We start from the raw sequence: 57671 nt of genomic DNA, 5'->3' as shown, positions 1-57671 counted from the left end.
TGTCGCGGACCGAGACATACGGGCAGCGACGGAACGCGCCGCGGATCCAGCCGTCGAACATCCGGCGGTTGACCGGGCCGATGCCCTGCGAGTACACGAACGCGGGCTTACCCAGCCACTGCGCCAGCTTGAGAATCGCCAAGTAGTAGACCATCGACTTGGCGCTCGTGACGTCCTGCAGCAGGCTGCCGCCGCCGCTGATCAATCCGTCGGCTTCCCGCAGCGCTTGCAGCACGGCTCCCGGCTTCATCCGGTGGTAGGCCCGGACACCGTACATCCGGGCGGTTTGATCGGGACTCGCCGACAGCACGATCGGTTCGATCTTCACGCCCTGCGCCTCTCCCTGCTCCTGCAGAGCGAACAGAATTGACTGCAAGACGGCTTCGTCGCCGCTGTTATCGAAGCCATAGTAACCGGAAAGCACTATTTTACAGCTCGGGGCACCCATCGTTTCCAACTCCTTGCGACAATCTCCCATGCTGCAATCAGTACGAGGCCAATCAATACGCCGAACCCGATTCCGTACGAAATGCGGATCAACGAAATGTGAAGCGGCGTATGCAAATGCGCGAACGTATCGACGATCGACAGTTGACCGATAACGCCGATAAAGAGCAAATACACAGCTTGTCTATACCGAACGGACAGGTAGGTCCCTAACAGGAAGAGCGGATGCGCGATCAGGAACTCCTTCGTCCGGGGACGTACGCCCAGCGTATTTTCCAGGAAAGAACGGAACAATTTTTCAAACGCGGACGCTTGTCCTTCGTTACCTGTTCTCGTTAAGTAATAGTAAATTGCCGCAAGAGCAACAGCCGCCGTGACGACCCAAAGCACACTAATATAGGAAGAAAGAATTTTTCGAATTTGCGCCAGCTTGTCCGCGTACGTGTTGTTTTCGCTGAAAAGCAGCAAATAGAGACCCACGATCCCGATTGGAATCAAATGCAGCACTCCCACGCCGCGGAACTGCTGCAGCACGAGCATATATGTGATGTGATTCAGCAAAGCGACTTCATATAAGACTCCGATGAAGGAGATCGCCGAGGTTTTTATCAGCTGCCATAGTCCGTAAGCGAGGCCGGATTTCCACTTGGCCGCTTGCCCTGACCGAACCGAATGGATCGCCAGCATCATAGCCACGCTCGGCGCGCAAATCGCCGTACCCAGCGCCAGACCCTGTGCATACAGATTTGCTGAAAGTATATGCAGCGCCGCGGCTCCAAGGATGCCGACCACAAATAAGAACAGTGCGGCTTCAGGCACGAAAAAGGATACGGCAAGGGCGATCAAGCTGACTCCGCCAATTAGTATTAATGCACTCGCCGCCTTCTGCCAGGAGGTTGTCGTTACTTGGAAAGCTTTGGCTTGCCCCAAAGTAAAGCCGGCTTTTTCAATGCGCGGTATGGCCCCGTCCTTTCCGTTCAAGCTCTCGTACAGGGCGTTCAACGGATCGACCAGCTTCGCTTTGTCCGGATTTTTAAGCGGCTTGGCGTTCAAATACACCATGCGGATGTCGCGGTCCTTCACGGCAAGCACGAACCGGTCGGCGACCCCTTGTATCCGGTCCTCCAGCTCCGGTTTGGTCAGCGGCTCCATCAGCTTCTCGCCGTCTTTTTCCGTAAACGAATGCAGCCGGACGACATCGTAATTCGTTTGCTTGGCTAATGTATTGAACCCTTTTTGAGGCTCCTTGAGCATTTCGATTGCCGCCAGACCGATTCCGTTCTTATGAAGAAGTTCGGCCATTTTATTCAGATTGACTTCGGTATTTTCTTCCGTGTAGCCGGGAACTTCACTGCCGTCCACAATCATGCGCCTGACTCCGAGGTCATACAACTGCTTGAGCAGCCGATCCATATCATTCGTTACGAACGGCCGGCGGTTCGAAAGCCGCACTACAATGTTGAAGCCCTGTTCTTTAAGCATTTTCAACGTCAGCGGATCCGGATCCATCGACTTGATCGATGCTTCGTCCGAGCTCATTTCAATCACAAGCCCGTTTTTATTTTTGAAGCTCCACGGCCTCGTCGCTACTTTCAAGTCGCCGAACGCCTTCTGGATCATCGGCTGCAGCGCTTGCTGTGTGGCGTTATCGGCAAACAAAATATAAGTGAAGTTCTCGTTCGGATCGCCGAAAGTTTGTGTCAACGACATCGCGTCCCGGGAGTTGTACATCTCGATTCTGCGGCTCTCCCTCAGCTCGGAGAGGGTCGATTCGAAGACGGATATGGAGGTGATTCCCGCCTCTTTCATGCGTTTGAGATGATCCGCAACAAAGCTTCGCGGATTCGTCTGGACATCTGCAATATCCAGCAAATTCCGGTAATTGAAGACGAACTCCACCTGCTTCTCGGACGTTTCCGTCTGCTGACGGGCGTATACGAGCGGAAGCGAGCCGAGCATGCCTATGATGACGAGCCACCACAAAATTTTTCTGAAGGGACGATTCCACATTTGATACCGCTGTATCAAGTCATTCACTCCTGTCTGTCTGTTCGGCGCATTTCACTTATACATTCGAAAACCTCTCCATTCCCTGAAGCCGCGGGAGAAGGTCAAATGAATACGGATTTGCATTCCAGTTATCATTCATTAGACGACCTATCCCCGACTCAGGTTCTGAAGAGGTTCATTCCATTCTATTGAAAATTTTATCAGTTCTGCGGCTGCGCGTCTACACGGCTAAGCACGTAGCGGATAATGCCGTTCAACTGTTCGGATGCTTGAGCGCCGGAATTTCCCTTCACCGCAAAATAGAACTTGATCTTGGGCTCTGTGCCGGATGGACGAAGGCAGAACCAGGAACCGTCCTCCAGGATGAATTTCAAGACGTTTTCCTTCGGCAATCCGTGAATGCCTTTTTCGTAATCTTCCGCTTCGGCTACGCGCAGGCCGTGAATATCCGCAGGGGGATTCGTTCTCCAATCCTGCATGATCCGTCCGATTTGCTCGACGCCGTCCTTGCCTTTGAGCGTTCTTGATTCCAGCTTTTCCAAAAAGTAGCCGAAAGATGCGTACAGCTCCTGCAATACCTCGTACAAGGTTTTGCCCTGCTTCTTGTAATAAGCGGCCGCTTCGCAAATGAGCATGGCGGCGATGACCGCGTCCTTGTCCCTGGCGTAGTCGCCGGCCAAATAGCCGTAGCTCTCCTCATACCCGAACAAGAAGGTATGCTCGCCGGATTTTTCGAATCCGGTCATTTTCTCGCCGATATATTTGAAACCGGTCAGCGTATTTAATGTAGGCACTCCATAATGATTGGCGATAACCGCTCCCATTTCGCTGGTTACGATCGTTTTCACTACGACGCCACCCGCAGGCAGGGCGCCGCGCTCTTTCAGGCTGGACAACAGGTAGTTGACCATTATCGCCCCGGACTGGTTGCCGGTCAGCACGAAATATTCGCCATTCGAATCTTTCACTACGGCCCCCATGCGGTCCGCATCCGGATCGGTTCCGATGATGATATCGGCATTCCAGGCTTTCGCTTGCTCGATGGCAATCGCGAAGGCGTCCTTCTCCTCCGGGTTCGGGGATTTGACGGTCGAGAACTGCGAGTCCGGCTGTTCTTGCTCCGCCACTACGCGCACCTGTTTGAAGCCGACCGCTTTCAGCACCTCGCGCACCGGCACATTTCCCGAACCGTGAAGCGGTGTAAACACAACGCGGAAATCGTCGTTGATTTCCTTGATAACTTCGGGATTCTGACTTATTCCCGACACAGCCTGAATATATTTGGCGTCTACTTCTTCGCCCAGCCATTGCAGAAGCCCTTGCGACTCCGCTTCCGCTTGCGTCAGCTTCTTCACTTTATCAAAAGCATCCACGCCGTTCACTTGCGCGATGACCTGTTCTGCAAACTCGGGAACAAGCTGGCCGCCGTCCGAGCCGTATACTTTGTAGCCGTTGTACTCCGGAGGATTGTGGCTGGCCGTGATTACGACACCCGCCGTCGCTCCGAGGTAACGCACTGCGAACGAAAGCTCCGGCGTCGGGCGAAGCGTTTTGAATACGTAAGCTTTCACTCCGTTTCCTGCAAATACCAAAGCGGATTCCAGCGCAAACTCAGGCGACATATGACGCGAATCATAGGCGATGACAATAGAAGGGCTTGGCGTTTTCGTTTGCAGCACGTATTGCGCTAACCCTTGCGAAGCGCGTCCTACAGTGTAAATATTAATCCTGTTCGTGCCTGCGCCGATTACCCCTCGCAATCCTCCTGTACCAAATTCCAGATCCTTATAAAAACGATCCTCGATTTCCTTAGCATCCCCGCTGATAGCGCGCAGTTCTTCCTTAGTTAAGGCATCAACAGCCGGGTCCTCCATCCATAATTGGTATTGTGTTTGTACACGCGTCATAGTTGTCAGGTTCATCTCCTTTTATCTGTCTTATTTATTAGCAAGGGCGAACATAAGCTCGCCTTCGACTACCACTTTGTCGCCTACTTTCGCTACGGCCTGTCCTTTTACAATCGTGCCTTTCATTCTGGTTACCGTAAGTTCAAGTGTCAACGTATCGCCGGGCACGACTTGCTCGCGCCAGCGAATACCGTCTGCGCCGGCAAATAAACCGATCTTTCCTTTATATTGAGGCATGGAAAGAATCGCCACAGCACCTACCTGTGCCAGCGCTTCTATAATAAGCACTCCCGGCATCACCGGGTATCCCGGGAAATGTCCGGCAAAAAACGGTTCATTCATCGTTACGTTTTTGATGCCTACAGCTCTGACCCCTTCTTCTAATTCCAAAATGCGGTCCACCAGCAAAAAGGGGGGCCTGTGAGGGATAATCTCCTGAATTTGATTGATATCTAGCATGCCGTTGATGCTCTCCTTTCGATGTTTGCATAAAACACAAGGCAATAACTTACAATAATGGTGTCCCCTCGCGATCTGCAGCAGTGAGGGTTGATATAAGGGAGCTTATGTGTAGACCCGTTAGGCAGGTCCATACATAGGTTCTTTTTTCACGATTTCATATTTGCTCTGCGGTTTAATAAGAGGAATTGAATGATATAGATAATGGAAGTTGCAAAGGAGACGATGATGACGAACCACAGATAGACCGTAGCGAAGTCTAACTGAAAGACGATAAATAATATGGCCAAATAATACAATACGGTCGTCAGCTTCCCCATTGCGTTAGCGGGAACGGTCAGCTTGCCCCGAAAGTGAACCAATGCCGAGCCTATAATCATGCCAAGATCCCGGATAAACATCGCTGCCGCCGCCTGCCAAGGGATCATCCCGGAAATAAGCAGCGAGAGAATGACGGCGATCATCATGCATTTGTCGGCGAGCGGGTCCAGCATAACGCCGACCTGCGTGACGAGCCCCCGGGTTCTGGCTATATATCCGTCCAAGATATCGGTGAGTCCGGCAAGGAGCAGGATGAGGAATGCGGTCCGGACGTATCCGTCAAAAAATAAGATCAAATAAACAGGGATCAGGCCAAATCTGCTTATCGTCAGGATGTTCGGTAGATTCAAGGTACCCCTCCCCTTGCTGCCACGCCTTATATATTTCTATACCCTTATCCTAAACCTTCATCCATTATACCTTTCCTTACCAAAAAATAAAACTCCCACGAGGGAGTTCTGTTAATTTGCAAACACCAGATCGTACAAGTGTTTCCAAGTGCTCATATGAAAAATTTCCGAAGCCGGCTGGCCGCCGAATTTGCTGTAGCCGAGCCAAAGACCGGCATAAATGGCCAAAAGCGCCAGGACAGGAATACGTATTATCTTTATAATTAGCAGGACGATTTTCAACCATTTAGGCTTTTGCTTTTTTTTAGGTTTTGGCTTCTGCTTATCTTTCGCAGGAGCTGACGTTTCAGACATCGAACCCGGTTCCCTCCCTATCTCCATCAGGCACGCAAGTTATTCGCGATGTTCATCATCTGATCGGAAGAAGTGATCGCCCGGGAATTCAGCTGAAGCGCTCTTTGCACCATGACCAAATCCGTCATTTCATCGGATAGGTTAACGTTGGATTGCTCCAGGAAACCCTGCATCAGCGTTACCCGGTCTGTAGGGTCGGCTTGAGCTCCGTTGACGTTTTGAAGAACATTCTGGGTATTCGCCACGCCGGCCTGCAGCGTGTACAGGTTCTCTCCCATGTCCTGCAGAAGCTGCGGACGCACGACGCGAACAAGCTTGATCTGCTGCCCTGTATCGACGGGAGCCGAGCCTGGCGCAAGCTCGTTGTACGCTCTGATTCTGCCGTCCGGTTCCACGACAGGACGGGAATTAGCCTGGATACGGATCGGCTGGCCGTCGGTGCCGTTCACAAAATAGCCTTCCTTGGTCGTCAGCACCGAGCCGCCGGTGCCGTCCGGGGTCAAGCTAAACCCGCCATTGCGCGTCCACGCGGTCTGAGGGACTTGAACCCCGTTCTGATCGGCCTTGTAGACCGTTACTTCAAAAAGCCCGTCGCCTTGAATCGCAAAGTCCGTCGAATTCCCCGTAGGCTGAATCGGTCCTTGAGCCATGTTCGTCTGAATTTGCACGAGCCTTGCGCCCCAGCCTTGGTTAAAACCGAGCGGTGAGAACCGACCCTGCTGGCGAAAGCCTTCAGGCTGGTTTTTGATATTCGTCAAGACATCCTCGAAGGAGGCCTCTTTCTTTTTGAATCCGTTGGTGTTCACATTCGCAATATTGTTCGCCAAAATATCCAGCTTCTGTTGCAAGCCATGCATAGATACCGACGAGTTGATCATTGAGTTGTTCACGGATAGTTCCCCCTAAGAGATCTGCTTCAGCAAAACCGGCTTCGAATCCGTCGCCCTATACGCGACCGACTTCATTAGCTGCTTTATCCATGCTTTTGTCGTAAAACTGAATCACTTTTTGGTTCGCTTCATACGCGCGCAAGGCAGACATCATGTCGACCATCGATTGAGCCGAATCTACGTTGGAGCGCTCGATAAAGCCTTGGCGCACCTCAACCTGGTCGCCTGGCGCAACCTGCGTTACCGTGGCTTCATCGCCGGGATTGATGCGGTACAAGCCGTTACCTTCGCGAAGCAGCAGGTTCGGGTTCTCCGCGCGGGACAGCATCAATCCGATCGGCTGGTTTGCGGCGTTCAGCATCGGCTGGCCATCGCTGTTTAGAAGCTCCCCTTTGTCGGTTACCTTAAAAGTGCGGATCGGCAAATTGGTTGCAGGATCAACCAGCACGATCGGCTGGCCGTCCCGTCCGAGCACCCGGTTGCCGTTGCCGTTCACAAGCTGTCCGGTCGGGTCGACCGTGAATTTCCCGTTCAACGAATAGCGCTGCTCGCCGTTCGCGTTCTGCACCGTAAACAGCGCTTGCGGTTGGAACGTAAGCGTGCCGTCCGCATTCACATATTTGCCCGAAGCGTCAAACGTTGCCCCGGGAACCTGAATGTTGGAAACAAGCGCGAAGTCAAAAGGATTTTGCGTCTCCTGCAAGTCGCCTTGCGCATGGAGCGAGATATTCTCTTCGGCGAACACGCCTGTGTTCAGCCTTCCGAGCGGAGCCGTCGAGGCGCCTTGGCCTCCCCGAATCGTGGAGATCAGCATTTCCGGAAACGAACGGGAGAGCGAGTTGCCTTGCTTGAATCCCGGCGAATTGATATTCGCAATGTTATTCGTAATGGTATCGTGTCTCCGCTGCTCGGAAATCATTCCGGAGGCCGCGGTGTATAGTCCTCTCAGCATGCATCTTCACCCCTGTTTGGAATCGCTAAGCCTAATTAGAATTTGCGTTTGGTCACTTTATCCAGGTTGTCCAGCATGATGCCCGTTCCTTTGACGACGCAGGACATCGGGTCCTCGGCAATCAAGACGGGCACCTTGAGCTCGTCCGCCAGCAATTGGTCCAAACCGTGCAGCATCGCTCCGCCGCCGGTCAAAATAACGCCTCTGTCGATAATGTCCGCCGAAAGCTCGGGCGGAGTCCGCTCCAGTACGCTTTTGGCCGCCGTCACGATGGATGACACCGGATCCCATAGCGCTTCCTGCACTTCGCTCGAATGAATCGTAATGGTCAGCGGCAAGCCCGATACCATGTCTCTTCCGCGAATGTCCATCTCTTCGTCGCGGCCGTCCGGATACACCGTTCCGATTCTGATTTTAATATCTTCGCTCGTCCGTTCCCCGATAAGGAGCTTGTACTTATTTTTGATATACTTCGTAATGGACGTATCGAACTTGTCCCCCGCAATCTTAATGGAAGAGGAGGTGACGATGTCGCCCATTGACAGCACGGCCACATCCGTCGTTCCTCCGCCGATATCTACAACCATGTTGCCGCTAGGCTGGAAAATGTCCATTCCGGCGCCAATCGCCGCCGCCTTCGGCTCTTCTTCCATGAATACTTCCCGGGCACCGCTGCGCTCAGCCGCTTCGCGGATCGCCTTTTGCTCGACCGAGGTAATGTTGGTGGGAGCGCAAATGAGAATTCTCGGATGAGAATACCATTGTTTGCCCCCCACTTTGGCGATAAAATGCTTCAACATCATTTCCGTGATCTCAAAGTCCGCAATAACGCCGTCCTTCAACGGACGAATCGCGATAATGTTGCCCGGCGTACGGCCTACCATCCGGAAAGCTTCCTCGCCGACGGCCAGCACGCGCTTCGTATCGCTTTCAATCGCAACAACGGAAGGCTCGTCGAGCACGACGCCTCGTCCTTTGACGTGGATGAGCACATTCGCCGTGCCGAGATCTATCCCAATATCCTTGCTGAACATTTCCTGTTAATCCTCCCTAAACCAACCGTCCATCCCGTGAAGAATCGGCGCTCATATATATAGTTCTGATCTATAAGCTAATTATAAGCTAAATTCGCTGCAAATGCATAATTTCCTCTTTTTTTTATGATAATCGACAAAAACCATTTATAGGAAGCGTCCGGGGGGGGGTGAACGGATAGCTAGGACTTGACGGTCACTAAAGTTTCGGAAGGCTTCGGACTTCTCGTTTTGCGGTATTTGATTTTCGTCGCTTCTCCTCCCCTAAGGTGCCTGATGGATTTGTGGTACTCCAGAATGTGCTTGACCTGATTGGCCAGGTCCGGGTTGATTTCCGGCAGTCTTTCCGTCAAATCTTTGTGCACCGTGCTTTTGGAAACGCCGAATTCCTTCGCAATGGTGCGGACCGTGTTCTTGGTTTCAACGATACAGGTACCGATTTTAATAGTCCGCTCTTTGATGTAATCGTGCACTCCCCTCGCCTCCCTACTCGAGATAGTTTGGTACATTATATGAGGGGCATGACTAGATATTCTACGTAACCAAGCCTGACAAGCCCAATTCGCGCATTTATTTATGAAAATCCCGGCTAAGCCAGGTTAAATGTTCCAAAATGCTGCCTCTCCGACGATGAAAAATCAGCCGCAACGATCGCCCGAAGTCGCACGCAAACGCGCAAAAAAAAGCAGCCAGTTGACCTGACTGCTTGATCATATAAGCTTTTATTGCTGTTTGTCGTTCAAAAGCGTTTCCGGATTCAGCGCTGCGCCATCCGCGCCTTGGCGAACTTCGAAGTGAAGATGGACGCCGTCTTCTTTTTCCAATTCGTTGCGTCCGGCTTTGGCCAGCACGTCGCCTTTTTTCACGTCGGCGCCTTTCGTTACTTTCACATCGGCCAAGCTCTGATAAACGGTCACCAGGCCATTGCTGTGCGTAATTTCAACCAGACTGCCGACGACCGGATTTTGCTCAACGGCCGTTACTTTGCCGCTCATCGCAGCGAGTACGTCGAAGGCCGCCTCGTCTTTCGCTTTCAGGTTGATCGCGGTATGAGGGATGAGCTGGTCATTGTATTGAATCATGGCCGCTTGCTTAACCTCATTGGACGCCTTTGCATCGTAGAATGGCATTGAAATGCTGACTTGATTTTTGTCTTTCACAGGCCATTGCATCGTTTCCGGCTGAGCCGAAACCGCAAGTGCCCCGTCCGGCGAGCTGGAGCTTTGCGCCGTTTTGTCGCTGCTGCTAACCTTAATGCCCAGATCTTCTTGGCTGACTGTTTTTCTTCCGACATCCTGGTACACCCACATTAAGGTTAAGATAATTGCCGCTGCTGCCATATACGCTGCTGGGAATACCCACTTTTTAGCTAGCAACCTCTTCCATGTGGATGGGACGCCTTGCGCTCCTTGATCATTTTTAGGAGCCTCTTCCTTTTGAAAACCTTTGTTTTGTTCATTCATGGTTATCACCTCATCAACCATTCTTGACACATTTAAAGGTTTTATACTTTCCGGAAAAGATATTTTTATAGAGACGCCGGATTGGATTAATCTGCATTTTTTAGGAAGTTTTCATAAAAGCGGAGGCTTTCTCAATAGAGATGCCCGTGTAATAATAGGTTACGATGTCCGAGGCGCTCTTCCCCTCTTTGGCCATGCCGTTAGCCCCCCATTGGCTTAAGCCGACGCCGTGGCCGTACCCGTAAGTCGTGAATTCAAGCTGCGTGCCTTTCCACTTCCATTCGAATTGCGAGGATGCCAGTCCCAACTTCTCTCTCGCTTCGCGGCCGGAGAACGTCTTGCCGCCGATGGCGATCTTCTTGATGCGGTGGCCGGCCGACCATTCCAGCACCTTCATTCCGTTCGCGCGGGCGCTTGCCGCCGATATGCCGGAGACGCCCAGTTTTTGCTGTACCGTCTTATAGCTGAGCGTCGCCGTCTCCCGGTAGCGCGGCGAAAGATTTACATCCCACGGGCTCGGCTTGCTGCGCAAATAAGGGGTGGCGACGCCAGGCCAGTAATCTTCCGAATTCTCAGTGTATCCGTTGCTCGTTGAAAAGAAAGTGGCGTTAATCGGCTTATGCTCGTAAGTGAGAATCAAATCTTTCGTTTCGCTGACGGCTTTATCGATTTTGGCCATATTGGCTTCGTAAGTTGCAGGGTCCCACTTATCCCGCAGCTCTTGTTCGTTCAAGTAAGCCTGATGCGAAGTGGTGTCAGTAACCAGCGCGTCGCTGACCGGTACGTTGCTGTAGTCTTTTTCCAAAATCCTGCGCACGACATAGGTTCTGGCGGCCATCGCCTGGGACTTCAACGCTTCCAGCTCGAACTCGACCGGCATTTCCGCCGCGAGCACGCCTTTGACATACTGTTCCAGCGGCACCGTCTCAATCATGTCTTTCTTCGTCAAATAGACGGGAATCATCGGCCCTTGTTCTTGTCCTTCAGGGCCGTTTCGCGAATCATTGACGACAGTGGGCGTGGCGGTGTGCGGAGGAATCTTTTTAACTAGTATTCCGGGGACGATGATAGTGACGGCAAGCATACTGGACAAGCAAACTGCGAACCAGAGGACGGCCCTGTGCATAAGGGCCCTTTTCTTCTTGTACATCATCTAGTGCCTCCATGAGTGCGGCATTTGGTATACCCCATCTTATGAGAGGAATTACTAGAATAGAACACGGAAAAGCCGGCCCCGAAGAGCCGGCTTGTCGAACTTTGCGTGTATTAAGCCATGGATGGCTGGATGTTGAAAAAGCCCACTTCCGGCTCTTCCTGCTGAGCGGGCTGTGGCACAACCCTGTGAATGTCCGCGCCGAGGCTGCGAAGCGCCGAGGTAATGTCCACGTAGCCGCGGTCGATGTGGTGGACGCCGGTGATCTCCGTTTCCCCGTCCGCTGCGAGCGCGGCGAGGATGAGGGCGGCGCCTGCGCGCAAGTCCGTGGCGCACACTTTGGCGCCCTGAAGCTTCGCATTGCCGCTGACAAAGGCCGTTCTGCCGTCCACTTTGATTTGCGCGTTCATATTCGTGAATTCTTCCACATGCATGAACCGGTTCTCAAACACGGTCTCGGTCACGAGACTGGTGCCGTCCGCCACCATCAGCAGCGCCATCATCTGCGACTGCATATCGGTCGGGAAGCCGGGATACGGCAGCGTCTTCACGTCTACCGCGCGAAGCGGTCCGTTCGTGCGAACCCGGATGCCGTTCTCATCCTCTTCGACGATTACGCCCATTTCCTGCAATTTGGAAATGACAGGACGGAGGTGATCGCCGATCGCGCCTTCCATGTAAAGATCGCTTCCCGTTATCGCGGCGGCGATCATATAAGTTCCTGCTTCGATTCGATCCGGAATTACCGTATGTACAGCTCCTCTGAGCCTCTCCACGCCTTCTATGCGTATAACACCCGTTCCCGCGCCGCGAATCACAGCGCCCATCGCATTCAGATAGTTCGCCAAATCTACGATTTCCGGCTCCTTGGCGGCATTCTCGATAATCGTCGTGCCTTCGGCCAGCGTAGCCGCCATCATAATATTTTCGGTGGCGCCGACGCTCGCGACGTCCAAGTAGATTTTGGCGCCTTTGAGCCTGCCCTTGATCTTGGCTTCGATGTAGCCTTGGCCGAGCTCAATTTCCGCCCCCATCGCCTCGAACCCTTTGAGATGCTGATCGATCGGCCTTGTGCCGATTGCGCAGCCGCCGGGAAGCGAAATGCGGGCCAGCCCCAGCCTCGCCAGGAGAGGCCCCATGACCAAAAAGGAAGCTCTCATTTTGCGGACGAGATCGTAAGAAGCTTCGCAGGTCGTGATCTGCTGGGCGCGAACCCGAATCGTCTGCCCTCTGTACTCCACTTCAATTCCGAGACTTTCCAACACTTTATTGATAACCATTACATCGTCAAGGGGAGGCGCGTCGTGAATGACGCTTTCGCCTTCCGCCCCCAATATGGAGGCTGCGATAATCGGCAATACCGCATTTTTCGCTCCGTTTATCTTCACCTTGCCGGCTAATTTTCGGCCACCGCGGACGATAATTTTGCTCATCATGGTCCCTCCGCGAACTTATTTTGATTGACTATATGTTCTTTTCATCGATACAGCAAGCTGAAACGCTCACTTTTCACATTTCCTAAGTTTATCATCTCACCCTATATTGGACAACTGTGTTCTTGTGGAATTTTTTGGGCTACCCATAGCATTCGGATGAAAGTTCTTTTTAGGTCCGTTCTACTACCATTGTTGACAAGAAAACTGCTCATTATTCGAAAAAACGACGAAAAATCGGAGTTTAAAACATCCGGCCAAAACCGATTGACAACCCCAGGTATTGCATGAAAAAGCTGGCTACAAGCTGGCCTAATGCGATAGACAGCAAAATTTGCAGCATGATGGCCTGTGCGCTCCTGGGCCGTTTGAGCAGAACGTCGAACCGGAACTCCTGCAGCGCCCACCATGAAGCGGCTATGCATACTAAATAGACCAGAATGTTCAAAATTGACGAAAAGGACGCAAACGAGCTTAACGTACTGCCATCCGCCATATAGACGCCCCCTATTTCGGTTATCGGTTCAATACTTTCGCCAGCATGGTGACGAATTCTGCGCGCGTAGCCTGCTCCTCAGGCCGGAACGTACCGTCCGGATAGCCGGTAATCCAGCCGTCCGCCCACATTTGCTTGAGAATTCCGGTTCCCCAGTACGATTCGTTCACATCGGTAAACGGTGAATTTCCTCTCCGCTTGCCGGTCATGTTCATACTGCGGGCCATCATCTGCGTCATTTCCATGCGCGTCAGCGTCCGATTCGGTCCAAACGTGCCGTTCGGATAGCCGTCGACAAGTCCGGCCTGCACGGTTTTGGCCACGTACTCATACGCCCAGTTCGAAGAGTCCATGTCCTTATAGCTGAGCTCCGCCTGCTTAGTCAATCGGAGCGCGCGCGCCAGCACTGCGGCGGCTTCAGCCCGGGTGATCGGGCGGTCAGGGCCGAACCGGTAGTTGCCGTAGCCGCTGATCACATCCTGACCGGCCATCTGGGCGATGGCATTCTGCGCCCAATGGCCGGCGATATCGATAAAGCCGCTAATCAATGGGTAGCTGCCTATGTTCAAGTGGTACAGCTGGCTGAGAAACGCTTGGTCCGATTGAAGTTTCACGTAGTAAGTGCCGGCCGCCAGCTTTTGCTCGAAGTATAGAGAGCTGGCTCCGTAATCGTTTTTGTAGGAAGACAGTTCTTCCAGACTGCTGTCGTACAGAGAAGCATAGATCGTCCTGCTTGTCGGAATATTCATTAAGCTGAGCTGCGCCAAACTGTCCTGGCTGAGCCGGAACTCGAACCAGTCGACATCGTCATCCTTATGAAACAATCCCTCGTAATCGGTAAACATGCTGACATGAGTAGCCTGATACGGCTTATCGTTCGGCTCGTTCGGATCGATCAGTTTGGGCGTGAATTCAATGCTGAGCGTATACTCGCCCATAATCGGCTCTATATAATCTTTGACGTTGCTGATACGGATGTAATACTGGCCGGGAAGAAGCTCCATCGGAGGACTGATCTCCGTAGCGCCGTCGCCCCCCTGATCGATCGTGATCGACTTTTCTCCCTCTTTTTGAAACAGGATGGCCGGGTCGATCCGGGCCGTATCGACGGACACCTTCAAGCGCATCGTGCCCGATTGCTCAAGCGGGATCATAAACCAGTCGACGTCGCCTTTTTGATGAAACGTTCCGCGAATGGTCTGGCTTCTGGCCGGAAGCACATACGCTTTATACTGCTTATCGTTATCTTCATACGGATCGCGGTAAATGTGGAAATCCGTGCGCAGCGAGTAGTCCAGCGCTGTACTGCGCGTGCGGTCCACCGTCTGCAGTTGCACGTAGTTCCGCCCTTTGCTTACCGGAATGGAAATCGGTCCGGCGGTGTCGGTTGTGTACATCCCGCCCGCTCCCGTTCGCACGCGAACGCCCGAGCCGTCTCCTGTCCGGATCGTCAGCAGCAAAGTTCCGTCGTAAGGAGCATCGATAGCGAACCAGTCTTGATCCTGAGCGGAGCTTAACGATGAGTGGACGTCCGTATGAACGGAGATCGTGGCCGCCATATCCATCCGGTCATTCGGTTCGAACCGGTTTTCCTTATACGGCTGCGTCAGCGCGCGGTCCACCCGCAGCATCCCGTACCCCGTATGGGCGTCCCAGCCTGTGCCTTCCAAATCCTCCGCCGTCTGTTCCAAAAGACTGCGAACCTGGTAAGCCTGCAGGCCCGGATACTTGCCCCAGACCAGCGCTGCCGCTGCAGCGACCTGCGGAGCCGCCATCGAGGTGCCGTCCTGGTACTGGTAGCCGCCTCCGAGCGCGGTCGTGTACACGTCCCAGGGAGCCACAAGGTCAAGCTCCGGCCCGAAATTCGAGCGGTAGTCCGCATGCAGGTCCGCCGTCACGCCGCCAACGGCCAGCACGGTCGGATAGGCTGCCGGGTATTTGACGCTGTTTCCCTCATTGCCAGCGGCCGCTACAAGCAGCACGTTATGGTCCTCCGCATATTGCACGATATCCGCCAAGTAATCCGAATATTTGTTCAGTCCGAGGGAAAGCACGACGATCTTGGCGCCGTGATCCACTGCGTAGCGAATCCCTTCGCCAAGCTTGGCCTCGCCGCCCGTACCGTCGGATTCCAGCGCTTTGATCGGCATCACCTTGGCGTTCGGGGCAATTCCCGCGATTCCTTTATCATTATTGCGGACAGCCGCAATGATTCCGGCCACATTCGTTCCGTGTCCGTTGTCGTCGAACGGCTTTTGTCCGGGCTGGAGCAGGTTCGTCCCATCAACCAGATTCCCGGCTAAATCAGGATGCGCAAGGTCAACGCCGGTGTCGACAACGGCCACCACGATAGGCGTCTTGGGATCGCCCGCCGCAGCCCACGCTTCATTGATATGAATCGTATCCAGATACACTTGCTTGACCCGCATCGGGTCGGTAGATTCCGGATATGCCGCTTCTGCTTTCATTGCCGTTCCTGCAAGTTCCATAACCAGTATCATTGATGTAATAAGCAGCAGGTGCCGGGTCATTTTCATGAAATCACAGGTCCCTCTTATTCATAGTAATTTTATTATAGTAATTTTTTAAGCTACTGTTCATAATAAACCTTTTACATTCTGCATTCAAACCCGATTTCCCTGCCTGCGCGGCAAAAAAACAGCCTTCTCCCACATTTACGCGGGAAAAGGCTCAAATAGAATGCCGTTTACATCATTATAAAGTCTTTGGTCAGGCTGAAAATCGATTCAATCCCTTTCAGGACAAGGTGCGGGACAAAGCCGAGCGCAACGCCGGCCAGCGCGCATATCCATACCGTAATGCCGAGCGGCAGCGGCACTTTCACCTCGGTAGACTCGTAATCGGTGCGCATGAACATTTGTCTCACGACGCCGAAGTAATAATAGAACGATACGACGCTGGTGGCAATCATAAGCGCGCCAAGCCAGTAATGCTGCGTCTGCATTGTGCCCAAAATAATGTACAGCTTCCCGAAAAACCCTCCCGAAACCGGGATGCCTGTCAAGGAAAGCACGATCAGCACCATGGCCAGAGCCGTCCAGGGCGCACGGTAATACAACCCTGCAAAACCTTTAAGCTCGGTATGTCCCTCGGCTTGCTCAACGATCATCAGTACGGCGAAAGCCCCGATGTTCATGAACAGGTAAGCGATCAGGTAAAACATAAATTCGGAAAAGTTGGCGAAATGCGCAGCCGAGAAATACGCGCTGATCGGAACGAGCAGGTAGCCCGCATTCGCAATCCCCGAATAGGCCAAAAGCCGCTTGATATTCGTCTGTTTAAGCGCAATGAAGTTCCCGGCCACCATGGCGATGGCCGCCGTAACGGACAAGGCCAGGAATACGTCCGCCTGAATCTGGCTTTGCCCGAAGCTGTTGAAGCCGAACAGCAGGTAGACGATCCGGAACAAAATCGCGAAGCCCGCCGTTTTGGATACGACGGCCAGGAATGCCGAGACCGGCGTCGGCGCGCCCTGGTACACATCCGGGGCCCAGCTGTGGAACGGAGCGGCGGCGATTTTGAAGCCGAAGCCCGCCAGCAGCAGGAAGAAGGACACGTACAGCAGCGGCTCGTATCCCGGCAGCAGCTGAGGCAGCGCCGCCCCGATCTGCGACAAATTCGTAGAGCCGCTCATGCCGTACAGAAACGACATGCCGTACAAAATGATGGCCGAGGAGACGCCTCCCATTACGATGTACTTGAAGGCTCCTTCGTTCGACTGGTTGTTCTTTTTCTTCATGGCCACGAGCAGGTAAGACGTAATGCTGAGCAGCTCCAGCCCGACAAACAGGGTAATTAAATCGCCGGAGGAAGACATAACCATCGCGCCCAATACGGCAGGGAGCAGAAAATAGTAGTATTCGCCGACATGCGGGATGTCGTCTTCCTTCACGGAGCCCAGGCTCATCAGGATGACAAATCCGGTTCCCGCCAGCAAGACGAGCTTGAACAAATTAGAGAAATCGTCCACCCGATAACTCATATTGAGAAGTTGAACCGGCTCTGCCGGATTCAATTGAAGAATGACGAACAACGCCGAGACGGCAATGCCGACAAGCGACAGCCATCCGATTACAGAGCGGCCGACCGTTCTGGGCAGGATCAAATCCAAGAGCGACAGGACGATCGCGGCGGCAACGAGCGAGAGCTCTGGAAGAAGATGCGATAAATCGGCGACATGGAGTCGTAGCTGTTCCACCGGACTAACCTCCTATCTTCCCGGCTGCGCTTTGGATCACCTGATCAAAGCTGCCCAAGGTTTGTTGCAAAAGCTGGCTAAGCACGCTGGGGAATATACCCAGCAGCAGAATGAAAGCTACCAGGGCGATCATCGGCACGGCTTCGATCAGCCGCGCATCCCTCATTCCCTGTACGCGCAGCCCTTCGTTGGGAGGTCCGTACGTGATGTTCAACACCCCTCGAAGCACATACACCGCCGCTAAAATAATGCCGAGCGCACCGACAACCGTATAGACGGGATGCGTTTGGAAGAGCCCCAGAAAGGCCAGGAACTCGCTGATAAAACCGGACAATCCCGGCAGCCCGAGCGAGGCCATGCCGGCTACCAGCAGGATGCCGCTCATGAAAGGCACCGAGCCGGCGAGGCCGCCCAGCCTGTTGAGCTGCGTCGTCTCGGTTCGCTCGAAGATGCTTCCGACCATCAGGAACATAAGCGCAGAGATCAGTCCGTGCGAGACGAGCTGGAACACGGCCCCCTGCAGCCCGCTCACATTAAAAGCGGCGAGGCCGAGCAGGACGATGCCCATATGGCTGATACTTGAGTAAGCCAACACGAGTTTGAAGTCTTTTTGCACGATGGCCAATATGGCTCCGTACACAATATTGATGACGCCAAGCAGCGCCAGCATCCAGGCCCATTGCTTCGCTTCCGCCGGGAAAAACAGGATGCCGAACCGGATCAGGCCGTAAGCGCCCATTTTCAGCAAAATGCCGGAGTGGATCATAACGACCGACGGCGGCGCTTCCGTATGCACCTTAAGCATCCACGTATGGAACGGAAAAATCGGCAGCTTGATGCCGAACGCTACGAGGAGCATGATGAACAGCGTCCATTTCATGCCGCTGCTCAGGTAAAACGGCGTATTCGGCTGATTTACCAGCGCCGCCGGGTCCTGCAGCAAATTATGGGCAATCGTATGAATGTCCCCGCTGTAATACACGATCGCTTCCGTCTGCGACTGCACCTGGCTGAAACCGGCCGTGCTGACCAGAATCAGGAAGGCGATCAGCATAATGGCCGAACCAAGACCGTTATAGATCAAAAAGCGGTTGGCGGCTTCTTCCCGCTTGATATAGCCCCAGATTCCGATCAGGAAGAACATCGGCACGAGCGTAGTTTCGAAAAAGAGGAAGAAGAGAAACAGATCCTGCGCCATGAACACGCCGAACATCCCGGTTTCCAGCAGCAGGAACAGGATGTAGAACGTCTTCCAGCGCTTCTTGATGTGTACGGATGCCAGAGCCGCCATCGAAGAGATCAGCGCCGTCAAAAAGACAAGCGGCAGCGACACGCCGTCCACGGCCATCGAATATTTGAATTCGAAGAAATATTGGGTTAATTGCTGAATGCCCTCATGATTAAGCGGCACTGTAATCCAACTGTGCTGCTCCTGATATTGCAGGGGCTCGCCCTGATAGTTGTAATCTACGTACAGCCATGCCGCCAAAATGAGCGGAATCAATGTGGCCGCTATGGAAATCGTTTTGATCAAATTGCCTTTTTCCTGACGGACAAAGAGCAGAACCAGAACCCCCAGCAGCGGTGAAAAAGCGATTAAGCTTAAGATCGGCAAATTAACCAGCATGGATGAATCTCCTTCCCGCTATGGCGAGCGCCAGAATCAGCATACCCAGAACGGTGATCAGTCCGTAGGTTTGCAGCTGCCCGTTTTGCAGGCGGGCGCCCAAGCGGCCGAGACCGACTACCGCAAAAGCGCTCAGACGCACGATGCCGTCGATGATATATACATCTATCCATTCGAGGATAAAGCCCAGGCCGCGAAGCGGTCTGACAAACACCCCGTCGTAAGCCTCATCCACAAAATATTTCCGGTACAGCAGCTTATGCAGACCCGGAACTTTGGCGGAAAAGAAATCTTCGGGCAGCGAACGTTTCAAATACATCAAGTAGCCCAGGCCGATTCCGAGCAGGCCGGCAAGCGTCGACAGCGCCATGACCGTCCAGTTCGCGGACGCCGCGTGTTTATCGCCTGTCAGCCAATGGCTCAGCCATTCATTGGCCGGCGTGTTGACAAAGCCGGCGACGACAGCCAACACGGCAAGGACGATCAGCGGCATCGTCATCGAAGACGGCGACTCATGCGGCTCGTGAACGTCATGACGGCCATGATCATCAGCCGCATGGCCCTTAGCGCGAGAAGTGCCCATGAAGACAAGGAAGAACAGCCGTGACATATAAAATGCGGTAAAGAACGCAGCTGCTATCCCGACCCAGAACAGCAGTTGATTGTGTTCGAAAGCCTCGGTCAAAATGAGATCTTTGGACCAGAACCCGGAGAATGGCGGGATTCCGGCGAGCGCGAGCGAGCCGACGGCAAACGTCCATGTCGTGATCTTCATTTTGCGGGACAGCCCGCCCATTTCATGAATGTCCTGCGTATGTACGGCATGAATCACGCTTCCCGCCCCCAGGAACAGCAGCGCTTTGAAGAAGGCGTGCGTGAACAAATGGAACATTCCCGAAGCGTAAGAAACGCCGATGCCCAGCCCCATCATCATGTAGCCAAGCTGACTGACGGTCGAATACGCGAGAATGCGCTTGATGTCGTTCTGCGCGACGCCGACCGTCGCAGCGAAAATCGCGGTGAAGCCGCCGACGTAGGCGACGACAAGCAGCGCATCCGGCGAAGCGTGGAAAATATCGAACGTGCGCGCCACCAGGTACACCCCTGCGGCAACCATCGTTGCGGCGTGAATGAGCGCACTGATCGGCGTCGGGCCTTCCATCGCATCGGGCAGCCACGTATGCAGCGGGAATTGGCCCGATTTGCCGATGGCCCCGACAAAAATGAGAACCGCGATCAAGGTGACGATCGCCGGATCGATTTTCCCCGTCGTAAATGCGTTATGTATGGAGCTGAAATCCAGCGAATGTCCGGGCATATACCAGAACAGCAGCAAAATGGCGAGAAATAAACCGACGTCCCCGATACGGGTTACGATAAAAGCCTTTTTGGCGGCCGCTTTCGCTTCCGGCTTGAAATACCAGAATCCGACCAGCAGGAAGGAGCAGACGCCCACAAGCTCCCAGAAAATGTAGAGCTCCAGCATATTTTCGGAAATAACAAGGCCCAGCATCGAGAACGAGAACAGGGCGATGTAGCTGTAGAATACATGAATCCGTTCATCGTCTTTCATGTAGCCTTTGGAGTAAATATTGACGAGCAGGCTGACGAGCGTCACGATAACGAGCATGAGAGAGTTCAAATTCGTAACTTCGAATCCCATTTTGATCGTGACATCGCCCACTCTGAGCCAATCCAGCTTATCCCACGTATACCCTTCGACATTGCCCCCGAGACGCTCCAGGAAAATAAACAGCGCCACGATAAATGACGCGGCCATCGCGGCAATGCTGAGATAAATGCCCAAGTCTTTCAACTGTCGTCCCATAGCCGTAAGCGCTAGAAAAGCCAGCAGCGGAAACAGCGGAATGAGCCATGCGTATTGTGAATAATCCGATACCATGTCCTTTTCAGCCTCCTAGCGCTTCATAGAATCCATTTCGGTAACGTCCGATGTTCCCTTATTCCGGTATAGAGAAATGAGTATCGCGATGCCTACGGCAGCTTCCGCCGCAGCGATCGTAATATTAAAGAGCGAAAAAATTTGTCCGGTAAGTGCCGGATGATCGCCAAGCTTGGAGAATGCCACCAGGTTCAGGTTGACCGCATTCAGCATCAATTCGATGGATAACAGCACGATAACCCCGTTTCTCTTGGTCAAGGCCCCGTACAAACCGATGCAGAACAAAATCGCTGCCAGAGTCAGGTAGGGAGTGATTACAGTTCCCATCCGCTAGTCCTCCTCTCTTTTGGCGATGACGATTGCACCGATAAAGGCCACCGTCAACAGCACGGACATGATTTCAAAAGGAATGACATGCTCGTTATAGAGCAGTTTGCCGATTTCGAGCGTGTTGTCTTTGCCCGCGTCCAGTGTGCCGTTCGCGATGAACGTCGTTTTTTGAATCGCATAGAACAAAATTCCGAACAAACCGACTGCGCCCAGAATAGACAGCCCTTCATGCCACGGACGGCGCGGCTCCTCCTCTTCGCCATGCCTGTGCTTGGTCATCATGATGCCGAAAATCATCAGAATCGAGATCGCGCCCGCATAGATCAGCACCTGTACGAAAGCGACGAACTCCGCCTCCAGAATGACGTAAAGCCCGCCAAGACTTATAAACGCAAGGGCTAGCGAAATGACCATGTGAATGACCTTGGTAAAGCTGATCATGAAGATAGCGCCGCCGATCGCCAGCAGTGCGAAGATGAAGAAGGCCCAACTGGATCCGCTCGATAGAAAATCGCCAATTCCGCTAAACATCCTTTTTGGCGCCTCCTTTCGGCATGGCCGAGTTGTTCTCCTTGCGAATGTTGGTGTTGTTGTCGTTCAGCCATTGCAAGTTTTTGAACAAATCGTCCCGGCTGTACGTGCTGAGCTCAAAATTGTTCGTCATCACGATCGCTTCGGTCGGACAAACCTCCGTGCACAGATCGCACAGGATGCAGATTTCAAAGTTAATGTCGTACGTATCGATAACTTTCCCTTTTTTCTCCGGGTCCGGATTCGCTTTGCCCGTCAAAGTGATGCACTCCGTCGGGCATATTCGCGCGCACTGATTGCAGACAATGCATTTTTCCGGATCAAAATGTTGAATGCCACGGAAGCGATCCGGCATTTCGAGCGGGACGTCAGGGTATGCGTAGGTGATTTTTTTCTGGGTCATGCTTTTGAACGTTACGCCCAAGCCTTTCATTAAGCCCTTCACTTGTCAGCCCTCCTTAAAAAATGCTCATATAGATCGCCGTGACGAAAATGTTCGCCAAAGCCAGCGGGAGCAGCACTTTCCAGCCGAAACCCATCAGTTGATCGATGCGCACCCGGGGCAGCGTGCCGCGAATCCAGATCAGAACGAACACGATGAAGGTGAACTTCAGCAAAAACCAGATAATGCCCGGCACAAAATCAAGGAACGGCAGCGGCGACTGCCAGCCGCCCAGGAATAGCAGCGCCGTCAGCGATGCGATGACGAATACGTACACATACTCCGACAGCATGAAGAAAGCGAAGCGGAAGCCGCTGTATTCGACGTGGTAACCGGCGACTAGCTCCGACTCCGCTTCCGGAAGGTCGAACGGCGTCCGGTTCAGCTCGGAAATGCCGGCAATGACGAACACGATAAAGCCGATAATTTGCGGCAGGAAGTTCCAATGCCAGAAGCCCCCGGCCTGCTGATCCACAATAGTATGAAGGTTGAGCGAGCCCGTCATCATGATGACGCCGATCACGGATACGACCAGCGGCACCTCATAGCTGATCATTTGCGCAGCCGAGCGCATGCCGCCGAGCAGCGCGTACTTGTTGTTCGACGCCCACCCGCCCAGGATGATGCCGATCGTGGAAATTCCTGTCAGCGCCACATAATAGAGCAGCCCGATGTTGAGATTGGCGTTGAACAGCTTGTCGGAAAAAGGTATCGCCGCGACGATCGTGAACGAAGGGATGAACGTAATGACCGGCGCCAGTATGAAAAGCTCGCGCTCCGCTTTTTTCGGAATCGTATCTTCCTTGATCAGCAGCTTCAAAACGTCAGCTACGGTCTGCAGCAGTCCGAGCGGACCGGTCCGGTTCGGACCGATGCGAAGCTGCATCCAGCCCAGCACCTTGCGCTCGAAGTAGATCGCATAGGTGACGAAGCCAAGAACGAGCATCAGCATGACGACGCCCCAAAACAGGAAGATGAAAAAGTTCGTCCAAGTCAGATTTTGATTCAGCAAATCCATCATTTACGCATCGACCTCCCCGACGACAATGTCAATTCCGCCAAGAATGGTAATGAGGTTCGTCATCGTTTCGCCTACGAGCAGTTTGGGCAAAATTTGCAGATTCACAAAGGAAGGCCTGCGGAATTTCAAGCGGTATGGCTCCTGTTTGCCGCGGGAAATGATGTAGCAGCCGATTTCGCCGCGCGGCGACTCGATGGCGGCATACACTTCGCCCTCCGCCGGGCGGAGCACTCTGGGCACCTTGCCCATCGTTTCGCCTTCGGCCGGGAACTGCTCCACCGCTTGCTCCAGAATGCGCAAGGATTGGCGAATTTCTTCCAGCCGGATGACATAGCGGTCGTAGCAGTCGCCGCCGTCCCTAACCGGCACATCGAATTCAAAGCGGTTGTACAAGCTGTAAGGCTGCGTTTTGCGGATGTCCCAATTTACGCCGGTACATCTCAAATTCGCGCCGCTGAGCCCGTAAGCGATAGCCGTCTCGGCATCGTATTTCCCTATTCCTTTGATCCGGGACAGGAAAATTTCATTGCCGCTGACGAGATTATCGTACTCGTCCAGCTTGCCCCGCATGTAAGGGACAAACTCGCGCACTTTGTCGATCCAGCCTTCCGGCGCATCCCATTTCACGCCACCTACCCGCATGTAATTGTATGTAAGCCGGGCGCCGCACAGCTCATTGAACAGATTGATAATGATCTCCCGGTCGCGGAACGCGTACAGGAAAGGGCTCATCGCCCCGATGTCCAGCAAATAAGTTCCCCACCACACCAGATGGCTGGCGACACGTTGAAGCTCCATAACGATCAGACGGAGAAACTCCGCCCGCTCGGGGACTTCCAGCTGCATCAGCTTCTCTACGGCGTGGACGAGCACGTAATTGTTGGTCATAGCCGACACGTAATCCATCCGGTCGGTATATGGAATAATCTGCGTATAACTTAAATTCTCCGCCAATTTCTCGGTTCCTCTATGCAGGTAGCCCATCACCGGAATTGCTTCCCGGATGATCTCCCCGTCCAGCTTGACGATTACACGGAATACTCCGTGCGTACTGGGATGCTGAGGGCCTACGTTCAACAGCAGTTCTTCTGTCCGTAACAAATGCTACACCTCCGGGTCCAGCGGTTCGTAATCTTTGCGGAGCGGATATCCGACCCAATCGTCAGGCATCATAATTCGGCGCAAATCGGGGTGTCCCGGAAAATCGACGCCCAGCAAATCGTAAACTTCCCGCTCGTTCCAGTTCGCCGTCGGCCAGACCGGCGTCACGGACGGAATGCTTGGCTGATCGCGGTCCGTCTTGACCTTCACGCAGTACTCGCGGTTATACGGGATGGAAAGCAGATGGTACACAACTTCCAGATGCGTCTCCTGATCGACACCTGCAAGATTGCGAAGGTAGTCGCATTTCAGCTCTTCGTGATTTTTGAGCGCTGCGGCCGCCTGCGGCCAGCGCTCGCGCTGGATGACCACGTAAGGACGGTGGCCGTCCCTTTCGTTAATAAAGCTTTCGACGACAGCGTCTTCGCCGGCGCTGTCTTTCAAGATCGCCACCAGCCGGTCCAGCAGCGGCTGGTTCGGCGACGGCTCCTTCGGCGCGGCAGGCTCCGCGTCCCCGTCTTTGGCCGCGCGGCTGCTTGCCCGCGCGGCGCGCGCTTCTGCGGCGGCCTTCGCTTTGGCCGCCTTCTCGTCGTCGCCGGCTGCAGCGTCGGCTGCCGGCGCATCGCCTGCGGCAGCGGCCCGCGCAGCCTGGCGGGCCGCTCTCGCCGCCGCGCGCTCGGCCGCGGCGTCTGCTGCTGCGCCGGCGGGCGCGGCCGCGATCTCCGCAGCCGGAGCGTCGCTCGGCTCGCTCGTCGTCTGCGCGGCGGGGTCCGCCGCCTGCTTCTCCGCCGCGGCGTCCACCGCGGCCTGCGTCTCCGCGCTGAGCGGCGTCTTGCTCGCGCGCGCCTCCGGCGTCAGCCGGCCGACCTCGGCGGCGGCTTCGGCCAGCTCCGGCTGCGCCGCGGGCTCGCTTCCGCCGGCGGCGTCAGCCTTGCGCTCCTCCGCCGCTTCCGGCGCGGGAGCCTGCTTTTCCGGCTTCTTCTCGTCGCTCATCGATGGATCACCTGCTTTCCGGTCTTCGCTTCATAGCGAATCTTCTCCTGAAGCTTGTTGATCCCGTAGATGAGCGCCGCCGGATTAGGCGGGCAGCCGGGAATATAGACATCGACGGGGACGACCTGGTCGACGCCTTTGACAACGGCATACGACTTTACGTAAGGTCCGCCCGCCGTAGCGCAGGAGCCCATGGCGATGACCCATTTCGGCTCCGGCATCTGCTCATAAAGACGGCGCAGCAAAGGAGCCATTTTCTTCGTAACGGTCCCTGCGACAATCATCACATCGGATTGTCGGGGCGACGTACGGAAGATGACTCCGAAACGGTCCAAATCATAGTGCGACCCGCCAGTTCCCATCATTTCAATGGCACAACAGGCGAGGCCAAACGTGAGCGGCCAAAGCGAATTGCTCCGGGCCCAGGCTTTTACTTGCTCTAGCGTGGTCATAAATACGTTGCGGTTTAGCTCTTCCCGTTCCTCGGGCGAGATCGATTCTAGACTGAAGTCCATTGCAGCACCTTCTTTTTCCAAGCGTATAATAATCCTATGGCAAGCAAGGCTACAAAAATGCACATTTCCACCAAAGCAAACAATCCAAGCTGCTTGTAAGCGACAGCCCATGGGTACAAGAACACGGTTTCCACATCAAAAATGACAAACATTAACGCAAACAGATAATAACGAATGTTAAAACGGATTTGCCCTTCTCCGACCGGCTCGTTGCCGCTCTCATACGTCGTGTACTTCTCCTCGACAGGCTTGCTCGGTCTCAGCAGTTTGCCAATCGTTAACGCGGCAATAGGAAGAAAAATCGAAAGTCCCAGGAAAATCGCCACAATCACGTAATTATTTGTGTACATCATCCGTATGTAACCGCCTCCATTCCTATTTGCTTTTCTCATTCAACTTATCAAAAATGGTAATAATCACCTTAACAATTATAACAAAAAGGAATTTGGGCGTCGATGACTATTTCCGCACATTCATAACGTGTACTTTTTCCAATTCACACCTTATTTATTCCTGAGCCATCTTCGCGTCCAATAGGCGGTATGATTTATGCTACAAAATGAACATTCAGACTTATTGATACTTGGTCGAATAAATTCTATAATTAAATAGAATTTTTTAGTATATTCCTTACATTTTCCGAAAAATTTTCAAAGGAGCAGAGACATGCTGAACAAAAAATTAGTAGCTTCCGTAGCCGGAATTTCCTTGCTGGTCGGGGTTAGCTCCGGTGTTTACGCCGGCGCCAACTTGCAAGAAATCCAAGCTTATCTAAATGGAGATTTGAAAGTTCGCGTCAACGGCAAAGTCGCTCAGCTGAACGATGCGCAGGGACTGGCCGTACTGCCCATTACATACAATGGGAACACCTATTTGCCGGTAAGAGGAGTTGCCAACGCTTTAAATGTAGCCATAGATTACGACGCTGCGAACCAGGAAGTCATTCTGGGGGAAAAAGTGAATGGAACTCCTTTGAATGCGGAAAAGTTTAACGACTACACCTACACAAAAGACCCGGCGCAAACGACATACAAGAATAAAGACTATAAAGAAGCTTACTATTACCATGAAGGGTCCGGCGGACCAACACTCATTATCACCCCGGACAAAAAGTACCAAACCTTGCACCTGAAAATTGCAGCCATCGATAAAGATTTAACCGATTTCGAGATCAAAGACCTTGATGGCAATGCGCTCCTCAAAAAAGTAGAAACCATTTCGCCGAATGACGGACTGAAAGACATCGAAGTCAATATCGGCAACGTGAAAACCGTGACCATCTCCATGCAAGTCAAAGATGGCGGCGGCTACTTCGTCCCATTGATCGATTCTTACTATAAGTAAGAACAAATTCACCATGTAGGGCGGCAAACGGAAAGTCAGGGCTGTTGAGAAACCCACACTCTGGAGCCGGACCGCCCGACTGCCCAGCTATCTTGCCGCATGCAGAAAGCCTGCAAAAGGCTGGAGCTCGCACGCTTGAGGCAGCAACTGCTTGGCATTGCGCAGAAAGCCTGCGAAAAGCAAGAGTTCATATGCTTGAGCCAGCTACGCTCTCGGCATTCGCAGAAAGCCTGCAAAAGGCAGGAACTCGCACGCTTGAGGCAGCAACTGCTTGGCATTGCGCAGAAAGCCTGCAAAAGTGCAGTTTTTTACGCGTTGAGAGGTTGGGAGCGGAAAATTCCTGCATTTGTGCAGGCTTTTCCACCGAGCACGTGGGATCAGGCTCATTTCGTCGGAAATTCCTGCACTTTTGCAGGCTTTTCGCCAAAATGAGCCATTTTCGTAGAGAAAACCTGCACTTTTGCAGGTTTTTCTCCCCGGGCTTGGCCTACCAAGCCGACTTATGCCCTCCGCCGAGCAGCGCCGCAACCTGTGCAGGGGGATTTCGCACCACGCGCAGCTCCCATCCCAGCCGGTGTAAGCGTCGTATGACGGTGGTCAACCAAGGCGCCCATTAGGAAAGCCATTGCGCCCATCTCGGCACCACCGTCTTTGAACGGCCAAAGAACGAGCCGTGCAAAAACATCCTTGACGGCGGTAGGGGATTGTTCATGACATCGGGACGCCGATGTTCATCACCTATTTATACAAAAAGGCTGTTCCGCAAGCAGATTGCTCTGCACCTGGGACAGCCTTTCCTTCATTAATTACTAAGGTGGGGGCTACAGGCAAAGCCGGCTGGCATTGCTCAAGAACAAACTGTTGCCATAATTCTATCGTTCGCCCAAAATAAAAATCGCCCTTCACCAAGCCGTTTTGGCCGTGTGGAGGGCGATTTTGCGAATCCAATCTATTTTTTTCCGGATACGTCGATCCGATTCAATGCACGCTGTAAAGCCGCTTCCGCTCTTTTGAAATCAACGTGCGCCTGTTTCGTGTCGGCAAGACGTTGCTGCGCGCGCTCTTTGGCAGCTTTCGCACGATCTACATCGATTTGCTCCGGCAGCTCGGCGCTTTCCGCCAAAATAACCACCTTATCCTTGCGCACTTCCATGAAACCGCCGTTTACTGCGATAAACTGGTCTTTTGCTCCTTGTTTTTTCACAGTAACGTAGGCGATCTTCAACGGAGTTACAAGTGGAATGTGATTAGGCAGAATTCCAAGCTCCCCTTGAACGCCTTTTGCGACAATCATGTTCACTTGTTCAGCATACACTTTGCGCTCGGGCGTTACGATTTCCAGCAGGAATGTGCTCACTTGGACTCCCCCTTCTTCGAGTTTTGCTTCGAAAGCATAAAGCTAGGCGTTACAGCGTTTTCGCTTTCTCGATAGCGTCCTCGATTGTGCCAACGTTGTGGAACGCCGGTTCAGGAAGGTCATCGTGCTTGCCTTCAAGAATTTCTTTGAAGCTGCGGATTGTCTCTTTAAGCGGCACGTAAATGCCCGGGAATCCGTTGAATGGCTCTGCCACGTGAAGCGGTTGGGACAAGAACAGACGGAGACGACGGGCGCGGAGTACGATCAGCTTGTCTTCGTCGGACAGCTCATCCATACCCAGGATCGCGATGATATCCAAAAGCTCTTTGTAGCGCTGCAAAATTTGCTTAACGCCTTGAGCTACTTTGTAATGTTCTTCGCCGAGAGTTTCCGGCGTCAAAATACGGGAAGAAGAAGCAAGCGGATCCACCGCAGGGAAAATACCCGCTGCCGCGATGCTGCGCTCCAGGTTCGTCGTTGCGTCCAAGTGGGCGAACGCAGTTGCCGGCGCCGGGTCCGTATAGTCATCCGCAGGAACGTAAATCGCTTGAATCGAAGTTACGGAACCTTTTTTCGTGGATGTAATACGCTCTTGCAATTGACCCATCTCAGTTGCCAGCGTAGGCTGGTAACCTACCGCGGACGGCATACGTCCGAGCAAGGCGGAAACCTCGGAACCTGCTTGGGTAAAGCGGAAAATGTTGTCGATGAACAGAAGAACGTCTCTTCCTTCTTCGTCACGGAAATATTCGGCCATGGTCAGACCGGACAATGCTACGCGAAGACGCGCGCCTGGCGGCTCGTTCATTTGACCGAAAACCATCGCCGTTTTGGCGATAACGCCGGAATCGCTCATCTCGTGATACAAGTCGTTACCTTCACGCGTTCTTTCGCCTACACCGGCGAATACGGAAATACCGCCGTGTTCTTGCGCGATATTGTGAATCAGCTCTTGCATCGTTACGGTTTTACCTACGCCCGCACCGCCGAAGAGACCGATTTTACCACCTTTTGCGTAAGGAGCCATCAAGTCGATTACTTTGATCCCTGTTTCCAGGATCTCAGCTTTGGTCGACAAGTTTTCAAATGAAGGTGCTGCTTTATGAATCGGGCTTGTCAATGTACGGTCTACAGTTTCATTACCGTCAATCGGATCGCCCAATACGTTGAATACACGGCCAAGTGTAGCTGCGCCTACCGGTACAGTAATAGCTGCACCTGTATCTGTAGCTTCAGCTCCACGAACAAGACCGTCCGTCGAGGACATCGCTACGCAGCGAACCAGGTTGTCACCAAGGTGAACAGCCGCTTCAACCGTCATGGTCTTTTGTTGTCCGCCTTCGGTTTTACTAATTTTGATAGCATTTAGAATTTCAGGGAGTTGCCCGCGCTCGAACTCGATATCGACGACAGGCCCTGTAATATTCACAACGCGCCCTTTGCTCATGGTTTCCCTCCTAAGAGTCTTCCGTTAGGAAAACTGACTTCGTAAGCATAATCTGAGCTTTGCTTTAGCAAAGCTAACTTCGTAAGCATTTTATCCGAACTCTGCTTGCGCAGAGCTTTATGAACTTTTACGCGTTCGCATTGGCCCCGGCGACAATCTCCGAAATTTCTTGCGTAATCGAAGCTTGACGCGCACGGTTGTAAGCGAGCGTATAGGAACTGATCATTTTCGTTGCATTTTTCGTCGCGCTGTTCATGGCTGTCATTCTCGACCCGAACTCACTCGCTTTTCCTTCCAAGACCGCGCTGTAGATGAGCGTTTCCGCGTATTTGGGAAGCAGAACTTCCAGTACGCCTTCCGGTGATGGCTCATACTCGTAGCTTGCTGCGGACACTCCGGACACATCCTCCATCGGAAGAAGGCGGACCATGGTCGGAATTTGAGTAATCGCGTTTTTAAACTGGTTATACACCAGGAACAGTTGATCGTAAGAGCCGTTCTCAAAGTTGGCTACCGCCGCAGCGGCTACCGATTTGATATCCGAAAAAGTCGGGGAATCGGGAAGACCCGTCACTTCTTGTACAATCGGAATCTGCCGTTTGGAGAAGAAGTTGCTGCCTTTACGGCCGATTACAAAAACCGAATATTCGGACGTGGACTTGTGCCGCTCACGAATCTCCGACATAACCTTCCGCAGCACGTTAGCGTTGTAACCGCCTGCCAGACCGCGGTCGGAGGTGATTACCAAATAGCCGGTTTTCTTCACTTCACGCGCTTGAAGCATCGGGTGCTTAACGCCTTTGGTCCCTGCGGCGATGCTCCCGACCACTTCCTTCAGCTTGTCGGAGTAAGGGCGAGCCGCTTCCGCCGCTTGCTGAGCTCTTCTCAAATTCGCTGCAGCCACCATCTCCATCGCTCTGGTGATCTGCTTCGTGTTTTGAGTGGATTTGATCTGGCGCTTAATCTCGCGCATTCCTTTTGCCATACCTGCTCACCTCTCTTTTGAGGCTTTGAAAAGCCTTCATTCGAAAACCCGACTCAGGCGACAAGGCCCGATTTCAGGCTTAACATGGAGTACCTGGGCTTCCCGCGAAAGAAAAGCTCAGGTACGCATGATTTATTCAGAAACCGCGAAGCTCTTTTTGAATTGCTGAATCGCATCTGCCAAAGCTTTGTCGTTATCCGCAGTTAAATCTTTCGTATCGCGGATGCTTTGCAGAATTTCCGGACGGTTGGAATCCAGGTAAGCCAGGAATTGCGCTTCAAAACGGGTCACGTCTTGTACCGGAAGGTCGTCCAGGTGCCCTTTAACGACCGAGTACAGGGAAGCAACTTGCTTCTCGAGCGAAAGCGGCTGGTGCACGCCTTGCTTCAAGATTTCAAGTGTCCGAACACCGCGGTCCAAACGAGCTTTAGTCGCTCTATCCAAATCGGAGCCGAACGCTGCGAATGCAGCAAGCTCGCGATATTGAGCCAAGTCCACACGCAGTGTACCGGCAACTTTTTTCATCGCTTTCGTTTGAGCGGAGCCCCCTACCCGGGATACGGAGTTACCAACGTTAACCGCTGGACGCTGACCGGAGTAGAACAGGTCTGACTCAAGGAAGATTTGTCCGTCCGTAATCGAAATTACGTTCGTAGGAATATAAGCGGAGATATCGCCCGCTTGCGTCTCGATGAATGGCAATGCGGTAATCGAACCGCCGCCCAGTTCATCGTTCAGCTTCGCAGCGCGCTCAAGCAGACGGGAATGCAGGTAGAATACGTCACCTGGGTAAGCTTCCCGGCCCGGAGGACGGCGGAGCAAGAGGGACAACTCGCGGTATGCAGCCGCTTGTTTGGAAAGGTCATCATAAACGATCAGTACGTGATCGCCTTTGTACATGAAGTACTCGCCCATTGCGCAGCCAGAATAAGGTGCCAGCCACAGCATTGGGGACGGCTCGGAAGCCGAAGCGGTAACAACGATCGTGTAGTCTAATGCGCCGGCAGCGCGAAGGGTTTCAACAACGCCTACGACTGTCGATTGTTTTTGCCCGATTGCAACGTAGATACATTTCACTCCGTTGCCTTTTTGGTTGATGATCGCGTCGATCGCGATTGCCGTTTTACCGGTTTGGCGGTCGCCGATGATCAATTCGCGCTGTCCGCGTCCGACTGGAACCATCGCGTCGATCGCTTTGATACCCGTTTGCATCGGCTCATGAACGGATTTACGCGCCATTACGCCTGGAGCCATATTCTCTACAGGACGGAATTCCGTTGTGTTGACCGGACCTTTGCCGTCCACCGGTTGACCCAACGAGTTCACGACACGGCCAAGAAGCTCTTCGCCTACAGGCACTTCCATGATGCGGCCCGTGCGTTTCACTTGGTCGCCTTCGCGGATGTCCGTGTAAGGTCCGAGAATAACGATACCTACGTTGCTTTCCTCAAGGTTGAACGCGTAGCCCAGAACGCCGTTTGGAAACTCAAGCAGCTCGCCTGCCATTACGTTTTCCAATCCGTGAGCACGAGCGATACCGTCACCTACTTGAATGACTGTACCTACATCAACCACTTGCATATCGGATTTATAATTCTCGATCTGTTGTTTAATCAATGTGCTGATTTCTTCAGGTTTGATACTCAACGAACTTCACCCCTATTCTTACAGTGCTTGTGCTTTAAAGACCTTTATTAAACTAACGATTTGGCAAGACGGTCAAGCTTTCCTGCGATGCTTCCATCATATAAACGGTCGCCGATTCTCACTTGGATGCCGCCGACGAGCTTAGGCTCCACGACATTCGCAACGCGAATCGTTTTTCCAGTAATCTTGCTGAATTGAGCCGCAATTTCCACTTGTTGGGCGTCCGTCAAGCTTGCTGCCGAGTACACGGTTGCGTTCGCTTGCCCGAGAGCTTCATTAGCAATCTTCACATATTCGACCGCCAAAGCAGACAAAATCGCCGCCCGGCCTTTATCGATCAAGACTTGCAGCGTGTTCCACACCGGTTCGGAAACTTTGCCTTCGAAAATCTGTTTCAGCAAATCCGTTTTCACGGAAGCTCCGATATTCGGATGGCCGAGGAACTTCTGCAGATCCGCATTGTCCTTAACCGCATTGACTACAGATTTCAGCTCTTCTTCCACTTGGGAGATCAGGTTCTTCTCCTTCGCCACTTCGAACAGAGCTTTGGCATAACGCTTCGCTACGACGATGTCACTCATACGTTGCCTCCTACCTCTTTGAGGTAATGCTCAACCAATTCTTCCTGTGACTTTTCGTCGATTTGCTTTTCGATAATTTTGGAAGCGATCAGAACGGACATCGCACCCACTTGGCTGCGAAGAGCCGCAACCGCTTTGTTTTTCTCGTTCTCGATATCTTTCAGCGCTTCGTCTTTCAGACGGCTCGCTTCGGCTTGTGCAGCGTGGATAATCTCATCCGCTTGTTTGGAGCCTGTTTGTTTCGCTTGCTCGATAATGTCGTAGGCTTCCTTGCGGGTTTGCTGAAGGGCTTGTTTTTGCTCCTCTAGCAGTTGCTCGGCTTGCTTGCGGCTGTTTTCGGCCGTTTGAATTTGATCTTTCACCAGTTGTCTGCGTTTTTCCATCATCCCAAACAGAGGACCGAACGCAAATTTGGAGAGCAGCAAATACAAAATCAAAAACGCGATGATCTGTATAAAAAATGTGGACCATTCAATATGCAAGTAACGTCACTCCCTTCTGATAACGTGGGCAAAACGAAGGCGTGGAGGCTAAATGGCCATCCCCGCCAAACGAATTCTTAAGCACGGCCCATGAAGATAAATGCAAGAACCAGCGCAACGACCGGCATTGCCTCTACCAGACCGACCCCGATGAACATTGTAGTTTGAAGCGTACCGCGAAGTTCCGGTTGACGGGAAATACCTTCCAGTGCACGACCTACGATCAAACCGTTACCAATACCTGCACCAAGTGCCCCTAAACCAAATACAATACCTGCTGCGACTAATGCTAAAGCTCCCATTGAGAAAATCCTCCCTTAAATTGAGTAGTTTTTTATATAAAATGACTCGAGACTTCCCGAGGTAAGTCTTGCTGTTAATGCTCTTCTTCGTGAACGAGCGTTTGCGAGATGTAAACCATCGTCAGCATCGTAAATACGAATGCTTGAATCGCGCCTACGAACACACTGAAGCCCTGCCATACAAAGAGCGGCGCAATTCCAAACCAGCCTGCCCCGATGATGACAGATATCATAATTTCACCCGCATAAATGTTACCGTATAGCCGGAATGCAAGCGTAAGCGGCTTGGATACGACTTCAATCAAATGAAGGATCAGCATAGCCCCTTTGTACTCAAAGTAATGCGCGAAATAATGCTTCGTGTTGCGGGTTATCCCTAAGTAATGGCTCAAGAAGATAACGATAACGGTAAGCGCTCCGGTAACCGCAATGTCCGCTGTCGGAGACTTCCACCAGGAGACGTGATCCTCGGTAACAATCGAGAACGGAAGCCCCAGCATGTTGCCGATAAAGATATACATGATCAGCGACAGCCCCAGCGCAATAAACGGCTTGCCGTGCTTGGAACCGATCGTGCTTCCGATGATGCCTTCCACAAACTCGATGGCCCATTCCAAAAAGTTTTGCAATTTCGATGGATTCTGAACCGATGCTTTGCTGGCTCCGGCAATCGCAAGAATTAAGACAATAATGCTCGTAACTCCGATCATCAACAGCGCAGACGCATCGAAATGAATGCCCAACCATTCAAACCCCGGTGCATGATGTTCCATGTTTTCCATTTTCACCCCTTTCAACGATTGAAATTACTTCCCTGACCTCTTAATAGAAATAATACCCAATACGATTGTTGCCAATTGTGCGAAAAAGTATCCGACCACCGTCGTGGGTAATGCGACATGTTCCGGATATCGAATTGCGATAACTCCAGCCAAAGCTGCTATTGCCGCCCTTGTCAAAAAGCCGATAGGCCCTTTGCGCCCCTTCTTTTCAACTACAGTTTCCGTCAGCTTGCGGATTTTCCAGGCCAAGTATCTTGCATTGATCATGCTGGCCAAGGAGCCGAGCATCAATCCCGCAATGTAGGCTCTGTAATCCACGAGAAGGGCCCAAGCAGCCAAGCAAAAGGATAAGAAGAAGAGAAACACATTTTGAACCGTTTTCAGATGGGCTGAAAATTCATCCATCATAGCCCTCCGTACTGCTTTATCATGAAGTAAATGCTGACGACGCCAGCCGCTAGTCCAAGCAAAAATCCGGCAAGCAACCAGAGCTGTCCCCCAAGCATGTGACTCAGCCATTCGCCAAACCAATACCCGGCCAATAAACATACGACAAGATCGACACCGATTGCAGTGGTTAAGGCGGCTGCCCGCCACGGATTATCTTTGGGATCTGGCTTATTCATCGCATCCTCCTGGGAGCTTTCCGTTCGGAAAGCTTGCCTCGTAAGCCTAGGCTGAATCCTCATATATTGTATCGAAGCCATGCAAGGTTTGTCAATTGAAGTAACTTCTTGTGTTTCTTTCGCCAGAACGACCCAGAGCCTTGCGGCTCTAGGGTTTGCCGATTTTCAAACCGAACAGTTCAACTGTACGCTGTAACGTTTGTCATCATTTTGTCACGGTTGAAAAGGCGCCGGACGGTCGGAAGCTAGGCCAAAATGGTGCAGAATGGCCTGAACGATGCGCTGGGACGCTTTTCCATCCCCGTAAGGATTGGCCGCCTGGCTCATTTTATTGTACAAAGCGGCGTCTGTGAGCAGGGCTCTGGCACGCTCGTAAACCTGCTCCTCGTCCGTGCCGACAAGCTCCAAAGTGCCTGCGTCAATGCCTTCCGGACGCTCCGTCGTTTCGCGCAGCACCAGGGCCGGCACCCCGAATGATGGCGCTTCTTCCTGAATCCCTCCGGAGTCGGTAAGGATCATGTGCGTATGCGGATAAAAATTGTGCAATTCAAACACGTCAAGAGGCTCGATCAGCTTGATTCTCGGATGGTCGCCCAAAATTTCGTGGGCGGGCTCCTTCACGGCCGGACTCGGATGCACCGGATACACGATGGCGATGTCCGTGAACTCGTCGGCAATCCGCCGCACGGCGCGGAAAATTTGACGATGCGGTTCCCCCTGGGACTCCCTGCGGTGCGCCGTCATCAGAATCAGCTTGCGGCCGGCCGCCCATTCCAGAATCGGATGCTGAAAATCTTTTTGCACCGTGTATTGGAACACATCCGTTACGGTATTCCCCGTTATGTAGATGCGCTCTTCGGGCTTGTTCTCTTTGCGCAGGCTACTCGCCGACAAATCCGTCGGGGCAAAATGAAGATCGGAGAGAACGCCGGTCAACTGCCGGTTCATTTCTTCCGGATACGGCGACATTTTGTTCCACGTCCGCAGTCCCGCTTCCACATGGCCCACCTGAATTTGTTGGAGGAACGCGGCGTAGCTGCCGAGGAACGTAGTCAGAGTGTCGCCATGGACAAGGATCAGATCCGGCTTCGCCTCCCGGAAAACAGGCTCCAGCCCTTGCAGAACGCGGATCGTAATCTCGTTCAACGTTTGCCGGTCTTTCATCACGTTCAAATCGTAGTCGGGCTTGATTTTGAAAAGATCCAGCACTTGATCCAGAATCTCGCGGTGCTGCGCCGTTACGCACACGAGCGATTCGATATGTTCCGGATGCTTCTGCAGCTCCAGAACGAGCGGAGCCATTTTGATAGCCTCAGGTCTGGTGCCAAAAATCGTAATGACTTTCAAGCGTTTCATCGGTCTCTGTCTCCCTTTTGCTTATTTAGTCCCGAACAACCGGTCGCCTGCGTCTCCCAAGCCAGGCACGATGTAGCCGTGATCGTTCAAATAATCATCGACGGCGGCCACATAAATATCGACGTTCGGATGTTCGTTTTGCACGGCTTTAATCCCTTCCGGCGCCGCAATCAGGCACATCAGCTTGATTTGGGTGCAGCCTCTGCGCTTCAACACGTCGATAGCCGCATTGGCCGACCCGCCAGTAGCCAGCATCGGATCGATCACGATCAGCTCCCGCTCCTGGACGTCCGTCGGAAGCTTCACATAGTATTCGACAGGTTGAAGCGTATCCGGATCACGATAAAGTCCGATATGTCCGACTTTCGCCGCAGGAATCAGCTTGAGAATGCCGTCCACCATCCCGAGACCCGCCCGCAAAATCGGAATAAGACCGAGCATCCTCCCGGAAATGATGCGGCAATCGGCAGTCGTAACAGGCGTCTTCACTTGAATATGTTCAAGCGGAATATCTCTAGTAATCTCATAAGCCATTAAAGTGGCCACTTCATCAACGAGTTCGCGAAAATCTTTTGTTTTCGTATTTTCATCACGAATGTAGGTAAGTTTGTGTTGAATAAGCGGATGATCGCAGATGAATACTTTTCCCATGGGTTTCCTCCTAAGCGTTTTGCACGGCAAAACCTGCTTTGTAAGCGCGTATATCGACAATTACGCAAATCTTGTCTATTATATCATATGTTATCCAACTTATCTTCTGAAAAACCATTGGAACATTTCACAAATTTAATAAAAGAAAACAGGCAATTCGTCCCCCGCCGAGCTTCCGGTTCGGGTTGCGGTGCTGGCGTGGGCCGCGTTACTCCCTCCACCGGTTGCGGTGCTGGAGTGGAGGGCACAAGGCGGCTTGGCAGAGAAAATGCCTGCAAAAATGCAGGTTTTTTCCGCATAAATGGTTCGTTTTGGCGAAAAGCCTGCGAAAGTGCAGGAATTTTCGATAAAAATGAACCAGAGCCCCTGTTCGCGGCGAAAAGCCTGCACAATTGCAGGAATTTTTCGTCACCGGCGTTTCTACCGAGCAAAAACTGTACTTTTGCAGGTTTTCCTCATACTAACAAGCAGATTGTGCGACCGGCTCTGGCGTGCAGGTTTCCGGGCATCATCAAAGAGCAAGTAGACCCGATTATTTTCATTCTTTAGGGTGACTTCTACGGCGTCCTGAGGGTTTGGGCAGGTTTTGCGGAGCACTCCGCCCCCGTAAACTTAAAAAAACCGACCCCGGCATCATCCGGAGTCGGTCGTTGCAGATCAAAATCAATTAATAGCTCAAACCTGGATAAAGCGGATATTGCGCCGTCAAATCCTTCACGATGCCGCGAGCTTGTTCGAGCGTCGCTTCGTCTTTAGGATTTTTAAGCGTAAGCGCGATGACTTTCGCGATCGTTTTCATCGCTTCTTCGCCCATGCCGCGGGAAGTCGCCGCAGGCGTGCCAACGCGGATGCCGCTTGTGATGAACGGGCTTGTCGGATCGAAAGGAATGGCATTTTTGTTCGCCGTAATGCCGATTTCGTCCAAAACATGCTCCGCGTCTTTACCGGTAATGTTCAGGCTGCGCAGATCGATCAGCATCAAATGGTTGTCGGTTCCGCCGGAAACGAGCTCGATGCCTTCCGCTTGCAGAGCTTCGGCCAGCGTTTTCGCGTTGTTGATGACGTTTTGCGCGTAAGTTTTGAATTCAGGCTGCAGCGCTTCGCCGAAAGATACGGCTTTTGCCGCGATCGTGTGCATCAAAGGTCCGCCCTGGGTGCCCGGGAATACGGCTTTGTCAATGGCGGCCGCCCACGACTTGCGGGTCAATATCATGCCGCCGCGGGGACCGCGAAGCGTTTTGTGCGTCGTAGTCGTTACGAAATGGGCGTGCGGCACCGGATTCGGATGCAAGCCTGCGGCAATCAGACCGGCGATGTGCGCCATGTCTACGAAGAACAATGCGCCTACGTCGTTCGCGATGGAAGCCAGCGCTTCAAAATCGATAATGCGCGAATATGCGCTCGCGCCGGCAACGAGCATGCGTGGCTTATGCTTGAATGCCGCTTTGCGGACTTCGTCGTAATCGATGCGGCCGTCTTTTTCGCTGACGCCGTAAGCGACGAAATTGTACAAAATGCCGGAAGCGTTCACCGGGCTGCCGTGCGTCAAATGACCGCCATGTGCCAGGTTCATGCCGAGAACAGTGTCTCCATGACTCAATGCGGCCAAATAAACGGCCATGTTCGCTTGCGCGCCTGAATGAGGCTGTACGTTCGCATGCTCGGCGCCAAACAGCTCTTTGGCGCGGTCGCGCGCGATATCTTCCACGATATCGACGTATTCACAGCCGCCGTAGTATCTTTTGCCCGGATAGCCTTCCGCGTATTTGTTCGTCAGAACCGTACCCATAGCTTCCATAACGGCTTCGCTGACGATGTTTTCGGATGCGATAAGCTCGATTTTGTCGCGTTGACGGCCCAGTTCCAAGTTCATCGCTTCTGCGATTTTCGGATCTTGCTTGCTTAAAAAGTTAGTAGACATGTTCAGTTCCTCCCTGGTCTTCTTTGTATTTAAACGTACAAACGCAGCGAAACTAACAATCCGCTTTCGGAGACGCGGCAGCGTACTGTTGTTCGGCTGTCTCCTCCGAGTACACAGCCCGCATGCCGCCGATCAACTTCGGCCGCGTGTAAGCCATAGTCACATAGGCGTGGCCGATATTCCGCACCGGCGGACGAACCGGCACCGCGACACGGCGAAGGTGCATGCCGATGAGCGTGCTGCCGATATCGATCCCGGCGTGAGCCTCAATCGTCTCGACGACTACGGGCCGGGCAAAATGGCGGTACGCATAGGACGCCATCGCGCCCCCGGCTTTCGGCACCGGAATGACGGACACCGGCTCCAGACGGGGATACAGCGCGAGCACGTCTTCCTCCAGCACGAGCGCGCGGTTCAGATGCTCGCAGCATTGAAATGCCGCGTGCAGCCCGAATTCCCGGCACACGCGCCCGGCCGCTTGAAAGATCGGCTCCGCCGCGTCCAGCGTCCCGGATGTGCCGATGCGATGCCCGAGTATTTCGCTCGTGCTGGTGCCGATGACAAGCAGCTGTCCGGGCTTCAACCCCCCCGCCTGAACCAGCTCACGCAGATTGGCTTCAACGGCTTCAGCAATCGTAGGCAGAATGGAATCAGTCATCGGATTCCCTCCCGCGGCTTACGGATGAAGCGCGAAGCGCTCTTCGATCTTTTGAACTTTACCGATGCGGTTCTGGTGGCGAACGCCTTGCGAAAATTCCGTTTCCAGCCAAATTTTCACGATTTCTTCGGCAACGCCAGGCCCGATGACGCGCTCGCCCATAGCCAATACGTTCGTATCGTTATGCTCGCGGGTCGCTTTGGCGGAGAACAGATCGTGAACGAGCGCGCAGCGGATTCCGGGAACTTTGTTGGCGGCAATCGACATGCCGATGCCTGTCCCGCAAATCAGGATGCCTTTATCCACTTCCCCGGCAACTACTTTCTCGCATACTTCCAGCGCATAATCCGGGTAATCGACGGAATCCGCGCAGCTGCAGCCGAGATCCAAAACCTGGTGGCCTAATGATTCGATAAAAGGAATGATGACATCTTTCAAACGATACCCTGCATGATCCGCACCCAATGCAATTTTCATCGGTAAACGCTCCTTTAAAATTCATTTGTCCTTCCTATTATAGCCCATTACCCACCGGAAAACGAAAAAAAGAGCAGGACACGCGAAAGTACGCGCGTTGCTCTTTTGCCCAGGCGACCGGCCGTATAACCCGATGCTCCATTGTGGTTAACCCCACTCGTCGCCAGTTACATCGAGTCTCAATCAATACATCTATTTTATCGCATTCCGACGTGCCTGTAAAGGTGATATCCGCGGGGCGGGTTCGCGCAGGCAAGGCAAGCCGATTCCGCCGGATCCGCTCCAAACCCGCTTTTCTGGGAATCAGTCCTAAGGGCCCAGCAAATTCGATCCGTTCTGCCGCTCGCGCAGCTTTTGCACCAGCTTATCCAGACATTGTCCGATTTCCTCGGCCGTTGCCCGGTAAATGTCTATGGAACCGCCGAACGGGTCGGAAATATCGTAATCGGGAATGCTTCTTTCCAGCTGCAAATACCGGCTTCTTTCCTCGGATGAAACCGTCTGAGCCAGCGCTTGTTTGAGCTGAATCTCGGCTGTAAGCCGTTCCCGCTCCTCCAGCGCGCGCAGCACGTCCGGGCTATCCTCCACGTACTCCTTGAGCGTATAAATTTTATCTACGGCATCCGGAAAACGCTGAACAACCGAACGCTTGTGGCCGACCGTCATCGTCAAAATCAAATCCGCCCACTGCACCTCGGCCTGCCCAATAAAAAGAGAGCTGATCTTGTCCCGGAAACCCGCTTCTTTCAAAATCGCGTCGCTGTTGTGAGAAATGGCCCCTCCCGTAACAGCGGATACGCCGGCGGAACGGACCTCGGCCGCTAGCCCTTCTTTTTGCACCTTGACCCGCAGCAAGCCCTCGGCCAATGGACTGCGGCACGTATTTCCCGTACAGACAAAAAGTATTCGCAACATGATCCCCTCCTCCCCTTTATTGTATCACAGCAAAAATTTGATCCCAAATGCGAGCAAAATCAACCCGCCAAACGCCTCGCCGTACTCGCCGACCCAGTGTCCGACGCGTCTGCCTACGAGCAGGCCGCCAATCGACATCAGCGCTCCGAAGGCGCCGAATACAAGCACCGTCAGCACGATATCCGTAGCGAACATTCCCAGCGATACCCCCACCGAGAAAGAGTCTATACTTACGCTGAGCGCGAAAATAATAAGCCCCCACAAAGTACGGTGGTCGAAAGAGACGGCTTCCCCGCCGCGAAGCGAGCTGTATATCATATGGCACCCCAGCAAAGCCAGCAGGCAGCCCCCCGCAGCAGTAGCGACATGTCCCAGAAGAGAGCTGACGTAGTGCCCCATGAACATCCCCATTAAAGGCATAATAATATGGAAAATGCCGATAACGACGCTGATTTTGAGAATGTCGAGCAAGCGGACGCCCCTCATACCGATCCCTATCCCCAGGGAAAAAGCATCTAGTCCTAATGCAATCGCCATAATGATGATGGTAAGTAGCTGCCCAAGTGCAAAGGATGATGCGAGCATGCTGCAGTCCCCCTGTCCACGGTTTCTTTCCCAAGATATGCGGACAAACCGGGAATCATGCCAGCTATACTCGAACAAGCCGATGACCGGCCGCTTTGCGCAGACGATTCATAATCGCCTGGCCGATGCCGTCCTCCGGACAAGCCTCGGCATTAATATAACCAATGCCCTCTTCGTCAAAACGCCGCAAAGCGGCGTAAAGCTCCCGGGCGACCGTCTCTGGGCGAGACAAGCTGCCGCAGGCAATTACGAGATCGGCGCGATACTTTCCCGCATTTTCCTCATAGGTGAGGACGCCTGTCGACTCTCCCCGCTCCCGGGCAGCATCGATATCGCGCTGAATCCAGGCCGCCACATCATCCGGTGCGGCCCCTTGAACAATTTGCATACGGCCCTTCGGAGCGTAATGCGTGTATTTCATCCCCGGCGAACGCGGCGCTTCCGCTTCTTCGCTCCATGCTTCCTTCGCCGGTTCGTGCACTTGCACATCCGGCAGAACCGCCCGCAGCTGTTCCGCCGTCACGCCCCCCGGACGAAGAATGTACAGTTCGTTATCGACGATCTCGATAACCGTCGATTCCACCCCGACTCCCGTAGGCCCACCATCCAGCAAGCCGCCGATCCGGCCGTCCAGATCCTCCTTGACGTGGGATGCGGCGGTAGGGCTCGGTCTGCCCGAGCTGTTTGCGCTAGGAGCCGCAACAGGGCACCCGGCTTCCCGGAGCAGACGCAGCGCGACGGGATGGTCGGGAATCCGCACGCCCACCGTAGCAAGTCCCGCCGTCACAAGCGGCGAAATGCCGCCCGCTTCCACAGGCAGCACGATCGTTAGCGGTCCCGGCCAAAATGCCTCCATCAACAACCGGTGCCCGTAGGTGACGGCTGAATCCGCTACGAGGTTATCCAACTGCCGGATATCTGCAATATGAACGATCAACGGATTATCCGACGGGCGGCCTTTGGCTTGGAAAATACGCGCCACCGCTTCCGAGCTCGTAGCATCCGCGCCAAGCCCGTACACCGTTTCCGTCGGAAAAGCTACGGTGTCGCCGTCTCTAAGCAGCCGTGCGGCTTCGGCAATCGCGGCCTGTTCCTCCCGCGGCCCGCCGTCCGCATCCAATTTCCAATATATAGTCACATTAAGTTCCATCCTTACTGCGTGTTGTTCCGCCCATTTTCCGGCATCGGCATAAGATTTCGCCGCAACTTCCGATCAGCCGGGATCAGCTTGATCACTTGATCAGCCAAACCAGGATGCCGCTTTTTTGAGCATTTCCCATAAGAAAAATTTAACTTCCGGTTTCTGTTCTCCGGCCGAAGCCGACTTACCGTCAGGTGTATCGCCCGCACCGGCCTTTACCGCCGGTTTGCCGGCGGCCTGGCTTTTATCGGCAGCTTTGGCGGACGGCGCCTCTTTGCCGGAAGCGGCCTTCGCATCCGCGGGCTCCGTCTTGGCCACAACCTCGGCCGTAGTCGCCACCGCTTCTCCCGACACCGAGTCGACGAAGCACAGCGGAGGAAACAGCACGCACCACCAATTCTGCCCCTGTCCGCTGCCGATCGTCACGCGCAGCGCTTCGTAATCACCGGCCGGATAAACCGTATTGCCGTACAATTTCGTAGGAAAAGGGACGACGCCCAGCTCTACCGTATGCGAATAATCGTAGCCGCGCTCCCGGATCATCCGGCCGACCAATGCGTCGAATTCCGGCAAATGCGCCCTCACGACGGCTCTGGCCTCGTCCAGCGTATGCGGACCGACGACCCACTCCTGCATGCGGGCGATGATCGCATCGCGAATCTCGCGTTTGAGCGCCTGATCCGGCGCAGAGTCGGAATTGGCAAGAATGCGCAGCCGGATCGACTCTTTCGGGATTTCCGACGCCACGACCGCGGCATTCGTGCGATTGCCATCCCAGCTTGCAAGCAATACGATAAGTGCAAAAGCCGTATACCATAAAAATTTATAAGAACGATTCACTCTCTTTACCATCTGGAAAAGCCCCTTTCCCTTCGCTTCTACCAGACAGTATGGGCAAAAATAAAAGGGGCTAAACCTAGCAATCTATTTTATAATTCGATAGAAAAATAGGATGAAAGAGAGAGGAACGGGATGGTCCCTCAATCCCGCTCCGGCGCACGGATCGCCAGAACGTGGCGATCGATGCCCGCGAGATCCGGCACTATGCGGATCTCGTCCCAATCGGCGGCTTCCCGCAGCATAGCCGCCACGTCCTGCGCCTGCCGGATGCCGACCTCGAACCCGACCACGGCCGGGATTCGCGGCAGCAGCGGCAGCTGCCCGATCATGCGGCGGTACAGGTCCAGCCCGTCCGGACCGCCGAACAAAGCCGTGTGCGGCTCATACAGCCGCACCTCGGGCATCAGCGCCGGAAGGTCGCTGTCCGGGATATACGGTGGGTTCGACACCAGTATATCCGGCGCCAGACGGCGCTCGATATAAGGCTCGAGGAGATCGCCCTCGAGCCACTCCACACGCGCGGCCACGCCGTGCCGCCGCGCGTTCGCGCGGGCCATCTCCAGCGCTGCCGCGGAGATGTCGCTGGCCGCCACGCGCCACGCAGGGCGCGCGTGCGCGACCGTCACCGGGATCGCGCCGCTCCCGGTGCCTACGTCCGCAAGGAGCGGCGCGCCTTGCGGGAACAGCCGCGAGCCCTCGTGCAGCACAGCTTCCACGAGGAGCTCGGTCTCCGGCCGCGGAATCAGCACCGCGCCGCTAACGGCAAAAGGAAGGCCGAAAAACTCCTGCTCGCCGGTGATATACTGCACCGGCTCGCCCGCGGCCTTCCTGGCCACGAGCTGGCTCCAGCGGTCCGCCAGCTCCGGCGGCAGCTGCTCCTGCCAGCCCAGGAGCAGTTCGGTCCGGCTCCAGCCCAGCAGGTGCTGGAGCAGCAGCTCGGCGCAGGCGGCGGCTTCCGCCACGCCCTGCGCCGCCAAAAAAGAAGAAGCCTCTGCATAGGCTTCTCTAATCGTCTTCGCAGTCGGCATCACATCGCCTGCTCCCCTTTTTCCAGCAGCTCGGACTGGGATGCGATCGTGAGCGCCGACACGATTTCGTCCATGTCGCCGCCGAGCACGGAATCCAGCCGATGCAGCGTCAAGCCGATCCGGTGATCCGTAATCCGGCTTTGCGGGAAGTTGTAAGTCCGGATGCGCTCGCTGCGGTCCCCGGTGCCGACTTTGCTTTTGCGCTCGCCGGCGTATTTCGCTTCCTCTTCCTCGCGCATCTTGTCGTAAATCCGGGTGCGCAGCACTTGCAGCGCCTTTTCCTTGTTCGAGTTCTGCGATTTGCCGTCCTGGCAAGTCGCCACGATCCCCGTCGGGATGTGCGTCACGCGCACCGCCGACTTGGTCGTGTTGACCGACTGCCCGCCCGCTCCGCTGGAGCAGAACGTATCGACGCGGATATCGTTGTCGCTGATGTCGATCTCCACTTCTTCCGCCTCCGGCATCACGACCACCGTCGAAGTCGACGTGTGAATCCGCCCGCCGGACTCCGTTGTAGGAATGCGCTGCACACGGTGCGCGCCGCTCTCGAACTTCAGCTTGCTGTAGGCGCCTTTGCCGGTGATCATGAAGATGATCTCCTTAAAGCCGCCCAAATCGTTCAAGCTGGCGTCGAGCACTTCGGTCTTCCATCCTTGCCCATCGGCGTAGCGCGTGTACATGCGGTACAAATCCGAAGCGAACAAAGCCGCTTCGTCGCCGCCTGCGGCGCCGCGGATTTCCACGATCACGTTCTTATCGTCGTTGGGGTCCTTCGGCATCATGAGAATTTTGAGCTGTTCCTCCAACTGCGCGGATTGATCCGTAAGTTCATCGATCTCCATTTTGACCATTTCACGCATCTCGTCGTCCAGTTTCTCGTTCTGCATGATTTTGGCTTCTTCGAGCTGTTCCGTCACACTTTTGTATTGAATATAAGCGTCGTACGCTTCCTGCAGATCGGATTGCTCCTTGGAGTACTCTCTGAGCTTCTTCGTATCGCTGGTAACATCAGGATCGCACAGCAGCTCGCTTAATTTCTCATAGCGATCCGCCAGTGCCTGAAGTCGATCTAACATTTCGGATCACTCCTTTTTATCGATTTTCTTTTATTTTAAACGTTAAAGCGGAAATGCATAACATCTCCATCCTGCACGACGTACTCTTTGCCTTCCAGACGAAGCTGGCCTTTTTCCTTCGCTCCGTTCATCGAACCCGCCGCGGTAAGATCATCGTAGGAGACTACTTCCGCGCGGATAAAGCCGCGTTCGAAATCCGAGTGAATCACGCCGGCCGCCTGCGGGGCTTTCATCCCCTTGCGGATCGTCCATGCCCGTACTTCCTGCACGCCGGCCGTAAAATACGTATATAAACCGAGCAGCTTGTAAGCCGCTTTAATCAATCTATTCAAGCCGGACTCCTTAAGTCCCAGCTCTTCGAGGAACATCGCCTTCTCCTCGTCCTCCAGCTCGGCGATTTCCGATTCCACCTTCGCGCTGATCGGCACAACCTCGGCATTTTCCTGAGCGGCAAATTCCTTCACCTTTTGCACGTACGGGTTGTCGTCGGCGGAAGCCACATCTTCCTCGCTCACGTTAGCCGCGTACAGAACCGGCTTCATCGTCAGCAAATGAAGATCGCGCACAATCAGCTTCTCCTCATCGCTCAGATCCAGGCTGCGCGCCGGCTTATCGGCATACAGCGCTTCTTTGATGCGCTCCAGGCATTCCACTTCCGCGACATATTTCTTGTCGCCGCCCTTCAGGTTTTTGCGGGAGCGCTCGATGCGTTTTTCCACCGAATCCAGATCGGCCAAAATCAGTTCGAGGTTAATCGTCTCGATATCGCCGATAGGATCGACTTTTCCGGATACGTGCGTAATATTTTCGTCCACAAAGCAGCGCACGACATGCACGATCGCGTCGACTTCGCGGATATGCGCCAAAAATTTATTTCCCAGACCCTCGCCTTTGCTCGCGCCCTTGACCAGACCCGCAATGTCGACGAATTCGAAGGCGGTCGGGACGATGTTCTTCGGCTCTACGATCTCGACCAGCCGCTGCATTCTTTCGTCCGGCACTTCCACGACTCCGACATTCGGATCGATCGTGCAGAACGGATAATTCGCAGATTCCGCACCCGCCTGTGTAATTGCGTTAAACAAAGTCGATTTGCCCACGTTCGGCAGACCGACCACTCCGCAAGAGAGACCCATTTATATTCACTACTCCTTGATAGTCATTTTGTCAAATTCTTAAATCATTATATATTAGTCCACGCCTAATGTCACTTATCTGAAGAGACTTCCGCAAGCGAAAAAACCGCTTAATTACTCTCAAACTGCCCAAAAACCCCCGCGTCAGAGGCGATAGCCACAATCTGCCTGTCTGAACGATAAAAAAACTGCAAAAATACATGAATTTGCGTCCTTGATAGCTGGCTATGAAGAATTCCTGCAAAAGTGCAGGCTTTTCACCTAACATATGGACTCAGATTTACTTTCAGCGGAAATTCCTGCGCTTTTGCAGGTTTTTCGCCAAAATAGGCCAATTTCTCAAAAAAACCTGCACTTTCGCAGGTTTTCTCCCAGCCAAACTGTCTCCTGTCCAGTTGTATAGTTCCACGACCGACACTGGGAGAGACGCGCGCCCATGACAATTATTTGTCCGTTTCTTGCGGTCCAAGAGCTCCGGCCGGATCGCCGCCGCGGTGCAAACGGTCGTAGAACCAGAGGTAACCAAGCAGGCAAACAGGCAGCGCATATTCGACGCCAAGTATAGCCCAAGTGAGAAATTGATCCATCTTGTGGCTCTGATTGAAGGTCGGCATAAAAAAACACGTCCCGACGGCAACCAGCAGCCAGAGCAGACGAAAATGACTGCGGTGATCCTGTTTCCCGAACAGCCAGCTTGTACAAAATACGCTTAAGTAAAAAGTAGGTATCCATGATAGTGAAAAAATAAATAAATAAAATGAGATAAACAACACCTCGATCCGTTCGATAAACTTGAACTCGATGGCTTTCAGGATGTTGACCACCGGTTCGTTATACTCTTTCACTTCGTAAGGGCTATAGTACACGAAACAGACGATCGTGACGGACAAAAATATGAGCATCGTCAACGTGTTGGATGCAATAACGCCGACGGAAGCCTTTTGCTTGTTCATCAAAAACGGATACATCATCATCGTTGTGCCGAATCCCCCGAAGGCTAAGAATGACGTTTGGTACGCCATGAAAACAGGCCCCCAGCCTTCCTTAAGAACGGGCAGAAGATAGAGCCAGTGGGCGTCCTTGAGCGGAGGCAGGTAGGCAAACGGAATCCACAAGGAAATAAAAAAAACAAGCTCCGCATATCTCCCCGTAATTCGCAGACCGCTGCGCGCAACAACATAAGTGGGGATGAGCAGCAAAAGCATGATGAGAAAGGCCGGTGTTTGCGGCAAAAGCCACTGGTTCGTATAAAGAACGAGCCTTGTAATCCCTGCGTATCCGTAATAAAAGAAATAAAGGGCAAACAGGATGCTCCCCGCCTTGCCCGCCCATTTGCCCATGTACCGCGTCAACAGATCGAGCAAGGTTCCGTCAGGGTATTTTTTCATGATCCGGACCATAATCAGGCTCGCCGATGTCGAGAAGATCCAGCCGATAATAAGAGCGATCCAGCCGTCCGTACCTACCCGCTGAGCCAGTAATTGCGGCAAATCCAACAAACCCACGCCCACTTGAACGCCGGAGCTGATACAAATAAACTGCATGAGCGTGATCTCATTATACGCATATTTTTTCAATATCCATCACCCTCCGGACGGTTTTGAGCGCTGATTGGGGTTCGCCAAACGTTTATTTCACAGGTCCCATAGCTCTTAACGTTACTTTTACCGAAACATGAATGTCCGCCTGGGCCAGCGCCTCGCCCCATTGATCCTGAACCTTCTTATACTGCTGATACTCATACGCACGGGCATAGAGTCCAAGTCCGATCGGATCGATTGCATACTTTTGGAATTTCTTTACAACGGCCTCAAGCTGCTTTTGTATCTTTTCGGAAACGATTTGTTCCAGCTCTTTTCCTTTTTCCTGAACATCGTAAGGAAATAATTTCTCCGTCAGTCCGATTAACATGTTGACGTTCAAATTGAATTGAAATTTGTCCTGACGATAGGCAACTTTCGTTTTCGTCTTTACTTTATCGGCGGAAAAACTAAATTTGTCATTCGCGAACGAATCCGTTGACGTTTCTCCGGGAATCGGCAGCGTCAAGCTGACGGCCTTTTTCGCCCGATTTTGCAATATTCGCAGCAAGACGGTTTCCGAAGAGTCCAGTGAAGCGACATACTTGCCCTTATGATTCAGAAGCGCCGTTCCGCGAAGCGCAACTTCATTCTTATTCAATTCGATTTTGGCAATGCTGGGAGTCATCCCTTTTTCAAACATTTGCCGGTGCAGCTCTTGCACTGTCGTCTTCACCGTTTCCGAACGGGCGTCCTTCGTGTCGACCATCCCCCGCAGCAGTAAAGGCAGCATCGGCTGATCCTTCGGATTCAAATAAATGATCTCGGAAAGAGGTCCGTCGAAATAAAGGACCCTGTCGGCTATCGTATTTTTCGAATCGCGAAAAAGGACGTCCGTCATCGTGAACCAGTCCTCATGCTTCAGAAGGCGTTTGCCGACAACGAATACCTGGTAGTTCTTGCCTGTGAAAACGCCTGACGAATGGGCGTCCTGCCCTGCTCTCGACTCGCGAAACGTTGGCGCTTTAGCTTTGGTTTCCCGGCTCTTCTTCTTGACATTTCTGCTGAACACCGGAAAAGTCGAGTACATGACAGGATTATTGTCCGGATCGAGGTCCAAGCCGAGCGCAAGGGGGAGATTGGCGTCTTCCATATCCAGACGGTCGGAGCATCCCGGCATCATGACGAAGGCTATGGCAATAGCGATAAGCCTGATATACAGTGAACGCTTGATCATAAGCATCTCCTCCACTCAATCGTTCTTGCGCCCTGTCAATCTCCCTATGGCGTCGCAAACTTCACTTCACGGGCCCCATACTTTCCAAAGTGACTTTCACGGATACATGTACGTCCGCTTGGGCGAACGTTTCTCCCCAATAATCTTCCACTTTCTTGTACTGCTTATATTCAAAAGCGTTTGCGTAGATCCCTAAGCCGAACGGATCGATTTTATACTTTTGTATTTTCCTGATGAGGTTCTCGAATTTCTTTTGCAATTGTTCGGCGATCAACTGCTCCAGTTCGGTTCCCTTTCCTCGCATATCGTAAGGAAATAACCGTTCCGTCAGCGCAATAGGCATTTTAATGCTCAAATCGAAACGAAATTTGTCGTCGCGATAGGAGGTCTTGACCTTCGTTTTTATTCTTTCGGAGCTAAAGCTTAACTTGTCCGAATTAAGCGGACCACGCTTCGGATAGCCGGGAATGGATAGCGTCAAGCTGACCGTTTTTTTCGCTTCACTTTGTAATATTTGCATGTAAATGGTTTCTTCCGCATCCAGAGAAGCGACATATTTGCCCGTATGATCAAGGAGGGCCGTTCCTCTCAACTTAATCTCATTATCCATCTGAACTTCAGCAATATAGGGAGTCATCCCCTTCTCATATATTTGCCGGTGCAGCCCCTGCATCGTTGTTTTCACCGTCTCCGATCTCGAACTCTTCGTATCGACCATCCCTTTCACTAATACGGGGAGGAACGGCTGGTCTTTCGGACTCATGAAGATGACTTCAGAGAGAGGACCGTCGTACATAACGACTCTGGAGGTTAACGTATTTTTTGCATCGCGAAAGAAGACATCCATAATCTTGAACCAGCCGGGATGCTGCAAGAGGCGTTTGCCGACAAGGATGACAATAAGCTTTCTGCCCTGAAAAATGCCCGGCGTATAGGCATCCAATTCTCCCCTCCCCTGTCTGACCGTCTGCACAGGTACGCCGAGTTCCTTGCTTTTCTTCTTGGCGCTTCTGCTGAACACAGGCATAACCACAAAGTTAACCTCTTTATTATTCTCATCGAGATCATAGCCCCCCAAAAGCGGGATTGCGGCGTCTTCAAGATCCAGTCGGTCGCTACAGCCCGAGACGATGATAGCCATGACGATAGCCAGCATAAAAATCCGCCGTTTGTTCATAAGTTCTTCCTCCACCGGAACCGGTCATGCATCCACATCAAAATGATTAAAAAAACGGGAAATATGTATTCCACGACAATCCCGATGTAAAGAAGAAATTGTCCCATCCGGTCGTTCTGATTGAATGTGGGCATGTAGAAAAATGTGCCGACAGCAAGCAGCAAACAAATCACACGCAAATGTCCCCGATGATCCTGCTTGCCGAGCAGCCAGCTCGTGCACACTACGCCCAAGTACACGGTCGGAACCCATGCCAAGGAAAACATTAACAAATAAAACGCTATAAACAGCACTTCGATACGTTCCGCAAACTTGAATTCGATTACTTTCAGTACATTGACCCCAGGCTCGTTGTATCCGGTAATTTCGTCCGGGCTGAAATAAACAAAACAAATGATCGTGACGGATAAATGAATGAACAGTGTAATCGTATTGGAAAAGACAATATTCATGGAAGCTTTTTTCTTATTCTGCAAAAACGGGTAGAACATAAACGTCGTTGAAAATCCTATGTAAAAATAGAGCGCTTCCGGTACGCCATGAAAAATAGGCATCCACCCTTCCTTCAGCACGGGAAGCAAATGAAGCCAGTGGGCTTCTTTTAGCGGAAACAAATAAATAAACGGTAACCACAGCGAGAGGAGAAATACAATTTCCGCATATCTTCCCACAACCCGAAGTCCACCTCGAGCAATCACATACGTGGGGATAATCAGCAGCAGCATAAGGAGAAAGGGCGAAGTTTGCTGCAGCAGCCAGGCCTTCGTCATTAATACCGTGTATACGAGCCCTATGTATCCGTAGAAAAAGAGATAGAGAGCAAACAGGATGGCTCCCGCTCTGCCCGCCCATTTGCCCCAGTATTTCGTCAGCAAATCAAGCAAGGTATCATCGGGATTTTTTTGCATAATCCGGATAATGATCAGGCTTGCCGCTATCGTTAAAGCCCAACCAAGGATAAGCGAGATCCAGCCGTCCGTACCCGCCTGTTCGGCCATTATTCTGGGCAGCGCTACAAAAAAAATGCTCACCTGCAAGCCCGAATTGATAAAAATGTACTGTAGGGAGGTAATCGTATGACCCGAATTTTTGCTCATTTATCGTCACCCTTGGAACGGCTGGGACCTTGCCGCATCGGTTGAACCGGCCTCGCGCTGACAGGACGCCTATCCATTTTCCATAACGGCAAGCGAACGAACGCGTCCTTCCAATCGACCAGCCGGATCGGCGCGAGCGGAGTGCTGTAAGGAGTTCCGAGAGATTCCAGCGAAATGAGGTGTCCGACCATCGTCATCATCCCGACAATAATGCCAACGAAGCCGAACATCGAAGCGGCTATCATCATCGCGAAGCGAATCAGCCGAATGGCGGCGACCATATCGTAGTTGGGCAGGATGAAAGAAGCGATGGCGGTAAAAGAAACGACAATAACCATAATATTGTTGATGAGCCCCGCCTGTACGATCGCCTGGCCGATGACGATGCCTCCGACAATGCCGACCGTTTGCCCGACCGGAGCGGGCAGCCGAATTCCCGCTTCCCGCATCATTTCAAGCGTAAGCTCCATAATGACCGCTTCCACGAAAGGAGGGAACGGCACACGTCCTCTGAACTCCCCGATCGTGAGCAGCAATTTGATGGGAATGATCTCAAAGTGGTAAGAAATGACAGCTATGTAGAACGCCGGCAAAAAGACGGCGACAAAGAACGCAAAAAGTCTCAGCAGCCGGATAAAAGTAGCGATCGACCAGCGTGTGCTGTAATCGTCGACGCTCTGAAAAAACGATGTGAACGAGGCCGGACCGACGAGCACGCTCGGAGAACGGTCTACGACAACGACGAATCTTCCCTGCAAAACTTGCGATGCTGCAGCATCCGGCCGTTCCGTCAAAATAAATTGCGGAAACGGAGAATACGGATTATCCTCGATCAGCTCCGCCAACTCGCCGGTATTAATGATCGTGTCGATATTCAGCATCTGAATCCGGTCTTCCAGCTCCTGCAGCACCTCGGGATGCGCGACATCCTCCAGGTATAGAACGGATACGATAGTATGCCCGCGTTGCCCTACTCTTAATTCCTTTATTTTCAATTCGCGGTTGGGAATGTAGCGCCGGATAAGCGCAACGTTCTGAGTGCTCGTTTCAACAAAGCCTTGATGCGCTCCTTTCAGGGACGCCTCAAGCTGCGGATCTGCAATCGCCCGCTGCGGCCAGCCCTGCGTATCGAGAGAATACGACTCCGCCCGTCCGTCGACAAAAAGTATGCTGCGGCCATGCAGAACTGCGACCTCGATTTGCGCCCACGCCTGCAGCGTAATAACCTGACCGATTGTCAAAATAAAATCGCCGTCCGCATCGTCGCTCCCATCGTCGAATTGAAGCGGGCGGAGCACGTTGTTGTTGATCGAGTTTTTATCCACGAGCCCGCTCAGATAAACAAGCGCGGCTTGCTCTCCCGTGCGCTTGATTGTAAATTGCCGTACGATCAGATCGGGAGTTTGCGTAAACAGGTTATGTAAATCGGCGATATTTTGCGATAGGGACGTACCGATGGAGTCGTTATTTTGCTGACGATTGGACCTCTGCGGGGCTGAATGATACTTTCTCCTGCCGAACAAGTTCGAAAAGCGCATCGCTCATCACCTCATTTTTGATGTCTGCTTCTGCTGTTCCATTGAACGATGGTATCAATTATAACCTTGCGAATTGTCCCTAATCTTATGCATAACTTGCGCAAATAGATTGACACTAACTTGCTGCGACGAATCGCCGGCGCCGTGTTTGAATAAAAAAAAGCCCGCGGTTATTGATGCACCGCAGACCGGATATCCATGACTTTTTTCAATTTGATGTCTTGTTTTTGTACGAAGTAGGCCTCGACCTGATTTTTCAAAATAAAGGCCCGCAGCGCATTCGTTTTATTTTCCGGAATTTCAACGTATCGGACTCCGTAATAAAAAAAGCCTGCACCCAAAGCCTCTCTTCGGACGATTTCGGTTACGCAAGATATGGAAAAACCGAGCAGAAGCTCGATTTCGAGCCGCGCGCTATTTTCCAGACTCATATTTTTATCCGCATTCATATTGTTTTCAATCACAAATCCTACGCCGCTCAAGCTGATATTTTTGACGCTAAGGCTGATCGGATGCTCGAAACTTTGCTTGTTTCTCTTATTCTTGTCATGCAGACTGTGCAGCAAGCCGCCCTGAACGACATCGATTCGCGGGTGCTCCCTCTTCTCCGTAAACTTCTTCCGGTTATCGGGCGGATTAATCACGATGATCGAACCCTCGTCTTTGGCCACGACCGACGTCTCAAAAACGAATAGCCCCGATTTGGAATAAACCGTAATCTTGACCTTGTCCCCGAGCCGAAAAACATCGTATTGAGGCAGCTCGATTTCGATAATGTCGCCAAGCACGTACGTTACTATTCCCGTCGCTACAAAATCGCTTTTATCCAGCACCGCTTTGCTGTCAATCAAAATTTCCGCGTCGTTGCCTTCCTTGCTTCCGTAGATTTTGACCAAATCCATCTTTCTCTCCCTATCCGACAGCTTCATGGCATATCCTCCTGTTCTCTACAAACAGATTAGGCTATAAATAAAAAAATAGACTGTCCCTTCCTGTCGGGGCAACCTATTTACCTAAATCAAACAAGCTTGATTTCCGGTAACCAGGCTGTCATGGTTCTTGTAGAACTTTAGACCCTCGGCTTTGCGTCCTTGCCTTTCGGCAAGTTTGCCCTTATCAAATCTGATCTCGTTATGTATGCGATTATACCTATCAGTAGGTTAAAAGACCTAAAATTTTAATTCTAGTATACCTAGTTTAGCCGTCGGATTCAACCGTTTTCGCAGGCAGCTTGATTTCAGAGCGGCGAGTCCCTACAATGAAACTCATATATCCACAACTTTTCAACTTATCCACACACTTGTCCACAGAATGTTAACAACGAATGCTTGTTCGACTTCTATTCACATGTGGATAACATTTTTTTAAGCGAGGTGTCCCCTGTGGATGAACATATATATTGGATGCGGGAAGCGATCCATGAAGCTTTGAAAGCCGAAACGATCCGTGAAGTTCCAATCGGCGCTATTGTCGTGCGTGACGGTGAAATTATAGGCCGCGGCTACAACCTGCGCGAAACGTCCCTGGATCCGACCGCTCATGCCGAGATGATCGCGATCCGCCAGGCCAGCGAGCATTTGCAGGCGTGGCGTCTACTGGACTGCAAGCTCTACGTCACGCTGGAGCCGTGTCCGATGTGCGCGGGAGCCATCGTTCAATCGCGCATTCCGCAAGTGATCTATGGTACCGCAGATCCCAAAGCAGGGTGCGCCGGCACGCTGATGAACCTGCTGCAGGAAGAACGTTTCAATCACCGCGTCGACGTAATCAGCGGCGTGCTGCAGGAAGAATGCGCAGCGCTGCTGACCCAGTTCTTCCGCAAGCTTCGGAACAAGGTCTAGAAGTCTGTTCGATCCGAACCTAGATTCCTAGACCGGCAAGCTGGCAAGGCAAGAGCACGGTTGCATGACGAAAAACTCCGTGTTAAAATAGTCTTTGCTATGCGCCCGTAGCTCAGCAGGATAGAGCGACAGTTTCCTAAACTGTGCGTCGCGGGTTCGAATCCCGCCGTGGCGCGTATAACCCCGCTTTAATCGGGTGGAATCAAACGCAATTTATGCGAACTTCTTACGGTAATAAACGTAGGAAGTTTTTTTATTTATGGACTTATGAGCTGGCTTATTTCGAAGCACAGGTTAACAACGCGCTGGCGCGCATACTCCTCAGTCAGAAAACAGCCACCTTCATACGGCAAAAGCCGCCTGAGGACGTACGCACGTATGTCCCATCTTCGCGCAACTTTACGCGTGATATCGTAACGATTTCGTCTTCCGGTTCGAGAATCAACGCTACATTCTCTATTAGTAGATACGCATTCCAATCAAAAACTAACATTTCATTAGCAACGTCATCCCGATGTTTCATTCGTACCGTTATCTTGCGAATAGCCATCACCTCCTTTCCGGTCAGGACGCTCGCGTGTAAACTGAGGTTCCGTATGTGAAATGAAATTTATAATATCATTTTGAGTTATTATCTTAAATTGATATTAACCCAATTTGTTAATAACGTCAAGCGTTGTTATTGTGGTAGAATGGAAATTAATAGGAGCGTGGTTTTCGTTGATTCGTTTTAAGCTTTCGGAGATGTTAGATAAACGTGGGATGACCATGTACCAAATAAGCAAACAGACTGGCATTCGACCGAATACTTTGAGCCAGTGGGTTAACAATGAAAAATTACGTGAGGAAGACAAACACGTTAAAGCAGTTAGTGTTGAGGTTCTTAATCTATTATGTAAAACATTAGACTGCACTCCTGCTGAGCTGTTCGAGTACATAGCAGACAACGATCAAAAGACCAAGAAACCATAATAGGGGCAGTGGTAGCCGTTTACGTGCAGACTGAATCGGAATAATCCAATGCGCCTCTGACTTGCAACCCCCTTTACATGCGTTATCGCACATGATATAATGAAACCGTTAGGAGGTGATGTAAATGCTTACCCTTCTGACGGCGATAATCCAGCTATTGGTTGCTCTCGTCAATCTCTACATAGTGCTGGAAAATCACCGAAAAGAAAAAGACTCCAAGCGTCGGAAGCGCTCGAAGTCTCGTAAGTAAATCACCGGAGAGGTTTAAAACCTCTCCCCCTAACAATCATTATACGCGAAAGGAGCCGTGTACTCAATGGCTTACGTCACTTTCGTAATTTCAATTATCACGCTCGCTATATCGCTATATACGTTAATAATCGTACGGAAACAGAGGTAACCGTCATGAACCCCCTTGATCATATTATGGGTGTCCAGGAGGCCGCGGAAATATGGGGATTATCGCCGGGTACCATCAAAAACTATTGCGCAGAAGGGCGCGTTAAAGCGGTTCAAATCGGTAAAACGTGGATACTTGATAAGAACCAACCGAATCCTGCCCAACCGAACCATCCGAAAAATTGGCGTAAAAAAGACAGCGGCCGACCGGAATAAATAACGCAAAGAACTTCTTACCGTTTAGCCCTGGTAGGTTTCCTGTTTTATTTGAGCGAATCTAGCTGTTAAGTTAGCGTGTTTGTTACTTGAGCAAAGGAACGAATAGGCGTGGTATTGATAAGCCGCAAACAATTCTGCTGCATCTGACTAGGAACACGAAAAAAACCTGCAAAAGTACATCCTTTTGCTCGTAGATACGCTGGCTTTGAAACATTCCTGCAAAAGTGCAGGTTTTTCATCGAATACATCAGCTCAGACCCATTTTCACCGGAAATTCCTGCACTTTATACGAAAATAAAAAGTAACTCTAGCCTCGTATGATGGCAGAACGCGTTTGAAAACGGCTGGGTTTGGACATACTTATCTCTAAAAAAGCAAAAAAA

General features: G+C 52.5%; 59 protein-coding genes, 1 tRNA gene and 2 riboswitches (1 of these 62 running past the window's edge). Of the genes, 6 read left to right on the top strand and 54 right to left on the bottom strand.

The window, feature by feature from the left end:
• The 26 genes from csaB to AC6RNO_RS30820 form a co-directional block, all read right to left on the bottom strand.
• Positions 1-448 carry the beginning of a polysaccharide pyruvyl transferase CsaB gene (gene csaB, locus AC6RNO_RS30945; protein ID WP_497107841.1) on the bottom strand. The gene continues 689 nt to the left of window position 1, outside the view, so 448 of the gene's 1137 nt are visible here — the first part of the coding sequence; its start codon is at positions 446-448; its stop codon lies beyond the left edge, outside the window.
• Entirely contained in the window at positions 424-2475 is a 2052-nt protein-coding gene (locus AC6RNO_RS30940) for a DUF5693 family protein (RefSeq protein WP_497107840.1), read from the bottom strand. The genes csaB and AC6RNO_RS30940 overlap by 25 nt, the downstream gene beginning before the upstream one ends.
• A gap of 182 nt (positions 2476-2657) precedes the next feature.
• Positions 2658-4364: a phospho-sugar mutase gene (locus AC6RNO_RS30935; protein WP_497107839.1), complete on the bottom strand. Its 1707-nt coding sequence runs from the start codon at positions 4362-4364 to the stop codon at positions 2658-2660.
• Between the two features lie 30 nt (positions 4365-4394).
• Positions 4395-4823, bottom strand: coding sequence for a 3-hydroxyacyl-ACP dehydratase FabZ (fabZ, locus tag AC6RNO_RS30930; protein ID WP_474684365.1), 429 nt, complete (start codon positions 4821-4823; stop codon positions 4395-4397).
• Positions 4824-4972: 149 nt separating this feature from the next.
• Entirely contained in the window at positions 4973-5494 is a 522-nt protein-coding gene (locus AC6RNO_RS30925; protein ID WP_474684366.1) for a CDP-alcohol phosphatidyltransferase family protein, read from the bottom strand.
• A gap of 111 nt (positions 5495-5605) precedes the next feature.
• Complete coding sequence (locus tag AC6RNO_RS30920) at positions 5606-5848, bottom strand: DNA-directed RNA polymerase subunit beta (protein WP_474684367.1); 243 nt, start codon at positions 5846-5848, stop codon at positions 5606-5608.
• Between the two features lie 26 nt (positions 5849-5874).
• Positions 5875-6738, bottom strand: coding sequence for a flagellar hook-basal body protein (locus tag AC6RNO_RS30915; RefSeq protein WP_474684368.1), 864 nt, complete (start codon positions 6736-6738; stop codon positions 5875-5877).
• Positions 6739-6793: 55 nt separating this feature from the next.
• Positions 6794-7690, bottom strand: coding sequence for a flagellar hook-basal body protein (locus tag AC6RNO_RS30910; RefSeq protein WP_474684369.1), 897 nt, complete (start codon positions 7688-7690; stop codon positions 6794-6796).
• Between the two features lie 35 nt (positions 7691-7725).
• Positions 7726-8724: a rod shape-determining protein gene (locus AC6RNO_RS30905; RefSeq protein WP_474684370.1), complete on the bottom strand. Its 999-nt coding sequence runs from the start codon at positions 8722-8724 to the stop codon at positions 7726-7728.
• Between the two features lie 182 nt (positions 8725-8906).
• Positions 8907-9197, bottom strand: a complete 291-nt coding sequence (gene spoIIID / locus AC6RNO_RS30900) for a sporulation transcriptional regulator SpoIIID (RefSeq protein ID WP_474684371.1) — start codon at positions 9195-9197, stop codon at positions 8907-8909.
• 249 nt (positions 9198-9446) lie between these two features.
• A complete protein-coding gene (locus AC6RNO_RS30895) occupies positions 9447-10187 on the bottom strand; it encodes a peptidoglycan DD-metalloendopeptidase family protein (RefSeq protein ID WP_474684372.1) in 741 nt (246 codons plus the stop codon).
• A gap of 100 nt (positions 10188-10287) precedes the next feature.
• Positions 10288-11340 (bottom strand): stage II sporulation protein D, encoded by a 1053-nt coding sequence (spoIID, locus tag AC6RNO_RS30890; protein WP_497107838.1) that lies wholly within the window; start codon positions 11338-11340, stop codon positions 10288-10290.
• Positions 11341-11453: 113 nt separating this feature from the next.
• Positions 11454-12773 (bottom strand): UDP-N-acetylglucosamine 1-carboxyvinyltransferase, encoded by a 1320-nt coding sequence (murA, locus tag AC6RNO_RS30885; RefSeq protein WP_497107844.1) that lies wholly within the window; start codon positions 12771-12773, stop codon positions 11454-11456.
• Between the two features lie 244 nt (positions 12774-13017).
• Complete coding sequence (locus AC6RNO_RS30880; RefSeq protein WP_474684374.1) at positions 13018-13269, bottom strand: DUF1146 family protein; 252 nt, start codon at positions 13267-13269, stop codon at positions 13018-13020.
• Between the two features lie 20 nt (positions 13270-13289).
• A complete protein-coding gene (locus AC6RNO_RS30875; protein ID WP_497107837.1) occupies positions 13290-15806 on the bottom strand; it encodes a S8 family serine peptidase in 2517 nt (838 codons plus the stop codon).
• A gap of 170 nt (positions 15807-15976) precedes the next feature.
• A complete protein-coding gene (locus tag AC6RNO_RS30870) occupies positions 15977-17488 on the bottom strand; it encodes an NADH-quinone oxidoreductase subunit N (RefSeq protein ID WP_474684376.1) in 1512 nt (503 codons plus the stop codon).
• Positions 17489-17492: 4 nt separating this feature from the next.
• Positions 17493-19115, bottom strand: coding sequence for a complex I subunit 4 family protein (locus AC6RNO_RS30865; protein ID WP_474684377.1), 1623 nt, complete (start codon positions 19113-19115; stop codon positions 17493-17495).
• Positions 19105-21018: an NADH-quinone oxidoreductase subunit L gene (gene nuoL / locus AC6RNO_RS30860; protein ID WP_497107836.1), complete on the bottom strand. Its 1914-nt coding sequence runs from the start codon at positions 21016-21018 to the stop codon at positions 19105-19107. Before nuoL ends, AC6RNO_RS30865 begins: the two co-directional genes overlap by 11 nt.
• 15 nt (positions 21019-21033) lie before the next feature.
• Positions 21034-21345, bottom strand: coding sequence for an NADH-quinone oxidoreductase subunit NuoK (nuoK, locus tag AC6RNO_RS30855; protein WP_474684379.1), 312 nt, complete (start codon positions 21343-21345; stop codon positions 21034-21036).
• Between the two features lie 3 nt (positions 21346-21348).
• Positions 21349-21879 carry an NADH-quinone oxidoreductase subunit J gene (locus AC6RNO_RS30850; RefSeq protein ID WP_474684380.1) on the bottom strand — a complete coding sequence of 177 codons (531 nt, stop codon included), beginning with the start codon at positions 21877-21879 and terminating at the stop codon, positions 21349-21351.
• Positions 21872-22324 carry an NADH-quinone oxidoreductase subunit NuoI gene (gene nuoI, locus AC6RNO_RS30845; protein ID WP_474684381.1) on the bottom strand — a complete coding sequence of 151 codons (453 nt, stop codon included), beginning with the start codon at positions 22322-22324 and terminating at the stop codon, positions 21872-21874. Before nuoI ends, AC6RNO_RS30850 begins: the two co-directional genes overlap by 8 nt.
• 13 nt (positions 22325-22337) lie before the next feature.
• Positions 22338-23342, bottom strand: a complete 1005-nt coding sequence (gene nuoH / locus AC6RNO_RS30840) for an NADH-quinone oxidoreductase subunit NuoH (RefSeq protein ID WP_474684382.1) — start codon at positions 23340-23342, stop codon at positions 22338-22340.
• Positions 23343-24443, bottom strand: coding sequence for an NADH-quinone oxidoreductase subunit D (locus AC6RNO_RS30835; protein ID WP_474684383.1), 1101 nt, complete (start codon positions 24441-24443; stop codon positions 23343-23345). It lies immediately after the preceding gene.
• 3 nt (positions 24444-24446) lie between these two features.
• Positions 24447-25436 carry an NADH-quinone oxidoreductase subunit C gene (locus tag AC6RNO_RS30830; RefSeq protein ID WP_497107835.1) on the bottom strand — a complete coding sequence of 330 codons (990 nt, stop codon included), beginning with the start codon at positions 25434-25436 and terminating at the stop codon, positions 24447-24449.
• A complete protein-coding gene (locus AC6RNO_RS30825; protein WP_474686769.1) occupies positions 25433-25951 on the bottom strand; it encodes a NuoB/complex I 20 kDa subunit family protein in 519 nt (172 codons plus the stop codon). Before AC6RNO_RS30825 ends, AC6RNO_RS30830 begins: the two co-directional genes overlap by 4 nt.
• Entirely contained in the window at positions 25936-26301 is a 366-nt protein-coding gene (locus tag AC6RNO_RS30820) for an NADH-quinone oxidoreductase subunit A (RefSeq protein WP_474686771.1), read from the bottom strand. The genes AC6RNO_RS30825 and AC6RNO_RS30820 overlap by 16 nt, the downstream gene beginning before the upstream one ends.
• Before the next feature lie 316 nt (positions 26302-26617).
• Here AC6RNO_RS30820 and AC6RNO_RS30815 point away from each other — a divergent pair, with 316 nt between their 5' ends.
• On the top strand, positions 26618-27295 hold the full coding sequence (locus tag AC6RNO_RS30815; protein ID WP_497107834.1) for a stalk domain-containing protein: 678 nt from the start codon (positions 26618-26620) through the stop codon (positions 27293-27295).
• 949 nt (positions 27296-28244) lie between these two features.
• Here the strand turns inward: AC6RNO_RS30815 and AC6RNO_RS30810 are convergent.
• The 12 genes from AC6RNO_RS30810 to upp form a co-directional block, all read right to left on the bottom strand.
• Entirely contained in the window at positions 28245-28652 is a 408-nt protein-coding gene (locus tag AC6RNO_RS30810) for a F0F1 ATP synthase subunit epsilon (RefSeq protein ID WP_474686767.1), read from the bottom strand.
• Positions 28653-28701: 49 nt separating this feature from the next.
• Positions 28702-30099 (bottom strand): F0F1 ATP synthase subunit beta, encoded by a 1398-nt coding sequence (gene atpD / locus AC6RNO_RS30805; protein WP_474686766.1) that lies wholly within the window; start codon positions 30097-30099, stop codon positions 28702-28704.
• A gap of 127 nt (positions 30100-30226) precedes the next feature.
• Positions 30227-31084, bottom strand: coding sequence for an ATP synthase F1 subunit gamma (gene atpG, locus AC6RNO_RS30800; RefSeq protein WP_474686765.1), 858 nt, complete (start codon positions 31082-31084; stop codon positions 30227-30229).
• A gap of 132 nt (positions 31085-31216) precedes the next feature.
• On the bottom strand, positions 31217-32731 hold the full coding sequence (atpA, locus tag AC6RNO_RS30795; protein WP_474686764.1) for a F0F1 ATP synthase subunit alpha: 1515 nt from the start codon (positions 32729-32731) through the stop codon (positions 31217-31219).
• Between the two features lie 47 nt (positions 32732-32778).
• Positions 32779-33312, bottom strand: a complete 534-nt coding sequence (locus AC6RNO_RS30790; RefSeq protein WP_474686763.1) for a F0F1 ATP synthase subunit delta — start codon at positions 33310-33312, stop codon at positions 32779-32781.
• On the bottom strand, positions 33309-33794 hold the full coding sequence (gene atpF, locus AC6RNO_RS30785) for a F0F1 ATP synthase subunit B (protein WP_474686762.1): 486 nt from the start codon (positions 33792-33794) through the stop codon (positions 33309-33311). Before atpF ends, AC6RNO_RS30790 begins: the two co-directional genes overlap by 4 nt.
• Before the next feature lie 77 nt (positions 33795-33871).
• Entirely contained in the window at positions 33872-34096 is a 225-nt protein-coding gene (gene atpE / locus AC6RNO_RS30780) for a F0F1 ATP synthase subunit C (RefSeq protein ID WP_474686761.1), read from the bottom strand.
• A 74-nt stretch (positions 34097-34170) separates the two neighbouring features.
• The gene (gene atpB, locus AC6RNO_RS30775; RefSeq protein ID WP_474686760.1) at positions 34171-34869 is read right to left on the bottom strand and encodes a F0F1 ATP synthase subunit A; all 699 of its coding nucleotides are present in this window, start codon (positions 34867-34869) and stop codon (positions 34171-34173) included.
• Positions 34870-34902: 33 nt separating this feature from the next.
• Positions 34903-35286 carry an ATP synthase subunit I gene (locus tag AC6RNO_RS30770; RefSeq protein WP_474686759.1) on the bottom strand — a complete coding sequence of 128 codons (384 nt, stop codon included), beginning with the start codon at positions 35284-35286 and terminating at the stop codon, positions 34903-34905.
• Positions 35283-35504 carry an AtpZ/AtpI family protein gene (locus tag AC6RNO_RS30765; RefSeq protein ID WP_488438033.1) on the bottom strand — a complete coding sequence of 74 codons (222 nt, stop codon included), beginning with the start codon at positions 35502-35504 and terminating at the stop codon, positions 35283-35285. Before AC6RNO_RS30765 ends, AC6RNO_RS30770 begins: the two co-directional genes overlap by 4 nt.
• Positions 35505-35717: 213 nt before the next feature.
• Entirely contained in the window at positions 35718-36860 is a 1143-nt protein-coding gene (wecB, locus tag AC6RNO_RS30760) for a non-hydrolyzing UDP-N-acetylglucosamine 2-epimerase (protein ID WP_474686757.1), read from the bottom strand.
• 21 nt (positions 36861-36881) lie between these two features.
• On the bottom strand, positions 36882-37511 hold the full coding sequence (upp, locus tag AC6RNO_RS30755) for a uracil phosphoribosyltransferase (RefSeq protein WP_474686756.1): 630 nt from the start codon (positions 37509-37511) through the stop codon (positions 36882-36884).
• Here upp and AC6RNO_RS30750 point away from each other — a divergent pair.
• Positions 37485-38060 carry a hypothetical protein gene (locus tag AC6RNO_RS30750; RefSeq protein WP_497107833.1) on the top strand — a complete coding sequence of 192 codons (576 nt, stop codon included), beginning with the start codon at positions 37485-37487 and terminating at the stop codon, positions 38058-38060. The two genes, upp and AC6RNO_RS30750, sit on opposite strands and share 27 nt — an antisense overlap.
• A 118-nt stretch (positions 38061-38178) precedes the next feature.
• Here AC6RNO_RS30750 and glyA read toward each other — a convergent pair whose 3' ends face one another.
• The 16 genes from glyA to AC6RNO_RS30670 form a co-directional block, all read right to left on the bottom strand.
• Complete coding sequence (gene glyA, locus AC6RNO_RS30745; protein ID WP_474686755.1) at positions 38179-39432, bottom strand: serine hydroxymethyltransferase; 1254 nt, start codon at positions 39430-39432, stop codon at positions 38179-38181.
• Between the two features lie 52 nt (positions 39433-39484).
• Entirely contained in the window at positions 39485-40090 is a 606-nt protein-coding gene (locus tag AC6RNO_RS30740) for a TIGR01440 family protein (protein WP_474686754.1), read from the bottom strand.
• A gap of 18 nt (positions 40091-40108) precedes the next feature.
• The gene (gene rpiB, locus AC6RNO_RS30735) at positions 40109-40567 is read right to left on the bottom strand and encodes a ribose 5-phosphate isomerase B (RefSeq protein ID WP_488438035.1); all 459 of its coding nucleotides are present in this window, start codon (positions 40565-40567) and stop codon (positions 40109-40111) included.
• Positions 40568-40667: 100 nt separating this feature from the next.
• Positions 40668-40748: riboswitch (ZMP/ZTP riboswitch) on the bottom strand.
• A gap of 128 nt (positions 40749-40876) precedes the next feature.
• Complete coding sequence (locus tag AC6RNO_RS30730; protein ID WP_497107832.1) at positions 40877-41482, bottom strand: arsenate reductase/protein-tyrosine-phosphatase family protein; 606 nt, start codon at positions 41480-41482, stop codon at positions 40877-40879.
• A gap of 24 nt (positions 41483-41506) precedes the next feature.
• The gene (locus AC6RNO_RS30725; RefSeq protein WP_474686751.1) at positions 41507-42067 is read right to left on the bottom strand and encodes a manganese efflux pump MntP; all 561 of its coding nucleotides are present in this window, start codon (positions 42065-42067) and stop codon (positions 41507-41509) included.
• 64 nt (positions 42068-42131) lie between these two features.
• Positions 42132-43217, bottom strand: a complete 1086-nt coding sequence (locus AC6RNO_RS30720) for an L-threonylcarbamoyladenylate synthase (RefSeq protein ID WP_497107831.1) — start codon at positions 43215-43217, stop codon at positions 42132-42134.
• Between the two features lie 90 nt (positions 43218-43307).
• Positions 43308-44060 carry a stage II sporulation protein R gene (spoIIR, locus tag AC6RNO_RS30715; protein ID WP_497107830.1) on the bottom strand — a complete coding sequence of 251 codons (753 nt, stop codon included), beginning with the start codon at positions 44058-44060 and terminating at the stop codon, positions 43308-43310.
• Between the two features lie 128 nt (positions 44061-44188).
• Complete coding sequence (prmC, locus tag AC6RNO_RS30710) at positions 44189-45076, bottom strand: peptide chain release factor N(5)-glutamine methyltransferase (protein WP_497107829.1); 888 nt, start codon at positions 45074-45076, stop codon at positions 44189-44191.
• Positions 45076-46152 carry a peptide chain release factor 1 gene (gene prfA, locus AC6RNO_RS30705; protein WP_497107828.1) on the bottom strand — a complete coding sequence of 359 codons (1077 nt, stop codon included), beginning with the start codon at positions 46150-46152 and terminating at the stop codon, positions 45076-45078. Before prfA ends, prmC begins: the two co-directional genes overlap by 1 nt.
• A gap of 35 nt (positions 46153-46187) precedes the next feature.
• Entirely contained in the window at positions 46188-47288 is a 1101-nt protein-coding gene (gene ychF / locus AC6RNO_RS30700; protein WP_488438041.1) for a redox-regulated ATPase YchF, read from the bottom strand.
• Between the two features lie 443 nt (positions 47289-47731).
• Positions 47732-48865, bottom strand: coding sequence for an endospore germination permease (locus AC6RNO_RS30695; protein WP_497107827.1), 1134 nt, complete (start codon positions 48863-48865; stop codon positions 47732-47734).
• A 52-nt stretch (positions 48866-48917) separates the two neighbouring features.
• Positions 48918-50045, bottom strand: a complete 1128-nt coding sequence (locus AC6RNO_RS30690) for a Ger(x)C family spore germination protein (protein WP_497107826.1) — start codon at positions 50043-50045, stop codon at positions 48918-48920.
• Between the two features lie 61 nt (positions 50046-50106).
• On the bottom strand, positions 50107-51222 hold the full coding sequence (locus AC6RNO_RS30685) for a Ger(x)C family spore germination protein (protein ID WP_497107825.1): 1116 nt from the start codon (positions 51220-51222) through the stop codon (positions 50107-50109).
• Positions 51219-52319: an endospore germination permease gene (locus AC6RNO_RS30680; RefSeq protein WP_497107824.1), complete on the bottom strand. Its 1101-nt coding sequence runs from the start codon at positions 52317-52319 to the stop codon at positions 51219-51221. The genes AC6RNO_RS30685 and AC6RNO_RS30680 overlap by 4 nt, the downstream gene beginning before the upstream one ends.
• Positions 52316-53857, bottom strand: a complete 1542-nt coding sequence (locus AC6RNO_RS30675) for a spore germination protein (RefSeq protein WP_497107823.1) — start codon at positions 53855-53857, stop codon at positions 52316-52318. Before AC6RNO_RS30675 ends, AC6RNO_RS30680 begins: the two co-directional genes overlap by 4 nt.
• 170 nt (positions 53858-54027) lie before the next feature.
• The gene (locus tag AC6RNO_RS30670) at positions 54028-54786 is read right to left on the bottom strand and encodes a PilZ domain-containing protein (protein ID WP_497107822.1); all 759 of its coding nucleotides are present in this window, start codon (positions 54784-54786) and stop codon (positions 54028-54030) included.
• A 105-nt stretch (positions 54787-54891) separates the two neighbouring features.
• Positions 54892-54979, bottom strand: a riboswitch (cyclic di-GMP riboswitch).
• A gap of 260 nt (positions 54980-55239) precedes the next feature.
• Between AC6RNO_RS30670 and tadA the strand changes: the two genes are divergently transcribed.
• From tadA to AC6RNO_RS30650, 4 genes are all read left to right on the top strand, one after another.
• Entirely contained in the window at positions 55240-55698 is a 459-nt protein-coding gene (gene tadA, locus AC6RNO_RS30665; protein ID WP_474686738.1) for a tRNA adenosine(34) deaminase TadA, read from the top strand.
• Positions 55699-55799: 101 nt separating this feature from the next.
• Positions 55800-55874, top strand: a tRNA-Arg gene (locus tag AC6RNO_RS30660).
• A gap of 544 nt (positions 55875-56418) precedes the next feature.
• Positions 56419-56670, top strand: coding sequence for a helix-turn-helix domain-containing protein (locus tag AC6RNO_RS30655; RefSeq protein WP_474686736.1), 252 nt, complete (start codon positions 56419-56421; stop codon positions 56668-56670).
• A gap of 405 nt (positions 56671-57075) precedes the next feature.
• On the top strand, positions 57076-57285 hold the full coding sequence (locus AC6RNO_RS30650; RefSeq protein ID WP_474686735.1) for a helix-turn-helix domain-containing protein: 210 nt from the start codon (positions 57076-57078) through the stop codon (positions 57283-57285).
• Positions 57286-57671: the final 386 nt, after the last annotated feature.

This window comes from Paenibacillus sp. sgz302190 (assembly GCF_059820445.1).
Note: the sequence above shows the minus strand (reverse complement) of the source record. Positions and strands in the feature narration are given on the sequence as shown.

Coding starts and splice junctions, on each gene's coding strand:
- nuoL (WP_497107836.1), bottom strand. CDS start 21,018: ATGGTATCGGATTATTCACAATACGCATGGCTCATTCCGCTGTTTCCG.
- atpD (WP_474686766.1), bottom strand. CDS start 30,099: ATGAGCAAAGGGCGCGTTGTGAATATTACAGGGCCTGTCGTCGATATC.
- spoIID (WP_497107838.1), bottom strand. CDS start 11,340: ATGATGTACAAGAAGAAAAGGGCCCTTATGCACAGGGCCGTCCTCTGG.
- AC6RNO_RS30935 (WP_497107839.1), bottom strand. CDS start 4,364: ATGACGCGTGTACAAACACAATACCAATTATGGATGGAGGACCCGGCT.
- AC6RNO_RS30675 (WP_497107823.1), bottom strand. CDS start 53,857: ATGCGCTTTTCGAACTTGTTCGGCAGGAGAAAGTATCATTCAGCCCCG.
- AC6RNO_RS30815 (WP_497107834.1), top strand. CDS start 26,618: ATGCTGAACAAAAAATTAGTAGCTTCCGTAGCCGGAATTTCCTTGCTG.
- AC6RNO_RS30850 (WP_474684380.1), bottom strand. CDS start 21,879: ATGTTTAGCGGAATTGGCGATTTTCTATCGAGCGGATCCAGTTGGGCC.
- spoIIR (WP_497107830.1), bottom strand. CDS start 44,060: ATGGTAAAGAGAGTGAATCGTTCTTATAAATTTTTATGGTATACGGCT.
- fabZ (WP_474684365.1), bottom strand. CDS start 4,823: ATGCTAGATATCAATCAAATTCAGGAGATTATCCCTCACAGGCCCCCC.
- prmC (WP_497107829.1), bottom strand. CDS start 45,076: ATGCCGACTGCGAAGACGATTAGAGAAGCCTATGCAGAGGCTTCTTCT.
- rpiB (WP_488438035.1), bottom strand. CDS start 40,567: ATGAAAATTGCATTGGGTGCGGATCATGCAGGGTATCGTTTGAAAGAT.
- upp (WP_474686756.1), bottom strand. CDS start 37,511: ATGGGAAAAGTATTCATCTGCGATCATCCGCTTATTCAACACAAACTT.
- AC6RNO_RS30830 (WP_497107835.1), bottom strand. CDS start 25,436: ATGAGCGACGAGAAGAAGCCGGAAAAGCAGGCTCCCGCGCCGGAAGCG.
- AC6RNO_RS30770 (WP_474686759.1), bottom strand. CDS start 35,286: ATGATGGATGAATTTTCAGCCCATCTGAAAACGGTTCAAAATGTGTTT.
- AC6RNO_RS30685 (WP_497107825.1), bottom strand. CDS start 51,222: ATGAACAAACGGCGGATTTTTATGCTGGCTATCGTCATGGCTATCATC.
- AC6RNO_RS30910 (WP_474684369.1), bottom strand. CDS start 7,690: ATGCTGAGAGGACTATACACCGCGGCCTCCGGAATGATTTCCGAGCAG.
- atpG (WP_474686765.1), bottom strand. CDS start 31,084: ATGGCAAAAGGAATGCGCGAGATTAAGCGCCAGATCAAATCCACTCAA.
- AC6RNO_RS30895 (WP_474684372.1), bottom strand. CDS start 10,187: ATGAATGAACAAAACAAAGGTTTTCAAAAGGAAGAGGCTCCTAAAAAT.
- ychF (WP_488438041.1), bottom strand. CDS start 47,288: ATGGGTCTCTCTTGCGGAGTGGTCGGTCTGCCGAACGTGGGCAAATCG.
- nuoH (WP_474684382.1), bottom strand. CDS start 23,342: ATGATGGATTTGCTGAATCAAAATCTGACTTGGACGAACTTTTTCATC.
- AC6RNO_RS30820 (WP_474686771.1), bottom strand. CDS start 26,301: ATGTACACAAATAATTACGTGATTGTGGCGATTTTCCTGGGACTTTCG.
- AC6RNO_RS30680 (WP_497107824.1), bottom strand. CDS start 52,319: ATGAGCAAAAATTCGGGTCATACGATTACCTCCCTACAGTACATTTTT.
- AC6RNO_RS30790 (WP_474686763.1), bottom strand. CDS start 33,312: ATGAGTGACATCGTCGTAGCGAAGCGTTATGCCAAAGCTCTGTTCGAA.
- AC6RNO_RS30905 (WP_474684370.1), bottom strand. CDS start 8,724: ATGTTCAGCAAGGATATTGGGATAGATCTCGGCACGGCGAATGTGCTC.
- murA (WP_497107844.1), bottom strand. CDS start 12,773: ATGAGCAAAATTATCGTCCGCGGTGGCCGAAAATTAGCCGGCAAGGTG.
- AC6RNO_RS30880 (WP_474684374.1), bottom strand. CDS start 13,269: ATGGCGGATGGCAGTACGTTAAGCTCGTTTGCGTCCTTTTCGTCAATT.
- AC6RNO_RS30650 (WP_474686735.1), top strand. CDS start 57,076: ATGAACCCCCTTGATCATATTATGGGTGTCCAGGAGGCCGCGGAAATA.
- AC6RNO_RS30690 (WP_497107826.1), bottom strand. CDS start 50,045: ATGATCAAGCGTTCACTGTATATCAGGCTTATCGCTATTGCCATAGCC.
- AC6RNO_RS30720 (WP_497107831.1), bottom strand. CDS start 43,217: ATGGAACTTAATGTGACTATATATTGGAAATTGGATGCGGACGGCGGG.
- AC6RNO_RS30865 (WP_474684377.1), bottom strand. CDS start 19,115: ATGCTGGTTAATTTGCCGATCTTAAGCTTAATCGCTTTTTCACCGCTG.
- AC6RNO_RS30750 (WP_497107833.1), top strand. CDS start 37,485: ATGATCGCAGATGAATACTTTTCCCATGGGTTTCCTCCTAAGCGTTTT.
- atpE (WP_474686761.1), bottom strand. CDS start 34,096: ATGGGAGCTTTAGCATTAGTCGCAGCAGGTATTGTATTTGGTTTAGGG.
- glyA (WP_474686755.1), bottom strand. CDS start 39,432: ATGTCTACTAACTTTTTAAGCAAGCAAGATCCGAAAATCGCAGAAGCG.
- atpB (WP_474686760.1), bottom strand. CDS start 34,869: ATGGAACATCATGCACCGGGGTTTGAATGGTTGGGCATTCATTTCGAT.
- AC6RNO_RS30875 (WP_497107837.1), bottom strand. CDS start 15,806: ATGAAAATGACCCGGCACCTGCTGCTTATTACATCAATGATACTGGTT.
- AC6RNO_RS30730 (WP_497107832.1), bottom strand. CDS start 41,482: ATGTTGCGAATACTTTTTGTCTGTACGGGAAATACGTGCCGCAGTCCA.
- AC6RNO_RS30725 (WP_474686751.1), bottom strand. CDS start 42,067: ATGCTCGCATCATCCTTTGCACTTGGGCAGCTACTTACCATCATCATT.
- prfA (WP_497107828.1), bottom strand. CDS start 46,152: ATGTTAGATCGACTTCAGGCACTGGCGGATCGCTATGAGAAATTAAGC.
- AC6RNO_RS30765 (WP_488438033.1), bottom strand. CDS start 35,504: ATGAATAAGCCAGATCCCAAAGATAATCCGTGGCGGGCAGCCGCCTTA.
- nuoK (WP_474684379.1), bottom strand. CDS start 21,345: ATGGGAACTGTAATCACTCCCTACCTGACTCTGGCAGCGATTTTGTTC.
- wecB (WP_474686757.1), bottom strand. CDS start 36,860: ATGAAACGCTTGAAAGTCATTACGATTTTTGGCACCAGACCTGAGGCT.
- AC6RNO_RS30670 (WP_497107822.1), bottom strand. CDS start 54,786: ATGAAGCTGTCGGATAGGGAGAGAAAGATGGATTTGGTCAAAATCTAC.
- AC6RNO_RS30825 (WP_474686769.1), bottom strand. CDS start 25,951: ATGGACTTCAGTCTAGAATCGATCTCGCCCGAGGAACGGGAAGAGCTA.
- AC6RNO_RS30920 (WP_474684367.1), bottom strand. CDS start 5,848: ATGTCTGAAACGTCAGCTCCTGCGAAAGATAAGCAGAAGCCAAAACCT.
- AC6RNO_RS30740 (WP_474686754.1), bottom strand. CDS start 40,090: ATGACTGATTCCATTCTGCCTACGATTGCTGAAGCCGTTGAAGCCAAT.